The sequence below is a fragment of the Sanguibacter sp. A247 genome, assembly GCF_052324925.1.
Taxonomy (GTDB): domain Bacteria; phylum Actinomycetota; class Actinomycetes; order Actinomycetales; family Cellulomonadaceae; genus Flavimobilis.
In genome coordinates this window covers 1-47,234 of sequence record NZ_JBQPRE010000007.1, presented here as the reverse complement: position 1 = coordinate 47,234, position 47,234 = coordinate 1, and the positions used below count along the sequence as shown (strand labels likewise).

At 70.3% G+C, this 47,234-nt stretch carries 46 protein-coding genes, 1 tRNA gene and 1 other RNA gene; 30 read left to right on the top strand and 18 right to left on the bottom strand.

The annotated features are described in order from the left end of the window. Nucleotides 1–299 precede the first annotated feature (299 nt). Entirely contained in the window at nucleotides 300–629 is a 330-nt protein-coding gene (locus tag ACTVCO_RS12110) for a transposase (RefSeq protein WP_443728688.1), read from the bottom strand. A gap of 530 nt (nucleotides 630–1,159) precedes the next feature. On the opposite strand from ACTVCO_RS12110, the gene ACTVCO_RS12105 reads away from it, so the two are divergent. Beyond that, nucleotides 1,160–1,405 carry a DUF2798 domain-containing protein gene (locus ACTVCO_RS12105; protein ID WP_443728687.1) on the top strand — a complete coding sequence of 82 codons (246 nt, stop codon included), beginning with the start codon at nucleotides 1,160–1,162 and terminating at the stop codon, nucleotides 1,403–1,405. Nucleotides 1,406–1,623: 218 nt separating this feature from the next. Here the strand turns inward: ACTVCO_RS12105 and ACTVCO_RS12100 are convergent, their stop codons facing one another. Genes ACTVCO_RS12100 through ACTVCO_RS12090 form a run of 3 tightly spaced genes read right to left on the bottom strand, consistent with a single transcriptional unit; the run spans nucleotide 1,624 to nucleotide 3,146 of the window. Continuing rightward, nucleotides 1,624–2,100, bottom strand: coding sequence for a DUF421 domain-containing protein (locus ACTVCO_RS12100; RefSeq protein ID WP_443728686.1), 477 nt, complete (start codon nucleotides 2,098–2,100; stop codon nucleotides 1,624–1,626). A gap of 14 nt (nucleotides 2,101–2,114) precedes the next feature. Beyond that, entirely contained in the window at nucleotides 2,115–2,627 is a 513-nt protein-coding gene (locus ACTVCO_RS12095) for a hypothetical protein (RefSeq protein WP_443728685.1), read from the bottom strand. A gap of 3 nt (nucleotides 2,628–2,630) precedes the next feature. Continuing rightward, complete coding sequence (locus ACTVCO_RS12090) at nucleotides 2,631–3,146, bottom strand: hypothetical protein (RefSeq protein WP_443728684.1); 516 nt, start codon at nucleotides 3,144–3,146, stop codon at nucleotides 2,631–2,633. A gap of 358 nt (nucleotides 3,147–3,504) precedes the next feature. Here ACTVCO_RS12090 and ACTVCO_RS12085 point away from each other — a divergent pair, with 358 nt between their 5' ends. The 4 genes from ACTVCO_RS12085 (at nucleotide 3,505) to ACTVCO_RS12070 (ending at nucleotide 7,108) form a co-directional block, all read left to right on the top strand. Next, nucleotides 3,505–4,563, top strand: coding sequence for a fatty acid desaturase family protein (locus ACTVCO_RS12085; protein WP_443728692.1), 1,059 nt, complete (start codon nucleotides 3,505–3,507; stop codon nucleotides 4,561–4,563). Between the two features lie 110 nt (nucleotides 4,564–4,673). Beyond that, nucleotides 4,674–5,804 carry an ABC transporter permease gene (locus tag ACTVCO_RS12080; RefSeq protein WP_443728683.1) on the top strand — a complete coding sequence of 377 codons (1,131 nt, stop codon included), beginning with the start codon at nucleotides 4,674–4,676 and terminating at the stop codon, nucleotides 5,802–5,804. Continuing rightward, the gene (locus ACTVCO_RS12075; protein ID WP_443728682.1) at nucleotides 5,801–6,481 is read left to right on the top strand and encodes an ABC transporter ATP-binding protein; all 681 of its coding nucleotides are present in this window, start codon (nucleotides 5,801–5,803) and stop codon (nucleotides 6,479–6,481) included. The genes ACTVCO_RS12080 and ACTVCO_RS12075 overlap by 4 nt, the downstream gene beginning before the upstream one ends. Before the next feature lie 18 nt (nucleotides 6,482–6,499). Further along, entirely contained in the window at nucleotides 6,500–7,108 is a 609-nt protein-coding gene (locus tag ACTVCO_RS12070) for a TetR/AcrR family transcriptional regulator (protein ID WP_443728681.1), read from the top strand. 88 nt (nucleotides 7,109–7,196) lie between these two features. Here the strand turns inward: ACTVCO_RS12070 and ACTVCO_RS12065 are convergent, their stop codons facing one another. The 3 genes from ACTVCO_RS12065 to ku form a co-directional block, all read right to left on the bottom strand. Continuing rightward, nucleotides 7,197–7,415, bottom strand: a complete 219-nt coding sequence (locus ACTVCO_RS12065; RefSeq protein ID WP_443728680.1) for a CDGSH iron-sulfur domain-containing protein — start codon at nucleotides 7,413–7,415, stop codon at nucleotides 7,197–7,199. Continuing rightward, on the bottom strand, nucleotides 7,412–8,479 hold the full coding sequence (locus ACTVCO_RS12060) for an iron-containing redox enzyme family protein (RefSeq protein WP_443728679.1): 1,068 nt from the start codon (nucleotides 8,477–8,479) through the stop codon (nucleotides 7,412–7,414). The genes ACTVCO_RS12065 and ACTVCO_RS12060 overlap by 4 nt, the downstream gene beginning before the upstream one ends. Nucleotides 8,480–8,697: 218 nt before the next feature. Then, nucleotides 8,698–9,495 (bottom strand): non-homologous end joining protein Ku, encoded by a 798-nt coding sequence (gene ku / locus ACTVCO_RS12055; protein WP_443728678.1) that lies wholly within the window; start codon nucleotides 9,493–9,495, stop codon nucleotides 8,698–8,700. Between the two features lie 43 nt (nucleotides 9,496–9,538). Between ku and ligD the strand changes: the two genes are divergently transcribed. From ligD to ACTVCO_RS12030, 5 genes are all read left to right on the top strand, one after another. Continuing rightward, nucleotides 9,539–12,019 (top strand): non-homologous end-joining DNA ligase, encoded by a 2,481-nt coding sequence (ligD, locus tag ACTVCO_RS12050; RefSeq protein WP_443728677.1) that lies wholly within the window; start codon nucleotides 9,539–9,541, stop codon nucleotides 12,017–12,019. 54 nt (nucleotides 12,020–12,073) lie between these two features. After that, nucleotides 12,074–12,712 (top strand): SatD family protein, encoded by a 639-nt coding sequence (locus ACTVCO_RS12045; RefSeq protein WP_443728676.1) that lies wholly within the window; start codon nucleotides 12,074–12,076, stop codon nucleotides 12,710–12,712. After that, complete coding sequence (locus ACTVCO_RS12040; protein WP_443728675.1) at nucleotides 12,709–13,533, top strand: hypothetical protein; 825 nt, start codon at nucleotides 12,709–12,711, stop codon at nucleotides 13,531–13,533. The genes ACTVCO_RS12045 and ACTVCO_RS12040 overlap by 4 nt, the downstream gene beginning before the upstream one ends. An 84-nt stretch (nucleotides 13,534–13,617) precedes the next feature. After that, the gene (def, locus tag ACTVCO_RS12035; RefSeq protein WP_443728674.1) at nucleotides 13,618–14,106 is read left to right on the top strand and encodes a peptide deformylase; all 489 of its coding nucleotides are present in this window, start codon (nucleotides 13,618–13,620) and stop codon (nucleotides 14,104–14,106) included. Nucleotides 14,107–14,279: 173 nt separating this feature from the next. Then, complete coding sequence (locus ACTVCO_RS12030) at nucleotides 14,280–14,780, top strand: DUF3145 domain-containing protein (protein WP_443728673.1); 501 nt, start codon at nucleotides 14,280–14,282, stop codon at nucleotides 14,778–14,780. Nucleotides 14,781–14,994: 214 nt separating this feature from the next. Here the strand turns inward: ACTVCO_RS12030 and ACTVCO_RS12025 are convergent, their stop codons facing one another. The 5 genes from ACTVCO_RS12025 to ACTVCO_RS12005 form a co-directional block, all read right to left on the bottom strand. Next, entirely contained in the window at nucleotides 14,995–16,239 is a 1,245-nt protein-coding gene (locus tag ACTVCO_RS12025; RefSeq protein WP_443728672.1) for a beta-ketoacyl-[acyl-carrier-protein] synthase family protein, read from the bottom strand. 86 nt (nucleotides 16,240–16,325) lie between these two features. Further along, a complete protein-coding gene (locus tag ACTVCO_RS12020; RefSeq protein WP_443728671.1) occupies nucleotides 16,326–16,574 on the bottom strand; it encodes an acyl carrier protein in 249 nt (82 codons plus the stop codon). Nucleotides 16,575–16,679: 105 nt separating this feature from the next. Beyond that, a complete protein-coding gene (locus ACTVCO_RS12015; RefSeq protein ID WP_443728670.1) occupies nucleotides 16,680–17,684 on the bottom strand; it encodes a beta-ketoacyl-ACP synthase III in 1,005 nt (334 codons plus the stop codon). Then, nucleotides 17,681–18,658 carry an ACP S-malonyltransferase gene (locus tag ACTVCO_RS12010; RefSeq protein ID WP_443728669.1) on the bottom strand — a complete coding sequence of 326 codons (978 nt, stop codon included), beginning with the start codon at nucleotides 18,656–18,658 and terminating at the stop codon, nucleotides 17,681–17,683. The genes ACTVCO_RS12015 and ACTVCO_RS12010 overlap by 4 nt, the downstream gene beginning before the upstream one ends. 88 nt (nucleotides 18,659–18,746) lie before the next feature. Further along, complete coding sequence (locus ACTVCO_RS12005) at nucleotides 18,747–19,940, bottom strand: PucR family transcriptional regulator (RefSeq protein ID WP_443728668.1); 1,194 nt, start codon at nucleotides 19,938–19,940, stop codon at nucleotides 18,747–18,749. A 119-nt stretch (nucleotides 19,941–20,059) separates the two neighbouring features. On the opposite strand from ACTVCO_RS12005, the gene ACTVCO_RS12000 reads away from it, so the two are divergent. Further along, a complete protein-coding gene (locus tag ACTVCO_RS12000) occupies nucleotides 20,060–20,755 on the top strand; it encodes a hypothetical protein (RefSeq protein WP_443728667.1) in 696 nt (231 codons plus the stop codon). Between the two features lie 151 nt (nucleotides 20,756–20,906). Here the strand turns inward: ACTVCO_RS12000 and aceE are convergent, their stop codons facing one another. After that, a complete protein-coding gene (gene aceE / locus ACTVCO_RS11995) occupies nucleotides 20,907–23,654 on the bottom strand; it encodes a pyruvate dehydrogenase (acetyl-transferring), homodimeric type (RefSeq protein ID WP_443728666.1) in 2,748 nt (915 codons plus the stop codon). A gap of 352 nt (nucleotides 23,655–24,006) precedes the next feature. Between aceE and ACTVCO_RS11990 the strand changes: the two genes are divergently transcribed. The 5 genes from ACTVCO_RS11990 (at nucleotide 24,007) to ACTVCO_RS11970 (ending at nucleotide 27,364) form a co-directional block, all read left to right on the top strand. After that, nucleotides 24,007–24,429, top strand: a complete 423-nt coding sequence (locus tag ACTVCO_RS11990) for a DUF3052 domain-containing protein (RefSeq protein ID WP_443728691.1) — start codon at nucleotides 24,007–24,009, stop codon at nucleotides 24,427–24,429. 1 nt (nucleotide 24,430) lies between these two features. Beyond that, complete coding sequence (locus tag ACTVCO_RS11985; protein WP_443728665.1) at nucleotides 24,431–24,892, top strand: peroxiredoxin; 462 nt, start codon at nucleotides 24,431–24,433, stop codon at nucleotides 24,890–24,892. Nucleotides 24,893–25,035: 143 nt separating this feature from the next. Continuing rightward, nucleotides 25,036–25,112 (top strand) — tRNA-Val (locus tag ACTVCO_RS11980). 437 nt (nucleotides 25,113–25,549) lie between these two features. Beyond that, the gene (locus tag ACTVCO_RS11975; protein WP_443728664.1) at nucleotides 25,550–26,191 is read left to right on the top strand and encodes a hypothetical protein; all 642 of its coding nucleotides are present in this window, start codon (nucleotides 25,550–25,552) and stop codon (nucleotides 26,189–26,191) included. A gap of 210 nt (nucleotides 26,192–26,401) precedes the next feature. Beyond that, entirely contained in the window at nucleotides 26,402–27,364 is a 963-nt protein-coding gene (locus ACTVCO_RS11970; RefSeq protein ID WP_443728690.1) for an LLM class flavin-dependent oxidoreductase, read from the top strand. 70 nt (nucleotides 27,365–27,434) lie between these two features. Here the strand turns inward: ACTVCO_RS11970 and pdxY are convergent, their stop codons facing one another. Next, nucleotides 27,435–28,286: a pyridoxal kinase PdxY gene (gene pdxY, locus ACTVCO_RS11965; RefSeq protein ID WP_443728663.1), complete on the bottom strand. Its 852-nt coding sequence runs from the start codon at nucleotides 28,284–28,286 to the stop codon at nucleotides 27,435–27,437. 178 nt (nucleotides 28,287–28,464) lie between these two features. On the opposite strand from pdxY, the gene ACTVCO_RS11960 reads away from it, so the two are divergent. The 4 genes from ACTVCO_RS11960 (at nucleotide 28,465) to ACTVCO_RS11945 (ending at nucleotide 32,866) form a co-directional block, all read left to right on the top strand. Next, a complete protein-coding gene (locus ACTVCO_RS11960) occupies nucleotides 28,465–31,206 on the top strand; it encodes a cation-translocating P-type ATPase (RefSeq protein ID WP_443728662.1) in 2,742 nt (913 codons plus the stop codon). A 49-nt stretch (nucleotides 31,207–31,255) separates the two neighbouring features. Further along, nucleotides 31,256–31,612, top strand: a complete 357-nt coding sequence (locus ACTVCO_RS11955; protein WP_443728689.1) for an ArsR/SmtB family transcription factor — start codon at nucleotides 31,256–31,258, stop codon at nucleotides 31,610–31,612. A gap of 1 nt (nucleotide 31,613) precedes the next feature. Next, a complete protein-coding gene (locus tag ACTVCO_RS11950) occupies nucleotides 31,614–32,543 on the top strand; it encodes a cation diffusion facilitator family transporter (protein ID WP_443728661.1) in 930 nt (309 codons plus the stop codon). A gap of 83 nt (nucleotides 32,544–32,626) precedes the next feature. After that, nucleotides 32,627–32,866 (top strand): glutaredoxin family protein, encoded by a 240-nt coding sequence (locus ACTVCO_RS11945; RefSeq protein ID WP_443728660.1) that lies wholly within the window; start codon nucleotides 32,627–32,629, stop codon nucleotides 32,864–32,866. A gap of 126 nt (nucleotides 32,867–32,992) precedes the next feature. On the opposite strand, the gene ACTVCO_RS11940 is transcribed toward ACTVCO_RS11945, so the two are convergent. Continuing rightward, nucleotides 32,993–33,979, bottom strand: a complete 987-nt coding sequence (locus ACTVCO_RS11940) for a diaminopimelate dehydrogenase (RefSeq protein WP_443728659.1) — start codon at nucleotides 33,977–33,979, stop codon at nucleotides 32,993–32,995. Nucleotides 33,980–34,179: 200 nt separating this feature from the next. Between ACTVCO_RS11940 and ACTVCO_RS11935 the strand changes: the two genes are divergently transcribed. From ACTVCO_RS11935 to ACTVCO_RS11910, 6 genes are all read left to right on the top strand, one after another. Further along, nucleotides 34,180–36,372, top strand: a complete 2,193-nt coding sequence (locus ACTVCO_RS11935) for an NTP transferase domain-containing protein (RefSeq protein WP_443728658.1) — start codon at nucleotides 34,180–34,182, stop codon at nucleotides 36,370–36,372. Nucleotides 36,373–36,453: 81 nt separating this feature from the next. After that, nucleotides 36,454–38,868, top strand: a complete 2,415-nt coding sequence (locus tag ACTVCO_RS11930; RefSeq protein ID WP_443728657.1) for a GH36-type glycosyl hydrolase domain-containing protein — start codon at nucleotides 36,454–36,456, stop codon at nucleotides 38,866–38,868. A gap of 110 nt (nucleotides 38,869–38,978) precedes the next feature. Next, a complete protein-coding gene (locus tag ACTVCO_RS11925) occupies nucleotides 38,979–39,830 on the top strand; it encodes an SDR family NAD(P)-dependent oxidoreductase (protein WP_443728656.1) in 852 nt (283 codons plus the stop codon). A 5-nt stretch (nucleotides 39,831–39,835) separates the two neighbouring features. Continuing rightward, a complete protein-coding gene (locus ACTVCO_RS11920; protein ID WP_443728655.1) occupies nucleotides 39,836–40,684 on the top strand; it encodes a Nif3-like dinuclear metal center hexameric protein in 849 nt (282 codons plus the stop codon). A gap of 77 nt (nucleotides 40,685–40,761) precedes the next feature. Next, nucleotides 40,762–41,502 carry a zinc ribbon domain-containing protein gene (locus tag ACTVCO_RS11915; protein WP_443728654.1) on the top strand — a complete coding sequence of 247 codons (741 nt, stop codon included), beginning with the start codon at nucleotides 40,762–40,764 and terminating at the stop codon, nucleotides 41,500–41,502. Between the two features lie 47 nt (nucleotides 41,503–41,549). Next, nucleotides 41,550–42,194, top strand: a complete 645-nt coding sequence (locus ACTVCO_RS11910; RefSeq protein ID WP_443728653.1) for a histidine phosphatase family protein — start codon at nucleotides 41,550–41,552, stop codon at nucleotides 42,192–42,194. A 59-nt stretch (nucleotides 42,195–42,253) separates the two neighbouring features. Here the strand turns inward: ACTVCO_RS11910 and ACTVCO_RS11905 are convergent, their stop codons facing one another. After that, nucleotides 42,254–43,024 (bottom strand): YaaA family protein, encoded by a 771-nt coding sequence (locus tag ACTVCO_RS11905; RefSeq protein ID WP_443728652.1) that lies wholly within the window; start codon nucleotides 43,022–43,024, stop codon nucleotides 42,254–42,256. Between the two features lie 92 nt (nucleotides 43,025–43,116). On the opposite strand from ACTVCO_RS11905, the gene rnpB reads away from it, so the two are divergent. Together rnpB and ACTVCO_RS11895 are read left to right on the top strand one after the other, a co-directional pair. Then, an RNA gene (gene rnpB, locus ACTVCO_RS11900) (RNase P RNA component class A) lies at nucleotides 43,117–43,486 on the top strand. A 180-nt stretch (nucleotides 43,487–43,666) separates the two neighbouring features. Further along, complete coding sequence (locus ACTVCO_RS11895; RefSeq protein WP_443728651.1) at nucleotides 43,667–44,041, top strand: STAS domain-containing protein; 375 nt, start codon at nucleotides 43,667–43,669, stop codon at nucleotides 44,039–44,041. An 81-nt stretch (nucleotides 44,042–44,122) separates the two neighbouring features. On the opposite strand, the gene ppgK is transcribed toward ACTVCO_RS11895, so the two are convergent. Both ppgK and map read right to left on the bottom strand, forming a co-directional pair. Beyond that, a complete protein-coding gene (gene ppgK / locus ACTVCO_RS11890) occupies nucleotides 44,123–44,893 on the bottom strand; it encodes a polyphosphate--glucose phosphotransferase (RefSeq protein ID WP_443728650.1) in 771 nt (256 codons plus the stop codon). Further along, complete coding sequence (map, locus tag ACTVCO_RS11885; protein ID WP_443728649.1) at nucleotides 44,890–45,765, bottom strand: type I methionyl aminopeptidase; 876 nt, start codon at nucleotides 45,763–45,765, stop codon at nucleotides 44,890–44,892. Before map ends, ppgK begins: the two co-directional genes overlap by 4 nt. Before the next feature lie 171 nt (nucleotides 45,766–45,936). On the opposite strand from map, the gene ACTVCO_RS11880 reads away from it, so the two are divergent. Together ACTVCO_RS11880 and ACTVCO_RS11875 are read left to right on the top strand one after the other, a co-directional pair. Continuing rightward, nucleotides 45,937–46,149 carry a hypothetical protein gene (locus tag ACTVCO_RS11880; RefSeq protein ID WP_443728648.1) on the top strand — a complete coding sequence of 71 codons (213 nt, stop codon included), beginning with the start codon at nucleotides 45,937–45,939 and terminating at the stop codon, nucleotides 46,147–46,149. Then, on the top strand, nucleotides 46,142–47,095 hold the full coding sequence (locus tag ACTVCO_RS11875) for a hypothetical protein (protein ID WP_443728647.1): 954 nt from the start codon (nucleotides 46,142–46,144) through the stop codon (nucleotides 47,093–47,095). Before ACTVCO_RS11880 ends, ACTVCO_RS11875 begins: the two co-directional genes overlap by 8 nt. Nucleotides 47,096–47,234 lie beyond the last annotated feature (139 nt).

Sequence of the window (47,234 nt, the reverse complement as noted above, 5' to 3'; positions counted from 1 at the left end):
ACCGCCGGCGGCGGCAGGTCCGTCTGGGGCGGTTGACCCCCATCGAGTTCGAGACCATCATGACCACTCAGGTCGCACTCGCAGCCTGAGCCTGACTGTCACCTATCCGTGCAGCAGTCCCTGGGATGGGCGATCGAGCAGCTACGTCGTGAGCACGCCACCGTCGCAGGGCTGGCGCGTCGGCTCGAGGTGTCCTGGCGGGTGCTAGGCGTAGAACGACGAACGCGAGACCTCGATGACCTCGCACAACCGCTTCACCTCGTAGGTGGCCAGGTGGTCGGCAACGAACTGGAAGCGGCTCACCAGTTCGTCTCCCCGGCGAAATACTTCGCCGCCGCCCGAAGGATGTCCCGCTCGGTGTTGAGCTTGCGTTCGGAGTCCTCCAGGTCCTTCACGCGCGCCCGTAGCCGGGCGAGCTCCTGCTCGGGTGTCTCATCCCCAGGCGGAGCCTGGGTGCGGGGGCGTGACTGCCCGCGGATCGGCACGCCGGCGGCCTTCAGCCAGTTCGACAACGTCGTGTCCAAGATGCCCAGGTCCGAGGCGATGCCCGCGACCGTGGCCGTCGGCGTCGAGCGATACAGCTCGACCGCGTCACGACGGAACTCTTCGGAGTACGTCTTCCTTGCCATGATCAGATCTTCTCGCTTCCTCCAGGTCAGACCCGGATTCAGCGTGTCCACGATCAGGGGTCAAGGCCCCACCGCTCTGCGTTACCGGGTATGGCGGAGCAGAGGGGGACTGCGACGCAGAGACGTGACAGTCAGGTTCAGGCTGCGAGTGCGACCTGAGCGGCGACGACGGTCTCGGTCTCGATGGGGGCCAACCGCCGGATCCTTCTCGCGCTGGCGGCACACTGAGCTGACACTGGTTTGATGCCGTCTCCTTGTGATGAAGGATGACGACATGTCCAAGAAGTGCGCCGCAGAGTTCAGGCCCGCGCAGTGCGCCTGGTCCGCGACCATCTCCTGGATGACGGGGCGGTGACGGCTGTTGGTAGGATGTCTGCGCCTAGAAGATCCTGGCCGGTGTGGTTATTCCGGCACTCGGCGGTCGCCGAGATGAAGTCGTGTCCAGTCGCGAACCCATGGCGTCCTCCCCTCAATGAGCGGGCGGTGGCGCCGTAGTTGCGTGCCGACTGTCCGCAGACAAGGAGCCTTCGGTGAACAAACGATTTGTCCTGCTCTCACAGATCTTCATGACCTTCATGATGGCCGCGTCGATGTCGGGCCTCATGAGTCTCTTCCACGCGGGGTTCACGGTGGCGTGGCTGAAGGGCTGGCCCCTCCAGTTCATCATTGCGTGGCCGATCGCGTTCTGCCTGACCATGGTCTGCTGGCCGATCGCCATGAAGTTGGCGGGTGCAGCTCTGCGTGCTCAGGCGCGCACGGTGGCAACGGAGTCCTGACTCCAGTTTTCGGTGAACCGCGGGGACCTCGAGCATGAGTGTGGCGAGGTCCCTGCGGGCGAAACTTCCCCGTCAATGGTGCTGGTCTCGGTCAGCTGGAGCGCGAGCCGGTGCCTCGTCTGGGGTGACGCGATGCCGACCAGGCTGGAGGCCGAGCTCGCCCAGGGCGTGTGTGCCCGACGTGGCTGCCGTGTCGATCACACCCAAAAAGAGCACAGCTAGCCTGCGTCGGTTCCTGCTGCTGCGCCCGACGAGCCGTCGCCCGTGAAGAACGAGATCTTGCCGTTCGGTTCGAGAACAGCGAGGCGCACCTTCTCGAGGTCCTCGATGCCCTGCTGCCGGGCAGCTCCGAGGAGGTCGTCGTACGCGAGGCGTTCCCGGCGCAGAGCGTCGCGGTCGGTTGCGCCGCGCGTGACGATGACGACGGGACGCCCCGTGACGAGCGCATGGAGCCGTCGTGAGCGGGCGTTGAGCCACGCGAGCACGATCGTCAGGCTCGCCATCGTCCCGACGGCGAGAACGGCGCCCGTGACGGAGGAGTCCTGACCCGTGACACCCTGCTGCACGAGGTCGCCCATCGTGATGAAGACGATGAGCTCGAACGAGCTCAGCTCGCCGAGGGTCGAGCGACCCACGACGCGCGTGATTGCCCAGAGGGCGAAGAAGACGACGGCAGCGCGGACGACGATGTCCACCGGACCTCCTGGTGTCAGGGAACGATGCGGGTGCGGATGTCGACGGGTGCCACGAGGGTCCCTGCGGAGTCGATGACGGCGACCTGGCCGACCGCGCCCTCGTGGCGGAGTGCGCGGACGTACGCCTCGATGTCGACCTTGAGGGTGTCGCCGTCGGGCGGGGTGAACGTGAGGTAGGTCCAGGTGTCGTCGCGGCTCTGCTCGGCAGGCTCTGGACCCGTGCTCTGCTGGTCGAGGATCCGCAGGTAGTCCGACGAGATCGCGATGACGACGTCTGCGTCGAAGCCGCCCTCCCGCGTCACCGTGATGGTGACGGGGACGTCGAGGCCCGCGCGGGCCGCCTCCGCGTAGCGGACGGTCGTCGTCCATCCGTCCTGCGTCACGGACCGGACCGTCGTGCGCGTCCCGAACACGCCGAGCAGTGCCGCGAGGATGAGCGCCATGAGAAGGATCGTCCCGACGTTGCGCACGCGCGTCGGCGAGAGGGACGACGGCGGCGTGACGTCGGTGACGGTGCTGGTCGGCACGGGTCAGGCCATCTCTGGGCCGCGATCGTCCTCGTCAACCTTCGTGCCGGGCGGGACGTTCGAGGTGAGGCCGGCCGCGCGGTCGGCAGGGCGCGGCGCCTGTGCACGGCCCTCGGAGAACTCTCCACCTTGGCGTCCGCCGTACGGTCGGCCGTGGTCGGTGCCCTCTTCACGCCAGAAGGTGATGGCCCAGTCGCCGGCCTCGATGCGGGCGCCCGTGCGCAGCGCGCGGTCGCCCTCGTCGGACGCGGAACCTCCGCCGACGGGTCCGTGGGCGTGGACGCGGTATTCGTCGCGTGCGTCGTGATGGATGGTCACGTGCCGGGGGAGAAGGCCGGCGAGAACGACGTCTGCGTCGGGGTCAGACCCGATGACGAGCTCGTCCTTGTCGACAGGGACGTTCAGCGGTGCGGTGCCGTCGTCGTCCAGTGTCGAGACGAAGAGTGTGGGGTGGCCTGCCCCGTGCGCGGCGTGCGTCGTCGTCGGGTGCGGGCGGTCGGAGCTGTCGGGTGTCGTCATGCTGGCCTCCTCCTGAGACGGTGCAGGCCACAGACTGCGGCGTGCACATTCAGCGTGCGCGGAGCCGGTTCGGGTCCGCTGCCTCGACTCTTACGGTGCGCCGGACGTCGACGGTGCGCAACTGGACGGCCTCACGCCACGCGCGCGCCGCCGGTGCTTGCCCGCGTCCGTGGATCCGGAGGTGTCCACATCGAGGCTTCCCGTGGACGGCTAACCTACGGTTCCGTAGGGTGGGGGTATCTGCACGACGAGCATCCGCTCACCCTTCGGCTGAGAAGTCGGTTCAACACAGCCCGGAGACATGATGTCGCTTGAGACCGTCCGCGATGCGGAGCGCCCCCGGCGCCGCGCCCACAACATGCAGAACCTCACGAGCAGCTACACCGCTCTGCTGCGTACCGTCCGTGAGGAGGGCCTGCTCGACAGGGCGCACGGCTACTACCTCACGACCCTTGCGGTTCTCGGCGTCGCGCTCGGGGGTCTGATCACGGCGTTCGTCCTGCTGGGCGACTCGTGGTTCCAGCTGCTCGTCGCCGGTGCGCTCGGGATCCTGCTCACGCAGTTCGCCTTCGTCGCGCACGAGGCCGCGCACCGACAGGTGTTCGCGTCGAACGTCACGAACGATCGCGCCGGACGCTTCCTCGCCAACGTCGTCGTCGGCATCTCGTACACATGGTGGATGAACAAGCACACGCGGCACCACGGCAACCCCAACCAGGTCGGCAAGGACCCAGACATCGAGAACGACACGATCGTCTTCACTCCCGAGGGTGCGTCTGAGCACCGAGGGCTGCTCGCCTTCGTCACACGGCACCAGGGCTGGCTCTTCTTCCCGCTCCTCACTCTCGAGGGCCTCAATCTGCACATCACTGCGATCCGGTCGTTGTCGACGGGCGATGCGCTCGGTCGCGTCGACACCCGCACGCGCGTGCTCGAGCTCGTCACGGTCGCTGCGCGTCTGAGCATCTACGTGGCGCTCATCGTGTGGGCACTCCCGCTCGGTCTTGCGGCCGCGTTCCTCGGAGTTCAGCTCGCCGTGTTCGGCGTGTACATGGGTGCCTCGTTCGCGCCGAACCACAAGGGCATGGCGCTCATCCCGGCTGGCTCAAAGCTCGACTTCCTCTCCAAGCAGGTGCTGACGAGCCGCAACATCCGCGGGGGAGGGGTCATGAGCGTCCTCATGGGTGGCCTGAACTTCCAGATCGAGCACCACCTGTTCCCGAGCATGCCGCGTCCGCACCTCGCGCGCGCAGCCGCGCTCGTGCGCGAGCGCTGCGCCCAGCTCGGCGTGCCGTACACCGAGACGAGCCTCGTGCGGTCCTACGCGATCGTCGTGCGCTATCTCAACGAGGTGGGCCTCGGTGCGCGGGACCCGTTCGACTGCCCCATGTTCCGCCAGCTGCGGGGTCAATCCTGACCCGCAGGCTCACTATGGCGTGATCCGCTCGACGCCCCTGTGCGAGGGGCCTCACGGGTCGAGCGCTATGCTTGCCGACATGGTGTCGACAAGATTAGGTGCGTGAACCCATGTTCCTCGCTCTACGTGAGCTGAGCTTTGCCCGCGGACGCTTTACCCTCATGGGCACCGTCGTCGCGCTCATCGGGACCCTCGTGGTCCTCCTCTCCGGCCTCTCGACCGGCCTCGTCCGCGACGGTGTCTCCGGCCTTCAAAAGCTCGACGTCGCCGCGTTCGCGTTCGAAGGTGACGTCGACACGACCGCCGCCTTCACCCGCTCGACAGTTGCCGTCGACGACGTCGCCGCGTGGAAGCAGCGCCCCGAGGTCGCGGACGCCGCGCCCTTCGGTCTTGCGCTCGTCAACTCGCGCACCGACGCGAACGTCGACGTCGACCTCGCGCTCTTCGGCATCGACCTCGCGAGCTGGCTCGCGCCAAGCGTCGCCACCGGCAGCCCGCTCGCCGGACCCGGCGAGATCGTCCTCTCGGGGACCCTCGCCGACGACGGCGTCAGCATCGGCGACGTCGTGACGCTTGAACAGACCGGGACCACCCTCACGGTCGTGGGACTCCTCGACGGTCAGCACACGTTCGGCCACGTCAGCGTCGGCTACGTCGACCTCGGCACCTGGCAGCAGATCGCCGCCGGAGTCCGCCCGGGCGAGACCGCCCCCGCGCACGCCTCGGAGCACGTCACCGCCATCGCGCTGCGCGGTGACGGCCTCGACGCCGACGCGCTCGCGGCAGGCGACGCAGCCCTGGGCACAACGAGCCTGACGCTCACCACGTCGTTCGGAGCATCCCCGGGATTCACCGCGGAGACCTCCACGCTCACGCTCATCCAGGCGTTCCTCTACGCCATCTCTGCGCTCGTCATCGGTGCGTTCTTTACGGTCGTGACGATCCAGCGCACGCACGAGATCGCCGTGCTGCGCGCCATGGGAGCCAGCACTCGCTACCTCCTGCGTGACAGCCTGGCGCAGTCCGCGATCCTGCTCCTCGCGTCGACGACCGTCGGCGTCGGCGTCGGGCTCCTCCTCGGTGCGGGGCTTGCCTCCACCTCGATGCCGTTCGGCCTCGAGCTCCGGGCGGTCGCCCTCGCGTCCGGCTTGACGATCCTCCTCGGCATGATCGGGGCCGCCGTCGCGGTGCTCCGGATCACTCGCGTCGACCCCCTCAATGCGCTCGGAGGCAACCGATGACGACTCCACAGGGCCTGCGCATGTCAGGCATCACCCTCACGCGAGGCGACGGCGACGACATCGTCACCGCCCTCGACAACGTCGACCTCACGGTCGAGCCGGGCGAGCTCCTCGCGATCGTGGGTCCCTCAGGCTCCGGCAAGTCGAGCCTGCTCGCCGTCGCCGGCGCGCTCGTGCGGCCGACGACCGGCACCGTGAGCGTGGGCGGCACCGAGCTGACGACGACGTCGGACCGCGACCTCGCGCGACTGCGCGCATCGTCGATCGGCTTCGTCTTCCAGAGCGGCAACCTTCTGCCCGCGCTCACGTCGATCGACCAGCTGCGGCTCCCGCTGCGCTTCGCGTCGATCGACAACCCGCGCGACCCGCGCGAACTCCTCGAGGAGGTCGGCATGTCACACCGGGCGCACCGGCGCCCTGACCGCCTCTCGGGCGGCGAGCGGCAGCGAGTCGGTATCGCACGGGCACTTGTCACCCGTCCGAGCCTCCTTCTCGTCGACGAGCCGACGGCCGCGCTCGACCGACCCCGGTCCCAGGAGGTCGTCGCGCTTCTCGCTCGTGAAGCTCATCAGCACGGTGTCGCGACGGTCATGGTGACCCATGACCACGACGTCCTGCACCACTGCGACCGTATTCTCGAGATGACCGACGGGCGCCTCGAGGCGTACGTCGTCTGACGACCCCGAGGAGATCCCGTGCCGCGTATCAGTGCCGCAACCGTTGCTGAGCATCGGGCGATGCAGCAGCGGGCCGTCCTTGATGCGGCACGGGACCTCCTGGCCGAGACCGGCCACGCCCCCTCCCTCGCCGAGGTGGGGCGTCGAGCCGGTCTCGCTCGATCGAGCGTCTACCAGTACGCCCGGTCCCGTGAGGACCTCATGGCAGCAGTCGTGGCCGACGTCTTTCCCGCGTGGGCGAGCCGGACGCGTGCAGCGGTCGACGAGGCCGCCACACCCGGCCACTCCGTGTGGGCGTACGTCGTGAGCAACGTGTCGTTCTTCTCAGGCTCCGAGAACCGGGTGGCCCGCGCGCTCGGCAGCGTCGTCGACCCCGAGGTGCTCGAAGGCCCCATGACCGAGTTTCACCGAGCGCTGCAGGAGCCACTCATCGGTGCCCTCAGCGCACACGGGGAGCCCGATGCCAGGGCAACCGCTGACATCATCGACGCGATGATCCTCGGCGCGACGCGCGAGCTGCGCAGCCGCACCGACGTCATCGACCCGGCCGAGCGCGACGAGACTCTCGCCCAGCTGCGACGCATCCTTGGCCCCTACCTCAGGCTGGAGAGCGAGACCTCCCCCTAGGCGCCCGTCACCGCACGGACGCGGCGACGGGGGATGACCTGAGGATGTCGGGTCCCGTGAGGTGTGCGGCCTCCGGGAACAGGGCGGGCTATGTCCCGGGTGCGACGGGATCGTCGCTCGTGAACCCGTTGACCTTGTGGGTGCCGTCGCAGAACGGCTTGATCGCCGAGCCTCCACAACGGCACAGTGCGACGGTGCGGCGTCGGAGGTCGACGGGCGTGCCGTCGTCGGTCACGACGCGCACCGCGCCGCGAACGAGGACGGGACCGTCGGGGCAGAGGGTGAGCTCGACCTGGTCGCGGCTCATGCGACACCCCCCGGAACGGGCGTGCGGAGCGAGGTGCGGCCGTTCTCCCATGCGGCGAGGTGGTCCGTCGCGGCGACCTCGTCGAGCAGGACGCAGGCTGCCGCGCCGAACATGATGTCGGGGACGAGCTCGGGCTCTGCTTCCGCGAGCCCGCCCGCGAGGTCGCGGCCGGCGATCTGTTCGTGGACCGCGTCCGCCTCGACGTGCTCGTCGAAGTAGCCACGGACCTCGGGAAGGAATCCGAGGCGGTTGAGCCCGTCGGAGTACAGGCGGCTGGGGATCGACGATGTCATCTCGAACGCGGCGAGATGGCCGGTGATCGCTCCGCGCAGCCGTCGGTTGAGACCGGCGAGCGACATGAAGGTCGAGGCCGCGAGCGTCACCGCGGGCACGTGGTCGATGTAGGCGCCGTACTGGTCAGCGAGGCCGGCGCCGTGCAACGTCGTGCGGAACAGCTCTTGGTGCATCGATTCCACGTGCCCACCGCCGTACTCGTCGGACTGGATCTCGACCGCGGCGGCCTTCGCGCGTCCGTGCAGACGGGGGATGACCCACGTGTGAGGGTCCGCCTCCTTGAGGTGGTAGATCGACCTGTGGACGAGGGTCTCGACGAGCTGCTCGCGCGTGGCGTCGCGCGCCACGTAGCGGGAGAGGCTGGGCCCGCCCGGGCGGCCCGTGAGCTCGAACAGGGTGCGCGCGACTGAAGCCGCGGTGGGCTCGGGCGAGGGCAGGTCGGTGAGTCGGCTGCGCAGATGAGCCTCGAACGCGTCCTCGAGCGCACGCCGCACGGCGACCGTCGCGGGGTGCCACTCCCAGGTGTCCGAGACACCGTCGAGGCCGCGGTAGTGGAGCTCCTGGAGACAGAACAATGAGATCTGGAGGTCCTCGTCGTGCACGACGTCGTCGTCCGGATCGTGGTGCGGCGCGGTGAGGGGGCCGACGAGAGCGTCGGGTCCGGCGACGAGAACGTCGAAGAGCTGGGCGCTCAGGGGGCCGCGCGGCTGGGGGAGCGGCATGCGGGATCCGCTGCCGAGTGAGGCCCGGGCCATCGTGGTGGCGCTCATCGGGTGCCCTCCTCGGCGAGGAGCGTTCCCAGCGGGCGGCCGTCGAGCGACCAGTGCACGGGCGTTGGCCGGGGGTGAGGTGACGAGGGCATCGGGACCTCCAGATGGTGATGTCGGTGCTTGCCGTGTCGCTGGCTGGCCTGGTGAGGCGGGACGAGCGTGCCTTCTCACAGTGCGCTGGCTCCCGCGGAGGCGCAACAGGAACCGGGTCCTTTCGCTCAGCCCGCCCGACGGGAGCGCGCCTCGGCGACGGACCGCCGCAGTGCATCCATGAGCGAGACGACGTCGGCTCCCTCGTCGTCGTCCTGGGGCCCGAATGTCGCCTCCGTGTCGAGCGCGTCACCCTGCTCGAGCTTGGCGTCGACCAGGCGTCGGAGCTCGACCTGGTACTCGTCGGTGAACGCGGCGGGGTCGAAGTCCTCGGCGTAGGAGTCGACGAGCGACCGCGCCATCTCAAGCTCCTTGGTCGAGACGCGCGACCCCTTGCGCCCTTCGAGCTCCGAGGAATCCCGGATCTCGTCTGGCCACAGGAGCGTCTGGACGGTGAGGACGTCCCCGCGAGCGCGCAGCGCAGTGAGGCGGGTGCGCTGACGGAGCGCGAAGCGCGTCACGGCGGTGCGGTCGGTCGCCTCGAGCGTGCGCAGGAGGAGGGCATAGGGCTTGCGCGAGGCAGGGTCTGCCTCGAGAAAGTACGTCCGATCGAGCAGGATCGGGTCGATCTGGTCGGACGGAACAAAGCTGAGGACCTCGATCTCGCGACTGTGCTCCGACGGGAGAGCCGCAAGCTCGTCCTTCGCGAGGACGACCGTCTGCTCGCCGTCGTCGTAGGCCTTGTCGATGTGCTCGTACGCGATGACCTCGCCGCACACCTCGCACTGACGGCGGTAGCGGATGCGACCGCCGTCTGCGTCGTGCACCTGGTGCAGGGGCAGGTCGTGCTCCTCGGTCGCGCTGAACAGCCGCACCGGGACGCTCACGAGCCCGAACGAGATGGTGCCCTTCCAGATCGCCCTCATTCCCCCAGTGTGCGCTGCGCGCGCGTCGGTTGCAGGATGAACCATGACCGGAACGCCGACCCAGATCGGGCGCCGCACCGTGCGGCTGACGAACCTCGACAAGGTGCTCTACCCGGCGACGGGCATGACCAAGGGCGAGGTCATCGAGTACCTCGTCGCCGTCGCCCCCGCTCTCGTCACGCATGCCGCGGGCCGTCCGGTGACGCTCAAGCGGTGGGTGCATGGCGTGGGGACGCCCGACGAACCCGGGCAGGTCTTCTTCCAGAAGAACCTTCCCGAGGGTGCTCCGGACTGGGTCCCGACCGTCGACGTCGTACACACGCGTCGGACGAACACCTATCCCGTCCTCGACGAGTCGGACGGGGCCGCAACCCTCGCCTGGTTCGGCCAGCTCGCTGCACTCGAGGTGCACGTGCCGCAGTGGCGAACGGACCGTGACGACACGAGCGGGGGCGAGGTCGTCCACCACCCCGACCGGCTCGTCCTCGACCTCGACCCGGGTCCGGGAGCGGGGCTCAGCGAGTGCGTCGCAGTGGCGCGGGTCTGCCGCGAGATCGTCGAGGGCATGGGGCTCACGGTCGTCCCGGTGACGAGCGGGTCGAAGGGCGTCCACCTCTATGCGGGCCTCGACGGCTCTCAGACGTCCGAGCAGGTCTCGGCCGTCGCTCGTGAGCTTGCCCGCTCGCTCGAGAAGGAGATGCCACAGCTCGTCGTGAGTTCGCAACGTCGGACGGAGCGCACTGGCAAGGTCCTCCTCGACTGGAGCCAGAACTCGGGTGCCAAGACGACGGTGGCGCCCTACTCATTGCGTGGCCGTGAGCGCCCGGCCGTCGCTGCGCCGCGCTCGTGGGACGAGCTCGACGACGGGCTCGCCCAGCTCGGCCCTCGTGACGTCCTGCGCCGGCTCGACGAGCTGGGAGACCTTCTGGCACCCCTCGCACTCGCACCGCCGGCAACCCCCCGCAGGGGCAGGTCCCGGGCACGGAGCGCCACGGTGGTGACGTCCGCGAGCGCGGACCCTGACCCGCTCGGTCCCTACCGGGCCAAGCGTGACCAGGCGCGCACGCCCGAGCCGTTCCCGGTCGCATCGGCGAGCCCCGCGCGTGACGAGGGCCGCCCCGTGTTCGTCATTCAGGACCATCATGCGCGCCGACGGCATCACGACCTGCGGCTCGAGCACGAGGGTGTCCTTCTCTCGTGGGCCCTTCCGCGGCTCACCCCCTCGGACCCGGCGCGCAACCACCTTGCGGTCCGCACCGAGGATCATCCGCTCGAGTACGCCACGTTCGAGGGGACGATCCCGCGGGGGGAGTACGGGGCGGGCACCATGACGATCTGGGACTCGGGCACCTACCAGGCCGAGAAGCTGCGTGCCGACGAGGTCATCGTCGAGCTCGACGGTGCGCCCGGGGGTGGTCTCGCGACCGACGGCGGACCGCAGCCGGTCGTCCTCGCACTCGTGCGGACCGACGCCGAGGGGGACCGATGGCTTGCGCACCGGGTCGATCCCGCGCGCCGGCACCGGCGGTCCGCGTCCGCACCGCACCGGCCTCGGTCCGACGGGGATGCTGCGTCCCTGCGCCCCATGCTGGCGACCGCGACGGATGCGTCGGACCGTCGCGACCTGGTGCGTGAGGCCGTTCTCGGTGGCCCGTGGACGATCGAGATGAAGTGGGACGGGATCCGCGCGCTGTGCACGCTCGGGCCTGACGGGAACCTCGTCGTGCGCACGCGTAACGGCATCGATGTCACAGCGAGCTTTCCTGAGCTCGGCGAGCTGCGTGACCGCGTCGTCGTCCCCGCTGTTCTTGACGGTGAGATCGTCGCGCCGGGGGAGGGCGGCGCCCCCGATTTCGGGCCTCTCCAGACGCGGCTCGGGCTGACGGACGCGCGGGAGGTGGCCGCGGCCCGCAGTGCGGCTCCGGTGGAGCTCGTGCTCTTCGACGTCCTCGATGCCGCTGGTCGAGATCTCACGCCGCTCCCGATCGAGGAGCGTCGCGAGGCGCTCGCGGAGGTCGTTGATCCGGGGGGAGCGGTGGCGCTCTCGGACGTGGTCGATCTTGCGCTCGCGGACGCGCTCGAGGTGTCGGGGGAGCTCGGGTTCGAGGGGGTCGTGCTCAAACGTCGTGGGTCGAGCTACCGGGTGGGGCAGCGGTCGGCTGACTGGCGCAAGGTCAAGCATGTCGAGCACACGGATGTCGTTGTGGTCGGGTGGCGGCCTGGTCGGGGGTCGCGTGGGTCGACGCTGGGGTCGCTCCTTGTTGCTCGCAGGTCTGGCGACGGGCTTGTGTATGCGGGGCGCGTGGGGAGCGGTCTCGATGATCGTCAGCTGGCGCGGCTGCGGGATCTTGCGGACAAGGATGCCGGGAGCGCCCCGCTCGTTGCGGGTGTCCCTGCCGAGGACGCGCGTGACGCGCGGTGGCTTGCGCACGGGTGGCGCGCGGAGGTTGCGCACAGTGGTGTCACGGCTGGTGGTCGGCTGCGTCATCCGGTGTGGCGAGGTCTGCGACCCGACCTTGAGTGAGGCGCTGAGGCCTTATGCAGGACCAGATATAAGCGATCGAGTTATAGTTGGTGGATGAGAAGTTCCCGGCACGCCCTCATCGTCGACATCGTCGGCTCGCGCGACCTGCCCGACCGCACCCGTGCGCAGCGCGACGTGCTCGACGCCTTCGCGCGCGCAGCCGAGCGGATCCCGCTCGCTGAGCCGCTCCATGCGACGGTCGGTGACGAGTTCCAAGCTGTCGCCGACGACCTCGTCGCTCTCGTGTGGACGACGGGCGTCGTCCGGCTCCTCCTTCCCGAGGGCCTCGACGTGCGCTGCGGGATCGGGCGGGGGGAGATCCTTCCGGTGGCATCCCCGAGCGACGGAGCCGCGATCCAGGATGGCTCGGCCTGGTGGAACGCACGCGACGCGATTGACGAGGCGCATCGGCTCGCTGACGGACAGGCGCCGTGGGCGCGCACGTGGTTCCTCGGCGGTGACGACGCGGACGTCGCCCTCCTCGGCGCGCAGCTCCTCGTCCGGGACCGCATCATCGACTCCATGACGACGACTCAGCGTTCCTACGCGGGTGACATCGCGCTCGGTGCGACCCAGGCTGAGACCGCGGCCCGTCATGAGGTCACCCAGCCCGCGGTCTCGCAGTCGCTGCGTCGCGCAGGCGGTGCAGCCCTCGTGGCGGCGTTCCGCCTCCTGGAAGGAGCGACCTCATGATCGCCGTCACTCTCCTCGCGCTCGTCGCGACCGCCGACGTCTTGCGCTCCGGCCGCCTCCCTCGCGTCGTGCCCCCGGCCGGTGTCGTCGTGGTGGCCGCTGCCCTCGTCCTCGGCGTCGGTGTTGACCTCCTCACCGCCGCGGCCGGAGCGGTCGTCGCGCTCGCGTGGGCAGCGGCGATGTCGACCGATGGCGCGCGTGCTGGGGCTCGCGTGTGGCCCGCGGTCGCGCTGCTCGTCGTTCTCGCCGCGACCGCGCTCGTGCCGGTGGCCTCGCCCACGGGTCCGGCCGTCGACATGTGGCGCCGGTCGCTCGCCGGGGAGATCGGAATTCCCGCCGAGGCGGCGCTCGCGTTCGTCGTCGTCGCCCTCGCGCTCACCCGGACGGCCAACCTCATCACGCGCGCCGCGCTCGTGCGGGCCCGTCGCACCGACACGGTCGACGACGCCCAGGGGCTGAGCCCGTCGGTCGCCGAGGCTCCCGAGCGGGCGACGGCCCGCGGGTGGCGCCTCACGGTCCGGGGCCACGAGGTCGTGCACGTGCGAGCGGACGACGCGCCCGAGCGCCCGCGGGGTCCAGTCATGCGTGGCGGACGGCTCATCGGACCGCTCGAGCGGCAGCTCGTGCTCGTGCTCGGGCTCCTGGGGGTGTATCCCGTCCTCGCTGCGGTGCTCGCGGCGAAGGGCATCGTCCGCTTCCCTGAGATCTCCGCGGACCGCGCGCGAGGCACGAAGGCCGAGGAGTTCCTCGTCGGATCGCTCGTCAGCTGGACCTGTGCCGGTGTCGGCGTCGCACTCGTGCAGGTGTGCCTGCTCGGGTGAGTCCGCACCTCCTCGCCGAAGCGCGATCTGTCCGATCTGCGTGGCAGGACGAGGGGCCCGCGTGTTCGTGAAACAATCTTCACCATGGCCATGAGAGACATCCGCGTTCTTCCCGACCCCGTTCTGCGCACGCCGTGCGAGCCCATCACGCAGGTCGACGACCGGGTGCGTCAGCTCGTCGCGGACCTCATCGAGACGGTTGATGACGAAGGACGCGCCGGCCTGGCCGCCAATCAGATCGGCGTGAGCCTGCGGGCGTTCTCATGGAACATCGACGACGAGGTCGGCTACGTCCTCAACCCGCGGATCGTCGACCTCTCCGAGGACGAGTACCAGGACGGCGACGAGGGCTGCCTGTCGGTCCCGGGCCTCTGGTTCCCGACCCGGCGCGCGTGGTACGCGAAGGTCGAGGGCATCGATCTTGACGGCAACACCGTCGTTGTCGAAGGCGAGGAGCTCATGGCGCGCTGCCTGCAGCACGAGGTCGACCACCTCGACGGCTACCTCTACCTCGACCGGCTCGAGAAGTCGGTGCGCAAGAAGGCCATGCGCACGCTGCGCGAGCAGCTCTAGGCGTGATGCGCGGCGGGTCGGCCCGAGCGGCCGCCCGCCGTTGTCGCACCGCGGTGCTGGTCAGATCCGGGCCCGTGGGGCATGATGGACTCGTTGCACCGTGAAGAACTGCCTGTCACCTGTGATCTGAGGACGTTGGGGAAGACGACCCTCGAGACACAAGGAGGCCTACCATGGCTGGTTCGTCGACCCGCGGTGTTCTTTTCGTGCACTCTTCGCCTCGTGCGCTGTGCCCCCACCTCGAGTGGGCCGCGGCGAACGTGCTGGGCGTCCGCGTGTCTCTTGACTGGACGGATCAGCCCGTCGCCCCCGGCATGCTCCGCGCTGAGCTCTCCTGGCAGGGCGAGCCCGGGACGGGCGCGCGCCTCGCGTCCGCGCTGCGCGGCTGGGCTCATCTCCGTTACGAAGTGACAGAAGAGGCCAGCCGAGGCACCGATGGCTCACGCTGGAGCCACACCCCTGAGCTCGGCATCTTCCACGCCGCAACCGACGTCCACGGCAACGTCGTCGTGCCCGAGGACCGCGTCCGCGCCGCACTCGACCACGCCGACGACCCCGTCCGCATGCGCACGGAGCTCTCGCTCGCGCTCGGCCAGGCCTGGGACGACGAGCTCGAGACCTTCCGCTACGCGGGCGCGGGAGCCCCCGTCCGTTGGCTCCACCGCGTCGGCTGACCAGCCCAACCCCCTGCTGCGCGCACGCGCTCCCTCTTCACCCGCTGCACGCTCCACCCGCTGCACGCTCGATAGCGGATCGGACCAACGGACGTGGTCGGATCCGCTATCCACCGAGGGCTCTGCGCGCTTGATAGCGGATCGGTACGTATGACGTGTACAGATCCGCTATCGGTCGGCGCGCGTCATGAGCGCGTGCGGCGTGTCCGGTGCCCTAGGCGTTGGTCACGACGAGCGCGACGTTGTGGCCACCGAAGCCGAAGGAGTTGTTGATCGCGGCGATGTCGCCCGACGGCAGCGCCCGGGGCGTGTCGCGCACGAGGTCGAGCACGAGCTCGGGGTCCGGGTCGGTGACGTTGATCGTCGGCGGCGCCTGGCGGTCGTGAACCGCGAGGACCGTAAAGATCGTCTCGATCGCGCCGGCTCCGCCGAGCAGGTGTCCGGTCATCGACTTCGTCGCGGACAGGGCGACGTGGTCCGCGTCGTCACCGAGGGTCGCACGGATCGAGCGTGCCTCGATGAGGTCACCGACGACGGTCGACGTGGCGTGAGCGTTGACGTGCACGACGTCGGCCGCAGTGACCCCGGATGCGGCGAGCGCCTCCGACATCGCGCGGCGCTGCCCTGCGCCTGACGGCTCGGGGGACGTGATGTGGTAGCCGTCCGCCGTGAGGCCGACGCCGCCGATCTTCGCGTAGACGCGCGCACCACGAGCTGCGGCGTGCTCGGCCGACTCGAGGACGACGATCCCCGAGCCCTCACCGATGACGAAGCCGTCACGGGCGGTGTCGTAGGGGCGCGACGCGCCCGCGGGGTCGTCATTGCGCAGCGAGAGCGTCCGCGACGCTGCGAAGGCCGCGATGGGCATGGGGTGGATCGTTGCCTCGGTCCCGCCCGCGACGACGATGTCCGCGCGGCCCGACCGGATCATCTCGACGCCGTAGCCGATGGCCTCAGCACCCGACGCGCACGCCGAGACGAGCGCGTGCGCACCGGCGCGCGCACCGAGCTCGAGCGAGACGAAGGCGGTTGCGGAGTTGGGCATGAGCATCGGCACCGTCATGGGAAGGATGCGGCGGGCACCCTTCGCACGGAGCGTGTCCCACGCGTCCAGGGTCGTCCAGATGCCGCCGATGCCCGAGGACACGACGGTTCCGAGGCGGTCCCCGTCAACCTCGGGGGAGCCCGCGTCGGCCCACGCCTCGCGCGCCGCGATCATCGCGTACTGCGTCGAGGGGTCCATGCGCTTGATCTCTGGGCGTGACAGCACCGCGTCGGGCGCGACCTTGATGGTGGCGCCGAACTCGACGGGGATGCCGTAGGTCTCGGCCCAGTCGTTCTCGAAAGTCCTGGCGCCGGACTCGCCCGCCAGGGCGGCACGCCAGGTGGAGGCCACGTCCCCACCCAGGGGCGTAGTGGCGCCGAGGCCGGTGACGACGACGTCGCGGGGGGTGGTCATGGTGGTCTCCTCAGGAGGTCTGTGGTGATGCGAGAGCATGCCTCTGCGCCGGTCCCGGGCCGCGAACGGCCCGGGACCCGGGAGGCTCAGGCCTGGGCGTTCGTGATGAACGAGACGGCGTCGCCGACGGTCGCGAGGTTCTTGACGTCGTCGTCCGGGATCGTCACGCCGAACTTGTCCTCGGCGTGCGTGACGATCGTCATCATCGAGAGCGAGTCGATGTCGAGGTCGTCCGTGAAGGACTTCTCGGCGGTGACGGTGTCGGCCGGGAGGCCGGTCTCTTCGGCAACGATCTCGGCGAGTCCGGCGAGGACCTCGTTCTCGGTGTAAGCCATGGTTGCTCCTTCGGTGTGGTCGCCGCGAACGGCGGTGGGTGGTGAGGGTACTGCGTGCCCAGCGCCGGTCGCGGCCGATGGACGGGTGAGTGGGCCCCGAGGGGCTCAGGGAAGGACGATCACCTGGGCGGCGTAGACGAGTCCCGCGCCGAAGCCGATCTGGAGGAGGACGTCGCCGCTCTTGGCGAGGCCCTCGCGAACGAGGCGCTCGGTCGCGAGCGGGATCGACGCGGCCGAGGTGTTGCCGGTGTCGGCGATGTCGCGTCCCACGATGACGTCCTCGCGCAGCCCGAGCTGCTTGATCATCTGATCGATGATCCGCATGTTCGCCTGGTGCGGCACGAACACGTCGATGTCGGCGGGGGTGAGCCCTGCGGACTCGACCGCGCGCAGGGCGACGGGGCCCATCTGGAACGCGGCCCACTTGAAGACCGACGGGCCGTCCTGGCGCAGGGTCGGCCATGCGGCGCCCTCGACGCCCGCGGTCTCGTTCCACGGCGCGGTCTGGCGGATGGCGTCGGCCTTGGAGCCGTCTGAGCCCCACACCGTCGGGCCGATCCCAGGGAAGTCCGAGGGCCCGATGATCGCTGCGCCGCCGCCGTCGCCCAGGAGGAACGAGATCGAGCGGTCGGTCGGGTCGATGAAGTCGCTCATCTTCTCCGCGCCGATGACGAGGACGTGGCGCGCGACGCCCGACCGCACGAGGGCGTCGGCCTGGCCGATCCCGTAGGCGTAGCCGGCGCACGCGGCGGAGATGTCGTAGGCGGCCGCGGGGTTGGCGCCGATGCGGTCGGCGACGATCGCAGCACCCGAGGGGGTCTGCGCGAAGTAGGTGACCGTCGAGAGGATGACGACGTCGATGTCGGCGCCCGTGAGGCCGGCCTGCGCGAGGACGTCGTGCGCAGCGGCCTCGGCGAGGTCGAGGACGTCCTTGTCGGATCCGGCACGACGGCGCGTGACGATCCCGGTCCGCTGACGGATCCACTCGTCGGAGGAGTCGATGGGACCCGCGATGTCGTCGTTGGTGACGACGTTCTCCCCGCGGACGCCGCCGATGGCGAGGACGCGCGAGAACTGGGGCCCGGTGGCCTGGGTGAGCTGGGCAGTCACGCGGTGATCTCCTCGGACGAAGCGGTGGTTCCTGAGTGACGAGCAACGAGGTCGCGTGCGGCCTCGAGGTCGGCTGGGGTCTTGACGGCGACGAGCTCGACCCCCTTGAGCGTGCGCTTGGCCAGGCCGGTGAGGACTCCGCCCGGAGCGAGCTCCAGGATCGCGGTGACGCCCAGGGCGGCGAACGTCGCCTGGCACAGGTCCCAGCGGACAGGTGCGACGACCTGGTGGCCGAGGTGCTCGAGCACCGTCGCGGCGGTGCCGTACCCGTGGGCGCCGCCGACGTAGGCGGCGCCGTCGAGGTTGGACACGAGGGGGAGGGTGGGGTCGGACGCGTCCCAGGCGGCGGCCAGCGGCGCGAACTGCGCGCGTGCGCTCTCCATGAAGGGGGAGTGGAACGCGCCGGCGACCGTGAGCGGGACGAGGCGTGCGCGAGCAGGGGGCGCGGCCGCGAGCTGTGCGAGAGCCTCGAGCGACCCAGCAGCAACCGTCTGGCCACCGCCGTTGATGTTCGCGGGGACGAGCCCAGCGGCGGCGATGGCCGCGAGGACGTCGTCGGGGTCCCCGCCGAGGATCGCCGTCATGCCCGTGGGCTCCGCGGCTGCGGCGGCGGCCATGGCGGCCGCGCGCTTCGCGACGAGCCCGACGGCGCCCACGTCCGTGAGGACGCCGGCAACGGCCGCGGCGGCAAGCTCTCCGACGGAGTGGCCCGCCGTGACGTCGATGGTTCCAGCCGCCGGGCGGTCACCCAGCACCTCGCGCAGGGCGACGAGCGACGCGGCGACGATGAGCGGCTGCGCGACGCCCGTGTCACGGATCGTGTCCGCGTCGGACGTCGTGCCGTGGGCGACGAGATCAAGGTTGGCGGCGGCCCCGAACTCGTCCAGGCGTGCCTGCACACCATCGAGCTCGAGCCACGGGTTGAACATGCCGGGGGTCTGCGAACCCTGGCCTGGGCATAGAACGGCGATCACTCGTCAACCTTGCCTTCCGGAAGGGGTCTGCGGGGCGTGACGACGCGCACCAAGTGTGCGAGAGCACGTTGTAAGAAACCTACAAGACTCACGGGAGTCGTGGGATCTCATGACGTTCGAGCTCGCCGAGGGCGAGCGCGACCTGGAGGACGAACGACTCCCGCGCGTCGAGGGGGTCCCATCCGGTGAGCTCGGCGACCTTGCGCAGGCGGTAGCGCACCGTGTTGGGGTGGACGTACAGGGAGCGCGCCGCCGCCTCGAGCGAACGCCCCGTGCCGAGGTAGGCGGAGAGCGTCTCGAGAACCGAGCCCGTGCTCGCGCTCAACGGGGTGTAGGCCGTGTCGACGAGCGTGCGACGTGCCAGACGGTCGCCCACGAGGACGCGTTCCGGAAGGAGGTCGTCGGCGTGGACGGGGCGCGGGGCCTGAGGCCACGCCGGGGCCGCGGCGAGCGCCGCGAGTGCGGCGGCGGCGCTCCGCCCGGCCTCGGAGATGGAGCCGACGACCGGCCCGATGACGACGGGGCCGGGGCCGAACCGTGCGACGAGCGAGCGTGCCGCCTCGAGAAGGTTGTCGCCCCCGCCGAGTACGAGGACGACGCGGTCGGTCTGGATGCCGACGAGCACGTCGTCGACGAGCCTGCGGGTGGCTCGACGGAGCTCGGCTGCACGCACCTCGTCGAGCCGGGTCGTCGTCGTGCCCACCATGACGAGGACGTGGGCCGCGCCCGACCAGCCGAGCGCAGCGACGCGCGAGCGGACGGCGTCGTCGCTCTCGCCACGCATGAGGGCGTCGACGGTGAGGGCCTCGAGGCGGGCGTCCCAGGCCCCGCGCATCTCGGCCGCGCGGGCGTAGACCTCGGCGGCAGAGAACGCGACCTCGCGCGAGTAGCGGAGGACGGCCTCGCGAAGGTCGCGTTCCCGGCCGGGCGCGGCGAGGCGGTCGGAGCTTGCCTCGACGACCTCGACCGCGAGCCGCACGAGCTGAAGGGTCTGCTGGAGCGAGATCGCCTGCGTGAGCTCGGGGGGTGCGGCGGAGAAGATCTCACCGACCCCGGGCGCGTTCGACGGGTCCGTGTACCACTCGATGAACGCCGAGACGGCAGAGCTGACGACGACGCCGATCCAGGAACGATCGTCGGCCTGAAGGTCGCGGTACCACGAGAGCTCTGCGTCGAGCTGCGCGAGCGCCGCCTTGGTGAGCATGCCCGCGCCGTCGCGTACGCGCCGGAGGTTCTCGTCGTCGGCCAGCGCGTCCTCGGACGGGGCGAGAGGTGGGGTCATGGGCCGAGCATACGGGGCTCGTTGTGGGGTAGCGACAAAATCGACCGTGCGGAGCCCGCGTTGCGAGATGGGGTGCCCCTGCCCGGGACACCAGACTTTGAACAAGATATGGTCAACTCATGGCTGTCTTCCCGAAGTTCCGCAAGCTCTTTCAACGTCCCACGCCCGTGTCACGGGTCGGAGTGCGGCGTCCGACGAGCGCGGCACCGGCCGGGGACGAGCCCCGGGAGGACGCGCTCCGGGCGCGGCTCTCGGTTGACCCGAACGACGTCGACGCCTTCCGTGCCCTTGCTGAGCTGGTGCGTCGCCGCGCGGACGGCCCGCATCCCGTGGAAGACCCCCTCACTCCCGCAGAGGACGTCGAGACGGCCGAGCAGGAGCGTGCACGTCGCGGCGATCTGGCGGTGTGGGCCCTTGCTGAAGAGCTCGCGGGACACCCCCGCGCCTGGTACCCGCTCGTCGAGCTCGCTCGTCTCTCGGTCGCCGAGGACCACGAGCAGGCGGTCCGCCGACTCGTGACCGCCCACGAGCGTGACACGACCGGCACGGCCTTGGCGCACGGCCTGGGCGTCCTGCGGGACGCCTCGCGTCCCGCCGAGGCGCTCGCGCTCGGAACGGGCCACTGGCGTGTCCGTGAGCACGACCCCGAGGTGGGCCGTCACCTCGTGCTCGCTGCGCTCGAGGCCGGGCGTCCCGACGAGGCGGAACGTCAGCTCGCCGCGATCGAGATGCACCCCGACCAGCATGCCGTCGCACGCATGCGCGCAGAGCTGCGCAATGCGCTCGACGCCGCGGTGCACCACACCCAGGCGTGAGGCCGGGGTCCTTCCCTCAGGGAAGCGGCCCCGGGCACAAGCCCCTGCGTGAAACGACACGATCCCCGCAACCCCCTGTCATCCAGGGGGTGCGGGGATCGTGTCGTGGCACCGCGTGACGCGGGCCTGAGGGCTTACCCGAGGGCTGGCGTCAGGAGTCGCCGCCCACGGCTCCCGAGGTGCCGGCCGTGACGTCGTGGATCCGGTACTTCTCGATCGCACGCGCGGGCACGTCGGCTGCGATGTCGCCACGGAGAGCGAGGGCCTGCAGAACGCGAACCGCCGTCGACGGGCCATCGATCTTGAAGTAGCGACGCGCTGCCGCACGAGTGTCGGAGAAGCCGAAGCCGTCCGCACCGAGCACGTGGTAGTCGCCCGGGATCCACGCACGGACCTGGTCCTGCACGAGCTTGTCGTAGTCGCTCGTCGCGACGAACGGCCCCTGCGCGCCCGAGAGCTTGTCGGTGAGGTACGCCGTGCGCCGCTCCTCACCGGGGTGCAGGAAGTTGTGCTCGTCGACCGCAAGGCCGTCGCGACGCAGCTCGAGCCAGCTCGTGACCGACCAGACGTCAGCCTGGACGCCCCAGTCGTTGGCGAGGATCTCGGCGGCCTCGAGGGCCCAGAGCACGCCGACGCCCGACGAGAGGATCTGGGCACGGGGGCCCTCACCCTCGGCGCGGTGGATCTGGTGGATGCCCTTGAGGATGCCGTCCACGTCGACGTTCTCCGGCTCCGCCGGCTGACGCATGGGCTCGTTGTACACCGTGAGGTAGTACACGACGTCGCGGTCACGGCCGCCGTTGTCCTTGCCGTACATGCGCTCAAGACCGTCGCGCACGATGTGGCGGATCTCGTAGCCGTAGGCGGGGTCGTAGTGGACCATGTGGGACATCGTGCCCGCGAGGATCGGCGAGTGGCCGTCAGCGTGCTGGAGGCCCTCGCCCGTGAGCGTCGTGCGGCCCGCGGTCGCGCCGATGAGGAAGCCACGCGTCAACTGGTCACCCGCGGCCCAGAACTGGTCGCCCGTGCGCTGGAACCCGAACATCGAGTAGTAGAAGTAGAACGGGATGAGCGGCTCGCCGTGCGTCGCGTACGACGTGCCGACGGCCTGGAACGCGGAGGCCGACCCGGCCTCGTTGATTCCCGTGTGCATGATCTGCCCGGACTCGGACTCGCGGTACGAGAGCATGAGCTCGGCGTCGACCGGCGTGTAGTTCTGCCCGAGCGTGTTGAAGATCTTGGCGCTCGGGAAGATCGAGTCGAGGCCGAACGTTCGGGCCTCGTCCGGGATGATCGGCACGATGCGGTGGCCGAACTCCTTGTCGCGCACGAGGTCCTTGAAGAGACGCACGAGCGCCATCGTCGTGGCGACCTCCTGCTGGCCCGAGCCCTTCGCGAGCAGCTCGTAGACCTTGTCGCCCGGGAGCGTGAGCTCTGTGTGCTTGGTGCGGCGCTCGGGAACGAACCCGCCGAGTGCGCGACGACGCTCGAGCATGTACTGGATCGTCGGGTCGTCAGCACCGGGGTTGTAGTACGGCGGCATGTACGGCTCGGCGTCGATCTGCTCGTCCGTGATCGGGATGTGCAAGGTGTCGCGCAGCGTCTTGAGCTCGGCGTTCTTGAGCTTCTTCATCTGGTGCGTCGAGTTGCGTCCTGCGAAGCCGGAGCCCAGGCCGTAGCCCTTGACCGTGTGCGCAAGGATGACCGTCGGCTGACCCGTGTGAGCACGCGCCGCGGCGTAGGCCGCGTAGATCTTGCGGTAGTCGTGGCCGCCGCGCTTGAGGGCCCAGATCTCATCGTCAGACATGTTCTCGACGAGCGCCTTGGTGCGGGGGTCGCGACCGAAGAACTGGTCGCGGATGAAGGCGCCGTCGTTCGCACGGAACGTCTGGTAGTCGCCGTCAAGCGTCTGGTTCATGAGGTTGACGAGTGCGCGGTCCTTGTCAGCGTTGAGGAGGACGTCCCACTCGCGGCCCCAGATGACCTTGATGACGTTCCAGCCAGCGCCACGGAACTGCGCCTCGAGCTCCTGGATGATCTTGCCGTTGCCGCGCACCGGGCCGTCAAGACGCTGCAGGTTGCAGTTGACGACGAACGTGAGGTTGTCGAGCTGCTGCTGCGCGGCGAGCTGGAGCATGCCGCGTGACTCGGGCTCGTCCATCTCTCCGTCGCCGAGGAACGCCCAGACGTCCTGCTGCGAGGTGTCCTTGATCTTGCGCTCGTGCAGGTAGCGGTTGGTCCACGCCTGGTAGATCGCCGAGGACGGGCCCAGACCCATCGACACGGTCGGGAACTCCCAGAGCTCAGGTGCCAGACGCGGGTGCGGGTAGGAGGGCAGGCCGCCGCCCGGGTGCGAGTGCTCCTGGCGGAAGCCGTCGAGCTGGTCGGCGGAGAGCCGGCCCTCGAGGAGGCCGCGCGCGTAGACGCCGGGGGAGGCGTGGCCCTGGAAGTAGATCTGGTCGCCGCCGCCCGGGTGGTCCTTGCCGCGGAAGAAGTGGTTGAGACCGACCTCGTAGAGCGTCGCGACCGACGCGTAGGACGAGATGTGGCCGCCGACCCCGATGCCCGGGCGCTGCGCGCGCGTCACCATGACGGCAGCGTTCCAGCGGATCCAGGAGCGGTAGCGGCGCTCCATGACCTCGTCGCCGGGGAAGTAGGGCTCCTCGTGGACACCGATCGTGTTGACGTACGGCGTGGTGAACGACGTCGGGATGGCGACGTTGCGCTCCCGAGCTCGCTTGAGCAGGTTGAGCAGGACGTAGCGGGCGCGCGGACCGCCCCGGTCGTCAATGAGTCCGTCGAGCGCCTCGACCCACTCTGCCGTCTCGGCAGGGTCGAAGTCAGGGACCTGGCTCAGCAGGCCATTGATGAGCGGGCGCGTCTCGTCGTGCGATGCCACCAGAAACCTCTTCATCTCCTCGGGAGCCCCCACCGCAGTTGCGTCGGAGGCCGGGCCGGTCCTCGGCGGGGCGGTGTGCTGCATCCCGCGTCGGGTGGTGCCGAACCATTGTGTTCACCAATGGGCAGCAAAGTCACACCCGTGAGGCGATCTGAGGGGGTGACGTCCGTGACACTCTACGATCCGACGCCAGCACAGTCAGGCGCACGTCGCAGGACGGACATCAGGACGAGGAGCCGGGACGTGGACTAGGTTGGGCACGTGGGCCCCGCTGTGGGGCCACGGCGACGGTGCCGCAGATGGCCCGTCGTCGGCGGTTTTTGAGAGAGGGCGGACCCTGGTGGCGACGACGATGGACCCCGGCAGCGCGACGAGCGCGGCAGGGGTGGAGAGACTGGGCTTCAAGGACGGAGACCTCGTTCAGGAGTTCGGGTACGCCGACGACATCGACGAGGGGGTTCGTGACGCGATTGCGGACCTCACCGGTTCTGACCTTGTCGACGAGGACTTTGACGACGTCGTTGACGGTGCAATCGTCTGGTTCCGCGAGGGTGAGGGCGACGACCTCACCGACACGCTCGTCGACGTCCAGACCGTGCTCGACGACGGAGCGCCCATCTGGGTGCTGACCCCCAAGCCGGGGCGGCGCGGGCACGTGGGCCACAACGACATCCAGGAGGCCTCGACGACTGCGGGCCTCCACGCGACGAGCACGTTTTCGCTCGCCGAGGACTGGTCGGCGACGCGTCTGGGGACGCGCGGGCGAGGCCGCTGACGTGGCGGGCGCGCCCGTGGTCGGTGAGCCGGCTCCTGACTTCACCCTCCAGGACGTCCACGGCACGCCCGTGACGCTCTCTGACCTGCGCGGCGCGCCCGTGCTCGTCGTCTTCTTCCCGTTCGCGTTCTCAGGAATCTGCACGGGCGAGATGTGCGAGATCCGCGACAACCTCGAGGACTTCGAGACCGCCGGGGTTCGCGTGCTGGCGATCTCGTGCGACGCCGTGTACTCGTTGCGGGCGTGGTCGGAGCAGGAAGGCTACGACTTCGACCTGCTGAGCGACTTCTGGCCGCACGGCGAGGCTGCGCGGGCCTACGGCGTCTTCGACGAGCGGCGGGGCCTCGCGATTCGCGGCAGCTTCCTCGTCGACGAGGACGGCGTCATCCGGTGGAGCATCGTGCAGGCTCCCGGGGAGAGGCGCTCCTTCTCCGGCTATCACCAGGCGCTCACGCTCGTCTGAGCCCCCGCGCGTGCCGCGAACCCCGTGAGTGCCGCGAGCCCCTGGGTTCCGCGAGCCCCGCGCGGGGCCACGGCGCTCGTTCACGATCCGGCCGTGCGCGCACGGGCGAGGGCAAGCGGGTATCGTGTCCACGCCCGACACAGGGGCCTGTAGCTCAGTTGGCTAGAGCGCCACGTTTACACCGTGGATGTCGGGGGTTCGAATCCCTCCGGGCCCACCACCTGCGATCCGCAGGACTCTGCGGTTCCCGCCGGGTCAAGCGGGTCTGACGCGCTCCTGCGCCCCGTCCCGGTCGTCCCGGATGTCGCGAGCCATGGGCTGCGTGGTTCGGCGAGCATGTCGGACGTTCTTCCTCTACCGTGGGAACTCGGCCGCTCAAGGTCGGACGCCGTTGGTCGGACCCAGCCCGCTGGTCCGCTGTCAGACCGGGAGCTCCCGATGCTCGTCACGTCTCGATTCGTCTCACGGCCCTCGGTGCGTGGATCATTGCTCGTCGCTCTCGCCGTCGCGGCATGCGCGGGCTGTGCGTCGGGCACCTCTGAGTCGCCGTCGTCTGCCACGCCGACACAGACACCCCCCGGCGCCGCCGTTCCCGGAGCGGCACCATCCGGCGAGCCCGGGGGCTCGACGACGCTCGACGCCCCCGTTGCTCCGACGGTGCCTGCCTCGTGCGCGTCGATCGACCTGGTCGAGGGCGCACGAATCGCGGGCGACGACTTCGCCCAGTGTCTTGAAGACTTCGAGCGGGCGGCCCGCACCGGCAGCAGCGTCGTGCGTCTTGACGCCGCAGACGAGGGCGTGGAGTCCCGGTGGATCCACGCCGAGGACGGCACGTACGCGCTCCTCACAGGCCGCAACGGGGGCGAGCGGATCGTCGTCACCCCCGAGGACGGCTGGACCGAGGACGAGGGCCGATGGGTGCGCGCCGACCCAGGCGGTTCCCACCGCGAACAGGTGGCCGCGAGCCACGTCGACGCCTTCCGCCCTCAGGTTCAGCCCGACTTCCAAGCAGCGTTCGTCAGGCTCTCCGCGGAGTGGGTCGTCGAGGGGCGCGAGGACGTCGCGGTGCTTGATGGCACGACCCGCTCGCTGTGGCGGATCGCGTCGGCGTCTCCGATCGAGGTCGTCCCAGGGCTCCCGGCCGACGTCAGCTTCTTCATGGACGCTCCTGGCGCCACCGTCGTCATGGTCTCGACCGCGAACGGCGGCGCCTCCGAACGTCTCTACGGCGCGTGGGGCGAACCTGTGGACGCGACTGACATCGAGAAGGCGGTCGCCGACGCCCGCGCGGGGGGCTGAGTGCCGACGCCCGCGCGGCGGGCTGAGCGCCGACGCCCGTGCGGCGGGCTGAGCGCCGACGCCGGACGGGCTGAGCGCCGACGCCGGACGGGCTGAGCGCCGACGGCGGCCGGGCCCCCAGCGCAGCCGGGACGCGTCCACCGCCCTCGTGCGATCCGCGCGGAACACGACGAGCCCCTGCGGTGTTGGGGGAGCGTGACCTCCATCTCGATGCTTGATCTCGCGACCTCCGCTCCCGGTCGCACCGTACGCGACGCCCTCTCCGAGGTCGTCCCCGCAGCCCAGGCCGCCGAGGCCGCCGGCTATCACCGTGTCTGGTACGCGGAACACCACAACATGGCCGCCGTCGCCTCGTCTGCGACCTCCGTCCTCGTCGGGCACGTCGCAGCCCACACCTCGACGATTCGGGTCGGGGCGGGCGGCGTCATGCTGCCCAACCACTCACCGTTGACGATCGCCGAGCAGTTCGGCACGCTTGCCGAGCTCCACCCGGGCCGCATCGACCTCGGGCTCGGGCGCGCGCCCGGCGGAGACCTGGCGATGCTTGCGGCCCTGCGTCGCAGGCCCGAGGACGCCGAGCGCTTCCCGTCCGACGTCGTCGAGCTCTCGTCCTACCTGGGCGACGACCTGCCGACCGAAGCCGTCAACGCCTACCCGGGGCGCGGGACGCGCGTCCCGCTCTACATCCTCGGCTCCTCGCTCTTCGGTGCGAAGCTCGCGGCCCAGCTCGGCCTTCCGTACGCGTTCGCCTCGCACTTCGCGCCCGACGCGCTCGACGCAGCCCTCGCGACCTACCGTCGCGACTTCCGCCCTTCGAAGGCCTGCCCCGAGCCCTACGCGATGGTGGCGGCCAACGCGATCGTCGCCGACGACCCGGTCGACGCGGCGCACTGGCTGCGCGAGACTCTGCGCGAGCGCGTGCGCCGCTTCGTCCTGCGCCCCGGTGTCGAACTCTCGGACGCGGACCTCGACACGATCGTCGACGGCAGCCACGGCGAGCGCGTGCGTCACATGATGTCCGTGAGCGCGGTCGGCACGACGGTCGACGCCGGCGCGTACATCGGCCAGCTGGTCGAACGTACGGACGCCGACGAGATCATCGTCGCCCACCAGGTGCCCGACCTCACCGCGCGCGTCCGCAGCATCGAGCTGTTCGCGCAAGCGCTCGCCTGATCCCGACCACAACGGCACGAGGGGCTGCGCGTCGACGACGCGCAGCCCCTCGTGCCGTGACAGGTGCCCCTCAGCGCACCTGACGCACCTCGAACTGCAGCCGGGGGTGCGCGTAGAACTCCTGAGCCGCGACGAGCTCGAGCTCGCGTCGGCCCGACTCGTGCGTCGTGCGCAGCAGGTCGAAGACCGACGACGTCGTCCGCGCGAGCGCATCCGCAGCGTCACGCGTGCGCACGTAGTGAGCGGTGAAGAGCGCGGCAGTGACGTCGCCCGAACCGTTCGCCTTGAAGGGCAGGTGCGGGGTCGTGACGAGCCACGCGCCCTCGGGGGTCACGGCGAGCATCTCGATCGTCCCAGGCTCGCGGTCGGGACGTTCGACGCTCGTCACGAGAACGATCGACGGGCCCATCGCGCGGGCGAGGTCGGCTGCGGCGAGCGTCGACTCGAGCGAGTGAGGAGTCGTCTCCGTGAGGAAGCCGAGCTCGAACTGGTTCGGCGTGATGATGTCGGCTGCCGGAACGACGCGGTCCCGCAGCAGCACGGGGATCGCGGGAGCGACGAAGCAGCCGCTCTTGGCGTTGCCCATGACGGGGTCGCACGCATAGAGGGCGTCAGGGTTCGCGGCCTTGACCCGGGCGACCGCGTCGAGGATGACGTCGGCGATGCCCTCGCCGCCCTGATACCCCGACAGGACCGCGTCGGTGTCGACGAAAGCGCCCCGCTCTTCGATGCCCACGACGACGTCGCGCACGTCAGCGGGGTCGATGAGCGGTCCGCGCCACGCGCCGTAGCCCGTGTGGTTGGAGAAGTTCACGGTGTGGACGGGCATGACCTCGACGCCGATGCGCTGAAGCGGGAACACCGCGGCCGAGTTGCCGACGTGGCCGAACGCGACCGAGGACTGGATCGAGAGGATCTTCACCAAGGAAGGGTACGACTCCGGGGCGCGTGAGGGAGCGATCTGGTCGTCTCGTGGACCATCGCGCACCGGACGCGGCAGCGTCACGAGCATGTGACGCTGCGCACGATCGTGGGGGCGGGGCGCCGGTTCGGGACAGAAGGACGTGGTGCGCGCGCGGATAGCGGGTGACGATGGAGGAATGGACGACGCTCTCGACACCGCACAGGCCTCCTCGGACACCCCGGACGTCGCCGAACCCGGGTACGTCCCCTGGGCGCAGCCACCCGCCGAGGTCCTTGCCGACCTGGGTGCGAGCAGCGACGGCCTGAGCACCGAGGCAGCGGCGAGCTCGCTCGCGCGACACGGTGCAAACCGGCTGCCTCCGCCTGAGCGCGATCCGCTGTGGAAGCGGATCCTCGTGCACTTCGACGACGTCCTCATCTACGTCCTGCTCGTCGCTGCCCTGCTCAAGGCTGTCGTGGGTGACTGGGTCGACTGCGCGGTCATCCTCGCGGTCGCGATCATCAACGCGGGCATCGGCTTTGTCCAAGAGGGCAAGGCTGAGTCCGCCCTCGCATCGATTCGGACGATGCTCTCGGCTCACGCCGAGGTTCTGCGCGACGGCACGTGGTCGAAGATCGACGCCGACGACCTGGTGCCCGGTGATGTGGTGCGGGTCCGCGCAGGAGATCGCGTGCCCGCCGACGTTCGGGTCCTTGAGGCGACGAACCTGCGCATCGAGGAGTCGGCGCTCACAGGGGAGTCGCTCGCCGCCGAGAAGTCGCCTGCAGCCGTCGATCCCGAGGCGGGCGTGGGCGACCGCACGAGCATGATGTTCTCGAGCACGCTCGTTGCGGCGGGGCAGGGCTCAGGCGTTGTCGTCGCGACGGGCCAGCACACCGAGATCGGTCGCATCCAGACGATGATCTCTGAGGTGACGGACGTGACGACGCCGCTCACGCGTCAGCTGGCGACGTTCGGCAAGGTCATTGCGGTCGGCATTCTTGTGCTCGGGGCCTTCATGGTGCTCGTCGGTCGTCTCGTTCATGAGCAGCCGGTCGACGAGCTGCTCTCGGCCGCGATCGGCTTTGCGGTCGCAGCCGTTCCCGAGGGTCTTCCTGCGCTCGTGACGATCACGCTCGCGCTCGGGGTCCAGCAGATGGCGCGGCGGCGCGCCATCACGCGCAAGCTCCCCGCCGTCGAGACGCTCGGCTCGGTGACGACGATCTGCTCGGACAAGACCGGCACGCTCACACGCAACGAGATGACGGCACGCACCGTGCTCACGGCAGCGAGCCAGATCGATGTCGAGGGCCTTGGGTACGCTCCTCAGGGCCGCCTGACGAGGGATGGACGCACGATGGAGCGCGGGGTCGACGCGGCGTTCGACGCCCTCACCGATGTCATGGCCTTGTGCAACGACGCGCGCGTCGAGCGTGCTGAGGACGGTGAGTGGACGCTCGTGGGGGAGCCGACCGAGGGTGCGCTCGCTGTGCTCGGCCTCAAGGCTGGCGCGGCGGGCGGGGAGTGGACGCGGCTCGCGGTGCTCCCGTTCGAGTCGGCGACGAAGTACATGGCGACGCTCGACTCGCTCGACGGCGCCAGCGCCGTCATTCACGTCAAGGGTGCGCCCGATCGCGTCATCGACCGGTGCACGACGCAGACGACAGCGGACGGCGGTCGCGAGGCGCTCGACCGTGACCTGTGGCTCGCACGCATCGACGAGCTCGGAGCACAGGGCCTGCGCGTCCTTGCGGCCGCGCGCAAGCCTGCGTCCGAGGGCACATCGACGGTCGTGGCCGAGGACGTCGCTGGCGGGCTTGAGCTGTGCGGGCTCGTGGGGATTGTCGACCCGCCTCGCCCCGAGGCGATCGAGGCGATCGCGCAGTGCCGCGAAGCCGGGATCGCGGTGACGATGATCACGGGCGACCACGCGGGGACGGCGCAGGCGATCGCGCAAGAGATGGGCATCGTGGAGCCGGGAGCGCGGGTCCTCACAGGCGCAGACCTGGAGGAGCTGACGACGACCGAGCTGCGCAAGATCGTGCGGGACGTCCACGTCTACGCGCGCACGAGTCCCGAGCACAAGATCCGTATCGTCTCCGCGCTGCAGTCGCACGGTGAGGTCGTCGCGATGACGGGTGATGGCGTCAACGATGCGCCCGCGCTCACGCAGGCCGATGTCGGGGTTGCGATGGGGATCAAGGGAACCGAGGTGACCAAGGACGCGGCCGAGGTCGTCCTCGCGGACGACAATTTCGCGACGATCGAGCGGGCGGTCGAGGAGGGCCGCCGGATCTACGACAACATTCGTAAGTCCGTGCTCTTCCTGCTGCCGACGAACGGCGCGCAGTCACTCGTCGTCATCGTGGCCGTGCTTGCGGGGCTGACGATGCCGCTCCTGCCCGTGCAGGTGCTGTGGGTCAACATGATCACGGCAGTGACGCTCTCGCTTGCGCTCGCGTATGAGCAGGCTGAGCCGAACATCATGCGGCGTCCGCCGCGGGACCCGCGGGGCGGCATCCTCGACGCTGCGTCGATCAGCAAGATCGTCGTCGCCTCGTTGGCGATCGGCGCGGCCGCGCTGGGTGTCTTCTACTGGCTCGAGCAGTCGGGGCAGCCGCTCGAGGTTGCGCGGACGACCGCGGTCACGACGCTCGCGCTCGCGCAGCTTGCCTACCTGTTCAGCTGCCGGTTCCTCGACCGGTCGAGCTTCACGCCTGCAGTCCTGCGCGGAAACAAGGTGCTGTGGCTGTCGGCGGGTGCGTTGCTCGTCCTGCAGGCGCTCTTCGTCTACGTGCCTGTCATGCACGCGTGGTTTGGCTCGGCTGCGATCGAGGGCGGTCACTGGCTCCTCGCTGCGGCGACGTCGGTCGGTGTCTTGTGCGTCGTCGAGCTCGCGAAGGTCGTGGGCCGGGCGATCGCGAAGGTGCGCGGCTGACACCGCCGTTGAATTCATCGTCGGCTACCGATAGGATCGGCGCGTGACGATGAGAACGGACTCCGACCTGGTGGACCACGACGCCACCGCAACCTACGCCGACCTCTTCGACGCGCTCTCGGACCCCGCGCGGCTCTCGATCCTTCAGCACCTTGCGACGGGCGAGCACCGCGTCCGCGATCTCGTCGAGCACCTCGGTCTCGCGCAGTCCACCGTGAGCGCCCACCTCGCGTGCCTCCGTGAGTGCGGGCTCGTCGCGTCCCGTGCCGAAGGCCGCTCGACCATCCACGCGCTCGCGGCACCCGCGCTCCTCGCCGTGCTCCTGCGAGCGGCTGAAGACCTCCTCGCCGCCACGGGCTCGCGCGTGAGCCTGTGCAGCCACCTCGTGCGCCCGGGCATCGTCTGACATGGCGCACTCCCATGACCATGCACACGGGGGCGATCCGTCAGCGCCGGGCCAGCGCCGCCGGCTCGCGATCGCGCTCGGCATCACCGCGACGGTTCTCCTCGCCCAAGCCGTCGGCGCGTTCCTCACAGGAAGCCTCGCGCTCCTCACCGACACGGCCCACATGCTCACGGACGTCGGCGGGCTCACCGTCGCGCTCGTCGCCGCGACCCTCATGCTGCGGCCGCCGACGGAGCGCCTCACGTGGGGTCTGCGCCGCGTCGAGGTGCTTGCGGCGCTCGGGCAGGCTGCCGTCCTCCTGGCGGTCGGCGTGTATGCCGCGGTCGAGGGCATCCGGCGGTTGTGGGTTCCGCCCGAGATCGCGCCGACCGAGCTGCTCGTCTTCGGAATCGTCGGTCTCGTGGGGAACCTGTGCGCGATGGCCGTGCTCGCCTCGCGACGCGACGCAAACCTCAACATGCGTGCCGCCTTCCTCGAGGTGGTCAACGACGCGCTCGGCTCTGTCGGCGTCATCGCCGCCGCGATCGTCATCCGGACGACGGGGTGGCTCCAGGCTGACGCGCTCGCCGGTCTGCTCATCGCGGCACTCATTGTCCCGCGCGCCGTGACGATCCTGCGCGAGGCCGGCGGAATCCTCCTCGAGCAGACGCCGCGCGGCCTCGACCTAGCCGACGTGCGTGACCACATGCTCGGCGTCGAGCACGTCGTCGACGTCCACGACCTCCACGCGTCGACCGTGGCGACGGGCCTGCATGTCATCTCGGCGCACGTCGTCGTCGACGACGAGTGCTTCCTCACGGGCCACGCCCCTGAGATCCTTCACCACCTCGCCGACTGCGTGGCGACGCACTTCCCCGTGGCTCTCGAACACTCGACGTTCCAGATCGAGACCGCCGAGCACGCGGCCCACGAGCCTCATCGGCACAGCTAGTCCTGCGGCGTCGTACCGTGGGTGAAGGCCCGCATCGCGGGACGTCATGACGGCGCGTGAGCGCCCCACTCCAAGGAGGACTGATGGCCCAGAACATCACGATGTACGGAGCCGGATGGTGCGGCGACTGCACGCGGGCCAAGGCGTTGCTCGACCGTGAGGGCATCGAGTACACCTATGTGGACGTCGAGCACGACGAGGCCGCGCGGCTGCGCGCGATCGAGATCGCGGGACGCCAGAACATCCCCGTCATCGTGTTCGAGGACGGCACCCACCTCGTGGAGCCCTCCAACCCTGAGCTGCTCGCCAAGGCGCGCGGCTGAGGCCTGTGCGTGCCGCGACGGCGGCCACCCTGCGGGGTGGCCGCCGTCGGCGTGTCTGCTCTCGGGATGCGTGGCTCTCGGGATGCGCGGCTCTCCGGATGCGCGGCTCTCGGTAGACGCGGGGTCCTAGAGCAGCCCAGCGCGCAGCTCTGCCGCCGACCGCTGCGAGAGCAGCGCTGGGGGAACGTCGAAGAGCGTGAGTGCGCCGACCTCACCGCGCGCCTGGAGGCGCGCGACTGCACGGGCGGATGCGACGAGGACGCTCGCGGTGAGCTCCGGGTTGGAGTCGAGCCGCAAGGAGTACTCGATGACCTGCCGGGTGCCCTCGGAGGTCTCGGCGGCGCGGATGACGAAGCCGCCGTGCGGCATGCCCGCGTGGTCACGTGCGAGCTCGTCGGCGTCGATGAAGTGCACCGTCGTGTCGTAGTCGGCAAAGTAGTCGGGCATCGTGACGATGGCGGTGCGCACGGACGCGGCGTCGGCGCCGTCTGCGAGCACGACGAAGCACTCACGTGTGTGCTTCTCGCGGGTCGTGAGCTCGGGGCGAGCGCCTGAGCGGACCGCGTCGACGGCCTCGGGGACGGGGTGGGTGTACTGGACGCCGGCCGCGACCCCGGGGATGCGTCGGATCGCGTCGGAGTGCCCCTGGGAGAGCCCGCGGCCCCAGAACGTGTACGTGTCGCCGTCGGGCAGGAGTGCCTCGCCGTAGAGGCGGTTGATCGAGAAGAGGCCCGGGTCCCACCCCGCGGAGATGAGGGCGACGTTGCCGCCCACGCGGGCGGCGGCGTCGACGTGCTCGAAGTGCTCGGGGATGCGCGCATGGGTGTCGAAGGAGTCGACGAGGGGCAGGATCTGGGCGATCTCGGGCGTCTGCTCGGGCAGGTCGCTGCGGGAGCCGCCGCACAGGATCGCGACGTCGATCCCGTCGGCGTCGGCCGCGAGCTGGGCGAGGGGGAACACCTTGGCCCCGGGTGTGCTCGGGGTGACGGCGGCGGGGTCGCGGCGGGTGTAGATGCCGACGAGCTCGGTGTCGGTGGCCTTGCGGATCGCGGCCTCGACGCCGCGGCCGAGGTTTCCGTGGCCGACGATGGCGAGGCGAAGGGGGGTCGTCATGGTGCGGGTCCGTCCGTGCTCGGGGAGGGGTCGGGCCCACGGTACCGGTTGGTGCTCCGTGACGGCGGCGGGTTGCGCGGGACGTCTGTGCTCCGGCCAGAAAGACTGTTAGGCTTCCTAACAAAGACCGGATGCGGTCACCCTTGGCCCCTGTCGTCACCCGGACGTCCGCAGGCCACGCACGGGAAGCGAGACGCACGATGCACAAGCCCACCCCGAATGCAGCACAGTCCGGCGGCGCCACAGCAGTCGTCCTCGCCGCCGGGGCCGACGCCCCCTCGCGCGCACTGCTCACGAGCACGCTGGGCGACTCGACAGTCGTCCAGCTCGCCCTCGCCAACGTGCGCGCGCTCCTCCCGGCCCACCGCATCGTCGTCGTCATCGCCCCCGGTGACACCGAGATTCCCCGGCTCCTGGGCGACGACCTCACCTACGTCGAGCAAGACACCCCCCGCGGCACCGGGCACGCGCTCGCGAGCGCGCGTCGCGCGCTCCCCGCTGACACCACGACCCTCCTCGTCACCTACGCCGACACCCCGCTCCTGCGCCCCGAGTCGCTGCGCGGCCTCCTCAACCGTCATGACCTTCTCAACGCCGACCTCGCCCTGCTCACCGCAGTCGTCGAGGAGCCCCTGCCGTACGGACGCGTGACGCGTGACGCGTCTGGCCGCCTCACGTCGATCATCGAGCGCGCCGACCTCACCGCCGCGACCGACGACGCCCTCGAGATCAACGTCGGCGCCTATGCCGCGGCACCCGCCACGATCCTCGGTGCGGTCGACGCGCTGGCCCAGGCGGGGGAGCACCGCCTGACGGTCGCCGTGCGCCGCCTCATCGACGAGGGGGCCAAGGTCGTCACCTACAAGATCGTCGACACCGACGAGGTGCAGGGCGTCAACAGCCGCGACGAGCTCGACGCGGCGGCCGACATCGTCCTGCGCCGGCTCTTCATGCCGCGCAAGAACACCGACACCCACATCGTCTTCGGCACCGGTGGCTGGCGCGCCGTCATCGGCGAGGGCTACACGCTCGGCAACGTCCGCAAGCTCTGCCAGGCGATCGCGAACGAGGCCACGCGCAAGGGCATCGACCGCCTCGGCGTCGTCATCGGCGGCGACCGCCGCTTCCTCTCGCGCGAGTCCGCCGAGGCCGCGGCCGAGGTCTTCGCGGGCAACAACATCCCCGTGACGCTCCTGCCCGACGACGTGCCCACCCCCCTCGTGACGTTCGCGGCGCCCTACCTCGGCGCCGCCTACGGCATCATCATCACGAGCTCGCACAACCCGCCCGAGTGGAACGGCATGAAGGTCTTCCGCGCCGATGGCTCCCTGCCGCTCGACGACGAGACCGACCGGTTCCAGGACGAGGCCAACGCGCTGCGCCTCGCCGACGTCATCACCCTCGACCTCGCGCTCGCGCGCCGCGCGGGCGTCGTCGTCGACAAGGCGCTCACCGAGCCCTACGTCGACGCGATCGAGAAGATCATCGACATCGACGCGGTGCGCGGCTCGGGCCTGCGCGTCGTCGTCGACCCCATGTACGGCACGTCCCAGCTGACCCTCGGCACGATCCTCACCGACATGCGCGTGCGCGCCGAGTTCATCCACGCGGCCCACAACCCGCTCTTCGGGGGAGTCGCACCCGCGCCCGACCTCGAGCGCCTCTCTGCGCTCATCGCGATGATCAAGGGCGGGGACGGGCTCTACGACCTCGGCATGGCCACCGACGGCGACTCCGACCGCATCGGGATCGTCGACGAGACCGGCGAGTACATCTCGACGAACGACCTCCTGCTCCTCCTGTACTGGTACCTCCACGAGGTTCGCGGCGAGAAGGGCGGCGTCGTCCGCAACATCGCGACGACCCACCTGCTCGACCGCCTCGCAGCCCACTTCGGCGAGACGTCGGTCGAGTGCAAGGTCGGCTTCAAGCACGTGACGGCAGGCATGGCCGAGATCGACGCGGTCCTCGGTGGCGAGTCCTCGGGTGGCCTGACGATCCGCGGCTGGATCCTCGGCAAGGACGGCATCTTCGCGTGCGCCCTCGTCGCCGAGATGCTTGCCCGCACGGGCAAGCGCATCTCGGAGCTGCGCGACATGATCTACGCGATCACGGGCCGCCTCTACACGCAGGAAGCCGGTGTTCCTGCGACGCCCGACATGCGCGTCGCCGTCCCGCGTCGGCTCGCCGCGACGCCACTCACGCACGTCGGCCCGTACCCCGTCGTGGGAATCAACCACACCGACGGGACCAAGATCCTCCTCGAGAACGACAACTGGGCGCTCCTGCGGTTCTCGGGAACCGAGCCTGTCCTGCGGATGTTCGTCGAGGCCGACACCCCCGAGAAGGCCGGCGAGCTCATGACCTGGCTCGAAGGCTTCGTGACGGCCTGATACCGCCCGTCCGCTCGGCATGTCCGCACCACTGCTCGCTGCGTCACCCCCGACCCTCCTCACGAAGGACCACGACCCACGATGAAGTACGGCCATTTCGACACCGCCGTCGACGAGTACGTGATTGAACGCGCAGACGTCCCGGTCTCCTGGACGAACTATCTCGGTACGAAGAATCTCTGCACCGTGCTCTCGCACAACGGCGGCGGCTACTCGTACTACAAGAGCTCGCAGCAGGGCCGCATCACGCGATTCCGTCCCAACGGCGTCCCGCTCGACCGTCCCGGTCACTACGTCTACCTGCGTGACGACGCCGACGGCGACTTCTGGAGCGTCTCCTGGCAGCCCGTCGGCAAGCCGCTCGACGGTGAGGACGCGGCGCGCTACACGACGCGCCACGGCCTGGGCTACTCGACGTTCGAGGCGTCGTACAAGGGCATCGACGCGTCGCAGACGATCTTCATCCCCGTCGACGACGACGTCGAGATCTGGGACACGACCGTGACGAACACGTCCGACGTCGAGCGCACGCTCACCGTCGGCTCGTACGTGGAGTTCTCGTTCCACACGATCACGATCGACAACCAGAACCTTCAGATGTCGCTGTACTCCTCGGGCTCGTCGTACGACGACGGGATCATTGAGTACGACTTCTACTACGAGCCGTGGACGCACCACTTCTTCGCGTCCTCGGAGGAACCGAGCTCGTATGACTCGCTGCGCGAGAACTTCATCGGCCCGTACCGCTCCGAGGCGAACCCCGTCGCGATCGAGCGCGGCGAGGGGTCGAACCGCAGCGCGACGACGCAGAACCACTGCGGTGCGCTCCTGCACAAGGTGACGCTCGCACCGGGCGAGACCAAGCGCCTCGTCTTCATGCTCGGCTACGGGTCGCGCGACGCGGCCGGGCGGGCCATGAAGGCGAAGTACTCGATCCCCGCGAACGTCGACGCCGAGCGCGCCCGCCTGCGTGCATACTGGCGCGCCAAGCAGGACAAGCTGCAGATCCGCACGCCTCACGAGGGCATGAACACGATGATCAACTCCTGGACCCTCCTCCAGGCCGAGACGTGCGTGCAGTGGTCCCGCTTCGCGTCATTCGTCGAGGTCGGCGGTCGTGCCGGGCTCGGCTACCGCGACACGGCGCAGGACGTCATGAGCGTCATCCACACCAACCCGGCCAAGACGCTCCAGCGCATCGTCGAGCTGCTCCGCGCGCAGGTGTCCTCGGGCTACGGCCTGCACCTGTTCGCCCCCGAGGCGTTCAACCCGGACGCCGAGCCGCTGCCGGACGTCCCGTCGCCGACGATCGTCCCGCGCGGCAACGCGGCCGACCTCATCCACGGCCTCGAGGACACGTGCTCGGACGACCACCTGTGGCTCGTCCCGTCGGTCGTCGAGTACGTCAAGGAGACGGGCGACCTCGCGTTCCTCGACCGTGTCATCCCGTTCGCGGACGGCCCCGAGGCCACCGTGTACGAGCACCTCGTCGCGGCGCTCGACTTCTCCGCGCAGCAGATCGGCGCGAACGGCGTCGCCCTTGGCCTGCGTGCCGACTGGAACGACTGCCTCAACCTTGGTGGCGGCGAGACGTCCCTCGTGACGTTCCTCCACGCGTGGGCGATCGGCGCATTCCTCGAGATCGCCCGTCCGCTCGGCCGCACGGCCGACGTCGAGCGCTTCGAGGCCGAGCGTGACCGCATCGCACAGGTCGCCGACACCCAGCTGTGGGACGGCGAGTGGTGGATCCGCGGCTACACGCGCGACGGCGTGGAGATCGGCTCGAAGGACAACGAGGAGGGCAAGATCTTCCTCGAGCACCAGGCGTGGCCCGTCATCGCCGGCATCACCTCCCAGGAGCGCGGCATCGCGTCGATGGACTCGGTGACGAAGCTCCTCGGCTCCGAGTACGGCTCGCACCTCAACTGGCCCGCGTTCACGAAGGTCGACGACACTGTCGGCTTCGTCACGCGCGTCTACCCGGGCATCAAGGAGAACGCGGCGATCTTCTCCCACCCCAACGCGTGGCCGATCATCGCCGAGGCGATGCTCGGGCGCGGTGACGAGGCGGTCGCGCTCTACGACGCGATCCTCCCGTACAACCAGAACGAGAACATCGAGGTCCGCGGCGCCGAGCCGTACGCGTACGTCCAGTTCATCTACGGCCGCGACCACGAGTGGTTCGGCAAGGCGCAGAACCCGTGGCTCACGGGCACGGCCGGTTGGATGTACACGGCGGCCACGAAGTACATCCTCGGTGTGCGCCTCGAGCTCGACGGCCTCGTCGTGTCCCCGTCGATCCCCAAGGACTGGGACGGCTTCGAGGTGACGCGCCAGTGGCGCGACGCGACGTACGAGATCGTCGTGACGAACCCGAACCACGTGAGCACGGGCGTCGCCTCGCTCACCGTCGACGGTGTCGCTCACGACCCGGCGACGGCGATCGCGCCGGCCCCGGCCGGCTCGGTCGTCAAGGTCGAGGTCGTTCTCGGCTGATCACGCCCCGGCGCCGGGCCCTGCGCACCGCTCGCGTGTGCGCAGGGCCGGTTCGCCGCGCGATGCCGCCCTTGGCTGCTGCAGGCGCGCAGGTAGGGGAGGATGGCGCCATGAGACTCGACCTCACGGGCGCGTCGGTGCTCGTCACCGGTGGCGCCCTCGGCATGGGCCGCCTCTACGCCGAGCGTGCGCTGCGCGAGGGTGCCGCGCACGTGGACCTGTGGGACCGCGACGCGGAACGTCTCGCCTCGAGCGCCGCGGAGCTCGCGGTGCTCGCGCCCGGTGCGCGCGTGTCGACGACCGTCGTCGACATGGGCGACGCGTCGGCTGTCGCAGCGGCCGCGGAGGCGCACCTCGCGGAGCACGGGGCGCCCCACGTCGTCATCAACAACGCGGGCGTCGTCCGGGGCGCGCTGTTCTGGGAGCACGACGTCGAGCGCGACGTCGTCGGCACGATGGCGATCAACGCGGTCGGCCCCATGGTGCTCGTCCGGACGCTCCTGCCCGCGATGCTCGCCGGCGGCGTCGAGCGCCGCATCCTCAACGTCGCGTCGGCCGCGGCGACCCTCTCGAACCCGCGCATGAGCGTGTACGCGGCCTCGAAGTGGGCCCTTCTCGGGTGGTCGGACTCGCTGCGGCTCGAGCTCGAGCGCACGGGCAACGGCCACGTGCGCGTGACGACGTTCTGCCCGTCGTACATCTCGACGGGCATGTTCGAGGGCGCCAAGGGGCCGCTGCTCACGCCGCTCATGACGCCCGAGGTTGCCGTCGACCGGGCATGGCGGGCGATGCTTGCGGGCCGCCCGCAGCGGCTCACGCCGTGGACCGTGGGCCTCGGCAAGACGGTCCGCGGGCTGCTCCCGCTCGCCGCGTGGGACGTCGTCGCGGACAAGATCTTCAGGGTCTACGGATCGATGGACGACTTCCGCGGGCGCACATCCGCTCCTGCGGGGAAGGAATGAGAAGCATGTCGCAGCCGACGCTCGGCGAGGTCGTCGACCTCGTCCACTCCTGGTACCCGCCCGCGACGGCGGAGGGCTGGGACGCCGTCGGGCTCGTCGCGGGCGACCCCGCGGAGCCGGTGCGGCGGATCCTCGTCGCGCTCGACCCGGTCGCTGACGTCGTCGACGAGGCGCTCGCGTGGGACGCGGACCTCGTCCTCACGCACCACCCGCTGTTGCTGCGCGGCGTGCACGCCGTGACGGCCGACGACCCCAAGGGGGCGATCGTCCACCGGCTCGTGCGGGGCCGCTGCGCGCTGCTCGCGTCGCACACCAACGCGGACGTCGCCGAGAGCGGCGTCGCGGAGGCCCTCGCGGAGCTGCTCGGGCTGCGCGACGTGCGGCCCGTCGTGCCGGACGCCGACGGCGCCACGGGCGCCGGACGCCTGGGGGAGCTGCCCGACCCCCTCACGCTGCGCGACCTCGCCGCCCACGCGGCGGCCGTCCTGCCGCCCACGCCGCAGGGCGTGCGCGTCGCGGGCGACCTCGACGCCCTCGTACGGACGATCGCGGTGCTGCCAGGCTCGGACGACACGCGTTTCGCGGAGGCTGCGGCTGCCGGCGCCGACGTCTACGTCTCCTCGGACCTCAAGCACCACCCGGTCTCCGAGCAGCGCGAACGTGCGCGGCTCAGCGACGGACGCCCGTACGTCCTCGACACGGCGCACTGGGCGAGCGAGTCGCCGTGGCTCCGCGTCGTCGCCGCGCGGCTCACGGCCGAGCTCGCCGCGCGCGGGCACGACGTCGAGGTGCGCGTGAGCGAGCAGCGCACGGACCCGTGGACCGCCCGCGTCGCGTCCCCGGGGCATCCCTGACCCGATAGCGTGGACCCCAGCACGCAGCGGCGCAGGCCTGAAGGCTCGCGCCGTCCCCTTGACCCGAGGAGAACCTCATGGCGACCGCTCCCGCCGCGGACCAGGCCCGGCTGCTCGACGTCCAGGCGCTCGACACGCGCCTCGACCAGATCGCGCACAAGCGGTCGCACCACCCGACGCTCGCGCGTATCGCGGAGCTCGACGGCCAGCTGGCCGACCTCCACGGCTCACTGGTCGCGTCCCGCACCGCGGTTGCTGACCTGCGTCGTGAGCTGACGAAGTCTGAGGATGACGTCACGCAGGTGCGCGAGCGCACGGAACGCAACCAGAAGCGCCTCGACTCGGGCGCCGTGTCCGCGAAGGACGCAACCGCGCTGCTCAGCGAGATCGAATCGCTTGCCCACCGTCAGGCCACGCTCGAAGAGGTTGAGCTCGACGTCATGGAGCGTCTCGAGGCGCACGAGGTTGCGCTTGCGGGCGTCGAGCAGGCGCACGCCGCGCTCGTCGCCGCCCGCGAGGGCGTCGTCGCCGAGCGCGATGCCGCGTACGCCGAGCTCGACGCGACGTCGACGGACGTCGCCGCGCAGCGGGCAGCCGCTGCGGAGGGCCTCGATGCGACCCTCATGGCGACGTACGAGAAGCTTCGCGCACGCATGGGCGGCGTCGCGGTCGCCGCGCTGCGCCACGGACGCTCCGAGGCGTCGGGTATGCCCGTGAGCCCCGTCGAGCTCGCGCGCATCAAGGCGCTCGGGCCCGACGAGCTCGTCTACTGCGAGGACACCGGCCGCCTGCTCGTCCGAGGCGAGGACGCGTTCTGAGCGTGACGGCGTCCCAGCAGGCGGCATCTGGCGGGATGAGTCGCGGGGTGTCGCTCGGTGAACCGGCGACCTTCGTCGTCGTCCGTCACGGGCGCACCGTCGCCACCGACGAAGGTCGCTGGACCGGTGGGGTCCTGCCGGGCCCAGGTCTCTCGACCCCGGGTCGTATCGAGGCGGCGCGTGCGGCCGACCTCGTCGCGCGCATCGGCCGCGACCGCTGGAGCGAGCTGCCGCCCGTCACCGAGATCCTCGCCTCGCCGACCGTCCGCACCCAAGAGACCGGGGCCGCGCTGGGCCGACGCCTCGGGCAGCCCGTCGGCGTCGAGCCCGACCTGCGCGAGGCCGACCTCGGCACGTGGGAGGGGCTCACGGGCGAGGAGATCGAGGCGCTCAGCCCCGGGGCAGTGCGCACGTGGCACGCCGAGGGCACGCTTGCCGCACCCGAGGGGGAGTCGCCCGCTGACGTCGCCGCTCGGATTGCGATGCTTCTCGATCGTCTCGTCCCCGGCCGCGAGGGGCGGACGACCGCGCTCGTCGGGCACACGATCGTCGTGAGGTCGGTGGTGGCGGCGGTGCTTGCGGTGCCGTCGTCGTCGATCAGTCGCGTGCGGGTGCCGCCCGGCGGCGTCGTCATCGTGCGCCGGTGGGCCGACGGGGTCGGTGAGCTTGTCGCGAGCGGGGTCGTGCCCTGAGGGGACCTCATCGCGTGAGGCGGCTCGGACAGCGGCGCGACGCCGCCGGGTCGTCCGGGCTAGACGACGAGCTCGAGCGTCGCAGTGCCCGACGCACCACGCGTCAGCGTCGCCTCGAGCAGGATGTCGCCGACCAGCTCGGATGCGGCCTCAAGAAGCTCTGCGGCCGTCGTGGGCGGCTCTCCCTCGCGGCGCAGCAGGTGCCCCGTGAGGAGCCCGCGCGTGTGCTTGGCATGGTGCGAGACGACCGAGCGTCGACCGTCGAGCTCGCGGACGACGCGCACCGTGACGTGCTCCGCCCCGCGCGGCCGGTAGGCGGCCGCGTACGCCGTCGAACGGCAGTCGACGACGACGTCGCCGCCAGCGCGCTCGTCGAGCGCGCGCAGCGGCTCGCGCCAGAACCGTGCGAGTGGCCCGATCCCCGGCAGGTCAGTTCCCATCGAGAGCCGATAGGCGGGAATGGGATCGTTCGGAGCGACGACGCCCCACAACGCTGAGACCGTGAGAACGGAGTCGGTTCGTGAGGAAGCGCGCGAGTCGACGAGGGCGCCCGCGAGATCCGCGGCGGCGTAGAGCACGCCCGAGTACACGTGGGCAGCGGGAGCCGTCGGCGCGAGCTCGAGGCTCGTGTTGCGCGCGACCTCGTCAGCAAGGCTCGCGCCAACGCCCAGAACGGTGAGCGCATCGGGACGTGCGGAGACCGACGCGAGTGCCTCGAGCACCTTGCGTCGCTCGGGCGCGAGGTCGGCGAGCACGAGCATGTCGAGGTCGAGCGGGGCGCCGGCGCTTGCCGCGGTCTTGCCCTCTGAGGGCGGGAGCAGGACGATCACGGCGTCCACCCTAGCTGTGGCGGAGCCGCTCCCGGCTCCGTCGGCAGCGTGACGAACGCCGCGTGAGGAGGAGGTAGGCTGAGCGACGCAGACGAGCTGGCTGGGCGGTCGCGTGGTGCCTCGGCATCCCGAGGAACGTCCGGGCTCCATAGAGCAAGGTGGTGGGTAACGCCCACCCGGGGTGACCCGCGGGAAAGTGCCACAGAAAAGAGACCGCCCGTCTTCGGACGGGTCAGGGTGAAACGGTGGTGTAAGAGACCACCAGCGTGCCGGGTGACCGGTGCGGCTCGGTAAACCCCACCTGGAGCAAGACCAGACAGGATGCGCTTGAGGGCTGCTCGCCCGAGCATCCGGGTAGGTTGCTTGAGCCGTGCGGCAACGCACGGCCTAGATGGATGGCCGTCACCTGCACGAGGGCGACCTCCGCAGGGACAGAACCCGGCGTACAAGCCAGCTCGTCTGCACATCGTCGCCCTCGTCCGACCCCGCGCGCGGCGGCTCGAGGGCACCCGTGTGGCGCGGTTGGACCCCGTCGTGGGCGCCGCCATCCGGGCGACACGTGGGAGTCATGTAATGGTCAAGGCGTCGTCTTGCCCGCGTTGGTTTCGTGTGACACAGTCAGAGCCGGAGCAGGAGGTGGCTATGACATTCACGGGGTTCGACGACGAGCACGGCGGCACCATTGCGGTTCACGTCGAGAGTGATCGCTACCGGGTCGTCCTGAGCGGTGAGATTGACGGCGCACGGCGCGACGAGGCGAGCGCTGCGCTCGCCGCGGTCGTTCTGGGTGCTCGTCCCGTTGAGATCGAGACGTCGGACGTGACGTTCATCGACTCCTCGGGCGTGGCGTTCCTCGTCCAGATGCTGTCAGTAGGGGCCGAGGAAGGCCTCCCCGTCACCCTTGTCGAGCCGTCAGATGTCGTGCTGGATGTCCTGCGCATGATCGGGCTCGACGAGCGATTCACCATCGCCTCGGCAGGTCCGGAACCGGTCGAGCTCACGAGGCTCGTCGGCTGACCACGCATGTGTGATGACGCGAGCCGCGCACCCGGACGGGTGCGCGGCTCGCGTCATCGGTGGGGCGCGTGACGAGTCCGTTCAGAGCTGGGTGCCGCCCGCGAGCGCTGCGGCCCCGGCGATCCCTGCCCTGTTGCGCAGCGTGGCCGGGACGATCGGCGCCTTGAGGTCGAGCAGGGGCAAGAATCGTTCGTGATGCTTGGAGATCCCGCCGCCGACGACGAGCAGGTCGGGGGAGAAGAGCATCTCGAGCGTCTCGTAGTACCGCTGGAGCCGCTCGGCCCACTGGGGGTACGAGAGGTCCTCGCGCTCGCGCGCGGACTCCGCTGCTCGCGACTCGGCGTCGAAGCCGTCAATCTCGAGGTGGCCAAGCTCAGTGTTGGGCACGAGCGTGCCGTCGACGATGATCGCGGAGCCGATGCCCGTGCCGAGCGTCGTGACGATGATGGTGCCGTCAACCCCGCGGGCTGCGCCGTACAGGGCCTCGCCGTACCCGGCGGCGTCGGCGTCGTTCGCAGCGTGAACAGGGCGGCCGAGGGCGTCGGAGAGGACGTTCGACAGGTGCACGCCCGTCCACGATTCGTCGAGGTTCGCGATGAACGTGATGCGCCCGTGGTGGATGGGCCCTGGGAAGGCCACACCGATGGGTGTCGTGCTCGGTAGTCCGAAGCTGTCGACGAGCTCGCGGACCACGGCGGCGACCGCGGCAGGCGTCGACACCCCCGGCGTGGGGATGCGGAGGCGATCCGCCGTGAACTCGCCTGTCGCGAGGTCGACGGGGGCGCCCTTGATGCCTGACCCTCCGATGTCGATCCCGAAGGCTGTCGCGGGGGTGAGAGTGAGGGGGCTCATGGCAGCGTGAGGATCTCCGTCCCGGTGTCGGTGACCAGGATGGTGTGCTCGAACTGCGCGGTGCGCGAGCCATCCTTCGTGAGGACCGTCCATCCGTCCTCCCACTGCACCCATTCGTGGGTGCCGAGGGTGAGCATCGGCTCGATCGTGAAGACCATGCCGGCTTCGATGACGTCGGCATAGTTCGGGGCCGAGTCGTAGTGGGGGATGATGAGCCCCGAGTGGAAGCTCTCTCCCACGCCGTGGCCGGTGAAGTCGCGGACGACGCCATAGCCGAATCGGGCCGCGTACTTTTCGATGACGCGTCCGATGACGTTGACCTCGCGGCCCGGGCGGACCGCCTTGATGCCGCGCATCATCGCCTCGTGGGTGCGCTCGATGAGCAGTGCGTCCTCCTCGGCGATCGTGCCGACGGGGAAGGTGGCGTTGTTGTCACCGTGGACGCCGTCGATGTACGCCGTGATGTCGACGTTGACGATGTCGCCCTCGACGAGCTCGGTCGAGTCAGGGATGCCGTGGCAGATGACCTCGTTGATCGAGGTGCACACCGACTTCGGGTAGCTGCGGTAGCCGAGCGTCGACGGGTAGGCGCCGTGGTCGCACAGGAACTCGTGGCCGACGCGGTCGAGCTCGTCGGTCGTCACGCCGGGCGCGACCGCGCGGCCGACCTCAGCGAGGGCCTGAGCGGCGAGCTTCGCCGAGACGCGGATGCGTTCGATCGTCTCGGGCGTCTTGACCTCGGAGCCGGTGAACGGCGCAGGTGCTGGACGGTCGACGTACTCGGGCCGTGCGATCGAGGTGGGCACCGGTCGGCGGGGACTGACGACACCGGGTTCGAGGGGGCTGCGGGAACGTCGGGAGGTCGTCGTCATGCCCGTGATTCTACGTGGGCGGACGTCGGGCAGGGGCACAGCGTGACACGCGGGGTGAATCGATGGTCCGTACAGGGGAGGTACGGGTAATCTGTGCCCCGCAAGGGGGCACGGTCCGGCGTCCGCCGGTCTCGTTTCGCGGCGCATTGCGTCACCGACGAAGAGGTCACGATGGAGCACGAGCTCGACGACGACGTCGCGTTCTTCTACAACCTTGCGACCGGACAGGTCGAGCAGGGGCGCCAGCGCGCGGCCCAGCACCTCATGGGCCCGTACGCGACGCGTGAAGCCGCCGCTGCTGCGCTGGAGACGGCACGCGTGCGGACGGAGGCGTGGGACGCCGTCGACGAGGCCGAGCGCGACGAGTGGGACGACGATGAGTGAGGCCCGCAGAGTCAGCCCGCTCGTCATCGTGGTCTCGGCGGCGACCGTGCTCGTCGTGCTCGTGTGCGCGATCGCGGCGGGGTCGATGCTCCTTGCGAGCGACGGCCTCGCCGACACCGCAGGTGCTCGGACCGTCGCGGAAGCGCCCGCAGCGCCCGCTGCAGGGCTGACGGCGGCCTCACGCGACGAAGCCGCCGGGCGGCCCGCTCCGGGCGCCGAGGCAGCGGCCCCGGAGGCGGAGCCCGACAGCGAGCGGGCCGCCGCGGAGATTGCGGGCGCCCTGGGAGCGAGCACCTGCGCGGACGCCCCAGCCGACAGCGTGACGCTCATGCGTGCCCTCGCGGGCCTGGGCGACCCCGGGACGTGGATCAGCAGGGGCGTGTTCGACGCGGCCATCGGCAAGCCGATCGAGACGTTCGCGGAGAAGTGCGGCTCGGGTCACGTCTCGTCGGTCCTCGATGAGACGGGCCTGCCGTCGGACGTCACGGGCCCGCTCGCGGCCTACGTCGCCAACGGCGGGGCGCGGTCGACGGTCGATGCTGCTGCGGCACGCGACGCGCTCGCCGTGGGTGTGCCGGCGGACCTTCTCGTCAGCGCGAAGGCGTCACGGAGCGTCAGCGAGTTCATGCTGCCGTCGGGCAACATCGCCTGTCGTCTCAGCGGCAACGAGGTGCGGTGCGAGATCGCGAACAGCAGCTTCGGTGACGACCCCGCGGGCCAGTGCGTGGGCCGCTGGGGCGGCGCACTCGTCGTCGCGGGAGGCGTCGGCGAGCCGACGTGCCTCGAGTCCTGGTCTGGTCTGGGCCGGGGCACGGTGCTGCGCTATGGGGAGTCGACGCGCACGAGCGGCTACTCGTGCGCGGCCACGACCGAGGGCGTCGCGTGCCGCCATGACGCGAGCGGGCACGGTTTCTGGCTCCGCTCGAGCGGCTACCTCGTCTTCTAGTCGCAGGCGCACGACGGCGGGGGGGGGGGGGGGGGGGGGGGGGGGGGGGGGGGGGGGGGGGGGGGGGGGGGGGGGGGGGGGGGGGGGGGGGGGGGGGGGGGGGGGGGGGGGGGGGGGGGGGGGGGGGGGGGGGGGGGGG

Coding starts and splice junctions, on each gene's coding strand:
- ACTVCO_RS11920 (WP_443728655.1), top strand. CDS start 39,836: ATGTCGCAGCCGACGCTCGGCGAGGTCGTCGACCTCGTCCACTCCTGG.
- ACTVCO_RS11940 (WP_443728659.1), bottom strand. CDS start 33,979: ATGACGACCCCCCTTCGCCTCGCCATCGTCGGCCACGGAAACCTCGGC.
- ACTVCO_RS11915 (WP_443728654.1), top strand. CDS start 40,762: ATGGCGACCGCTCCCGCCGCGGACCAGGCCCGGCTGCTCGACGTCCAG.
- ACTVCO_RS12085 (WP_443728692.1), top strand. CDS start 3,505: ATGCAGAACCTCACGAGCAGCTACACCGCTCTGCTGCGTACCGTCCGT.
- ACTVCO_RS12060 (WP_443728679.1), bottom strand. CDS start 8,479: ATGAGCGCCACCACGATGGCCCGGGCCTCACTCGGCAGCGGATCCCGC.
- ku (WP_443728678.1), bottom strand. CDS start 9,495: ATGAGGGCGATCTGGAAGGGCACCATCTCGTTCGGGCTCGTGAGCGTC.
- ACTVCO_RS12075 (WP_443728682.1), top strand. CDS start 5,801: ATGACGACTCCACAGGGCCTGCGCATGTCAGGCATCACCCTCACGCGA.
- ACTVCO_RS12025 (WP_443728672.1), bottom strand. CDS start 16,239: ATGACCACCCCCCGCGACGTCGTCGTCACCGGCCTCGGCGCCACTACG.
- def (WP_443728674.1), top strand. CDS start 13,618: ATGGCCATGAGAGACATCCGCGTTCTTCCCGACCCCGTTCTGCGCACG.
- ACTVCO_RS12110 (WP_443728688.1), bottom strand. CDS start 629: ATGGCAAGGAAGACGTACTCCGAAGAGTTCCGTCGTGACGCGGTCGAG.
- map (WP_443728649.1), bottom strand. CDS start 45,765: ATGACGACGACCTCCCGACGTTCCCGCAGCCCCCTCGAACCCGGTGTC.
- ACTVCO_RS12045 (WP_443728676.1), top strand. CDS start 12,074: ATGAGAAGTTCCCGGCACGCCCTCATCGTCGACATCGTCGGCTCGCGC.
- ACTVCO_RS11955 (WP_443728689.1), top strand. CDS start 31,256: ATGAGAACGGACTCCGACCTGGTGGACCACGACGCCACCGCAACCTAC.
- ACTVCO_RS12080 (WP_443728683.1), top strand. CDS start 4,674: ATGTTCCTCGCTCTACGTGAGCTGAGCTTTGCCCGCGGACGCTTTACC.
- ACTVCO_RS11880 (WP_443728648.1), top strand. CDS start 45,937: ATGGAGCACGAGCTCGACGACGACGTCGCGTTCTTCTACAACCTTGCG.
- ACTVCO_RS11945 (WP_443728660.1), top strand. CDS start 32,627: ATGGCCCAGAACATCACGATGTACGGAGCCGGATGGTGCGGCGACTGC.
- ACTVCO_RS12020 (WP_443728671.1), bottom strand. CDS start 16,574: ATGGCTTACACCGAGAACGAGGTCCTCGCCGGACTCGCCGAGATCGTT.
- ppgK (WP_443728650.1), bottom strand. CDS start 44,893: ATGAGCCCCCTCACTCTCACCCCCGCGACAGCCTTCGGGATCGACATC.
- ACTVCO_RS11960 (WP_443728662.1), top strand. CDS start 28,465: ATGGACGACGCTCTCGACACCGCACAGGCCTCCTCGGACACCCCGGAC.
- ACTVCO_RS11930 (WP_443728657.1), top strand. CDS start 36,454: ATGAAGTACGGCCATTTCGACACCGCCGTCGACGAGTACGTGATTGAA.
- ACTVCO_RS11950 (WP_443728661.1), top strand. CDS start 31,614: ATGGCGCACTCCCATGACCATGCACACGGGGGCGATCCGTCAGCGCCG.
- ACTVCO_RS12090 (WP_443728684.1), bottom strand. CDS start 3,146: ATGACGACACCCGACAGCTCCGACCGCCCGCACCCGACGACGACGCAC.
- ACTVCO_RS12030 (WP_443728673.1), top strand. CDS start 14,280: ATGGCTGGTTCGTCGACCCGCGGTGTTCTTTTCGTGCACTCTTCGCCT.
- ligD (WP_443728677.1), top strand. CDS start 9,539: ATGACCGGAACGCCGACCCAGATCGGGCGCCGCACCGTGCGGCTGACG.
- ACTVCO_RS12040 (WP_443728675.1), top strand. CDS start 12,709: ATGATCGCCGTCACTCTCCTCGCGCTCGTCGCGACCGCCGACGTCTTG.
- ACTVCO_RS11935 (WP_443728658.1), top strand. CDS start 34,180: ATGCACAAGCCCACCCCGAATGCAGCACAGTCCGGCGGCGCCACAGCA.
- ACTVCO_RS12005 (WP_443728668.1), bottom strand. CDS start 19,940: ATGACCCCACCTCTCGCCCCGTCCGAGGACGCGCTGGCCGACGACGAG.
- ACTVCO_RS11875 (WP_443728647.1), top strand. CDS start 46,142: ATGAGTGAGGCCCGCAGAGTCAGCCCGCTCGTCATCGTGGTCTCGGCG.
- ACTVCO_RS12065 (WP_443728680.1), bottom strand. CDS start 7,415: ATGAGCCGCGACCAGGTCGAGCTCACCCTCTGCCCCGACGGTCCCGTC.
- ACTVCO_RS11970 (WP_443728690.1), top strand. CDS start 26,402: ATGCTTGATCTCGCGACCTCCGCTCCCGGTCGCACCGTACGCGACGCC.
- ACTVCO_RS11990 (WP_443728691.1), top strand. CDS start 24,007: ATGGACCCCGGCAGCGCGACGAGCGCGGCAGGGGTGGAGAGACTGGGC.
- ACTVCO_RS11925 (WP_443728656.1), top strand. CDS start 38,979: ATGAGACTCGACCTCACGGGCGCGTCGGTGCTCGTCACCGGTGGCGCC.
- ACTVCO_RS12000 (WP_443728667.1), top strand. CDS start 20,060: ATGGCTGTCTTCCCGAAGTTCCGCAAGCTCTTTCAACGTCCCACGCCC.
- ACTVCO_RS11895 (WP_443728651.1), top strand. CDS start 43,667: ATGACATTCACGGGGTTCGACGACGAGCACGGCGGCACCATTGCGGTT.